Source organism: Schlesneria sphaerica, assembly GCF_044336245.1.
GTDB lineage: Bacteria > Planctomycetota > Planctomycetia > Planctomycetales > Planctomycetaceae > Schlesneria > Schlesneria sphaerica.
Genome location: NZ_CP172346.1, coordinates 4,232,939 through 4,290,609, shown reverse-complemented (window position 1 = coordinate 4,290,609; position 57,671 = coordinate 4,232,939). Strand labels below are relative to the sequence as shown.

Genomic DNA, 57,671 nt, shown 5'->3' with positions numbered 1-57,671 from the left:
GGGAAGTGAAGGTTTTCAGCGCACCCTTTCCTATCAGGGGGCAGCCGAAGAACGGGCCGAGCAAGAGGCGATTGTCTTCACACAAGTTTATCACGCCGACGGAATCATTACCGGTTACCGGAACGGCCAGCCCTACGGGATCTCAATCCGAAAATCGGCCGCCATGGCGTTCGAAGCGGGGCAATCCCAGATTCTGCTCGGACTGCGACACGGAACCGAAGCGGGTGGTAACCGAATTCTGACGGGAACTATCCTCACCGCCAAACTTTTTGACAAAGCTCTCACGCCGGACGAAGTCGCCGCCTCGGCCGATGTCACCAACACGTACGTCTCAGAAGATGAGATCCTGTCGCGACTGACTCCCGAACGGCAGACATCGCGTATCGCGACAAAAGAGCGACTGAATCGCCTGAAGCAGAGCCATGCAGAACTGGCGAAGAATGGTCCGCAGACGGTTTATACAGCGATACTGACCCAACCCCCGGCAATGAGGGTTCATAAGCGAGGCAGTGTTCTTGCACTGGGAGAAGAGGTCGAGCCTGCGGGATTGATGGCCATCAAGGGACTGGACCCTTCCTTTGAGCTTCGACCTGACTCCATCGAATCGCATCGGCGAAGCAAGCTCGCAGAATGGATCACCGATGCCCGTAATCCACTCTTCGCCCGGGTCATGGCAAACCGCGTCTGGCATTACCACTTTGGACAGGGACTGGTGGAATCACCGAATGACTTTGGTTTTCATGCGGGGATGCCCAGCCACCCGGACTTACTGGAATGGCTGGCCCAAGAGTTCAGGAATGGGGGTGCGAGATCAGCTGCGCCAAACGAAGCCACCGGAACGAACGGGATGTCTGCATCGCGTTTTTCGCTGAAACGACTGCACCGGCTGATGCTGAGCTCCACCACTTGCCGACAATCGTCCGCCTTCAATTCCGAAGCCGCTCGCCAGGATGCCAGCAACCGGTTCCTCTGGCGAATGAATCCCCGTCGATTAGAAGCAGAAGCGGTCCGGGATACGATGCTGTCCGTGTCCGGATCACTCAATACCGAACTCGGAGGGAAGGGCTATTCGGATGTAAACTCGTACTTTTTCAAAGGGACGCAGTTCTACGATCCGATCGACCCCGTCGGCCACTCCTCTCACCGACGCACTTTGTACCGGATGGGAGCGCGCGGCGGACGGAGTCCCTTCCTGGATAACTTTGACTGCCCGGACCCTTCGACGACGACGCCCCGCCGGTCATCGACGGTGACACCCCTCCAGGCGCTTTCACTCTTGAATCACTCATTCAGCCTGCGAATGGCTGACCAATTCGCTGAACGGCTTCGGCAGATCAGTAACCAACCGGACAGCCAGGCGAAAGCCGCGTTTGAGTTGCTTTACTGCCGGATCGCTGACGAACAGGAAATCGAACTCAGCAGGGCCTTCATCGCGGACCAGGGATTGTCGGAATTCTGCCGGGCGCTGTGGAATTCGTCCGAATTTCTGTTCGTTGACTGACTTCACGACTCGATCGGCCGACGCATGACTAAGGGGGGTCGAATCCGCCGGGGTGAAACGGATGACACCGGAGGATTCTCCAGATCCCTTTCCACGCCCCCACGATCGGGCCGTATTTCTCGACAGCTTCGATGAAGTAATTGCTGCACGACGGGTAGAACCGACAATTGCTGCCCAGTAAGGGACTGATCAGCAGTTGGTAAAGACGAACGACGCGGATCAGTACGACCGCCAGAAATCCTCGCAACAAGCGAACGATAATCATTGCGGCATCCGGGAAGACGGCGAATTTCGGCTCGGCTCGGCGGAATTCTGGTCCAGCCGCCGCTGCAAACGGCGGGACACATTCACCAGTGAGTGCTGATAAGCGTCGAGACTTGCCTTCTCTTTGGCCAGCGGGATGGCGATCAGGTCGACGCCCTGAGGGATCTCGAACTGTTTCAAGCGGAACGCTTCTCGAAGCAGCCGCTTCAAGCGATTCCTGACAATGGCACCACCATGCTTGCGCGAAACACTGAGCCCGATCCGCGTGACGGGACTGGAACTTCGAGCGGCGAACAGCAGCAGCACGCCATCCGCCGCTTTGCACTTGAGCGCGTAAACGCGTTCAAAGTCTGCTTTCGCTCGAAGATGTTGGGCTTTGGTGAAGGTGAACCGAGTCATGGTTAGTCATCTCTTTGATCACCTCGTCGATTACGATCCGGGTCGTCGAGTGGGGATTCAGTGACAGTGGGCTTTGCGGGTTTCAGGAACCAGAAGTCATCACAGATCGTTCGTTGCGGAGGCCCCACATTCCTTGCCAGGCGCCTCAGTCTTCTGGCCCAGACCATCGTCGCTGCAATGATCCCCACACCTAAGATGGCAATTCCACCCACGGCAGCCAAGGCGATCGAGGCTTTCCGTTTCTTCTCATCAGCCGTGAGTACGCCCGCTTCCGGGGCATCAATCTGGTCCGTTCGTCCGACAGCATCCACAGACGGGGCCAGATCCCCCGCCAGCGGCAGTCGCTCGTGATCCTGAGCCAGCAGGACCTGTGACACCAACACCGGCAAAACAAAGACCCAACTGCCGCAAGAGTAGCCCACCGCTGGCACGAAGGAACCAACGATTGATTTCACCATAGCCCCTCACGAACAGACGCTTCTCCTTCGGCGATTTGCTCGTAGAGCGTTTTCTCACGTTCCGTGATTTTCTTGGGCAGGACGATTTTCACCACGACAAACTGGTCACCCGGTTGTTTTGTGGCGGAATCGATGACTCCCTTGCCCCGAAGTCTGAGCTTCATCCCACTGGACGTTCCAGGCGGGACCTTGACCACAACAGGCCCTTCACTGAGCGTGGGAACGTCCACCTTTGTCCCCAGCACGGCTTCGCTGGGAGAGACGGGAACGTCGACCAGCAGATTAGCACCTTCCCGTCGGAAGTAGGGATGTGGCTTAACTTCAACCTTCAGCAGCAAATCGCCCGGGATACCACTGGAAGAACCTCCGCCCCCCTGACCCGCCAGTCGAATGACTTGCCCGTCGTTGACCCCCGCCGGGATCTTGACCCCCAAAGTTTCGATGGAGCCGCTTCGATCAATTCGCACATCAACCATTCCCCCCTTGACGGCTGTCTCAAAGGGAACCTGAACCGTCGCGCGGATGTCCTCACCTTTGAACGCACTCGCCCGTTTGCCTCGCGGCGAACTCGTCCGGGACGTGCCACGGTTCATGGAGCTGTTGAAAAGATCGCCCAGATCGATTCCCCCGCTACCGAAGAAATCACCCAGATCGATCGGGCCTGTTCCGTGTGCCGTATACCCACCCGGCCCCCCCGGACCGAAGGGCGAACCACCGGCCGAAGCTCTCCGCTGAAAATCGGCGCCGAACTGATCGTACTGCTGTCGTTTTTCTGTATCGTTCAGGACGTCATAGGCTTCCTGAATCTTCTTGAAAGTCTCGGCGGCCTTCGGATCGTTTGGCTTTGCATCCGGGTGATTGACCCGCGCGAGCTTGCGATAGGCTTTGCGGATCTCGTCCGCACTCGCTGTTTTCGAAACGCCCAGTGTTTTGTAGTAGTCGTCTGCCATGAGTGGTTGATGTCTCACAGTGAGTTCAAGGTCCGATCGGAAAATTCTAAGATTGTGTCTGAGATCGAACAAGGAGCATCTGTTGTTTTGCGAATAACCCCAGGCAGCCAGTTGACGATTCCACGAGTTCCACCGAAGATCGACTCAGAACGTCGTTGCGGCTTGTTTGGTTACGTTTGAGGATTATTCCGTGAGTTCCCCCCTTCCCCCCGACGTGCCTCACCAGACGAACCTTGCCTCAACCGGGTCCTTAAACGGCCGCTGGCGCTGGGGGGCCGCCATCCTGACTGTTGCGCTCGTCGCTCAGGCCGTACTTCTCACCTACTGGTGGGGAGACCCGACCCACTCCAAGATGTCGGTGCTGTTCGTGTGGCCCGCCGCACTCTTCGCCCTCACCATTTGGTGGGCGTTTTTTTCGGGCTGGTCACGAGGCGTTCGCTTCGGAACTTTGACTGCCATCGCGGCGTTGACGGTCGCCTTCTTCAGCCTTTACCGATTGGAATGGGATGGCGCGATGGTTCCGCGCCGGTTTGTGTTGCGGTCCAAACCGAGCGGAGAGGAGATCGCACGCCAATATCTGAAAGACCGACCCTCGAAAAGCGTCCCTGCACCGGATGCCGCCAACGCGCCCGAACAGGCCCCCCTGGTACTCACACCCGGCGACTGGCCAGGCTACCGGGGTCCGAACCGCGACGGCGTCATCACAGGGGGAGACCTTCGCCTTAACTGGAACGTCCAACCCCCGCGCGAAGTCTGGCGACACCCCGTCGGCCGTGCCTGGTCCTCTTTCGCAGTGATTGGAAACCATGCTTTTACTCAAGAACAACGGGACGACAAGGAATGCGTCGTTGCCTATCACGTCGAGACCGGCAACGAATTGTGGGTGCATGAGGACACGACCATCCTTTCGATCGTGGACGCTAACGGTGGCCCGGGACCCCACGCCACGCCGCAGTTCGATTCGGGATTGCTCTACTCGCTCGGCGGCACAGGAATCCTGAACTGCCTCGACGCGGCGTCCGGCAAACGAATCTGGACTGTCAATATCCTCGCCGACGCCGGCAAAGAGAATTCCCCTGTCCCCAACATTGAGTGGGGAATGTCATGCTCTCCTCTGGTGGTGGATGACCTGGTCATTGTCATTCCGGGCGGATCGGACGTGTCCGGTGGTGTGGGATTTGACCGGGGAGTTGCTGCATATCACAAAATTTCGGGACAACTCGTCTGGTCGGCCGGAAAACATAAATCCAGTTACGGCAGCCCGCGACTCGCCGAACTGGCTGGTGTCCGACAATTAATGATCCCAAATGCGGTTGGGCTCTCGGGCCACGACAGCGATACGGGCCGTGAACTCTGGTTCTTTCCACTGGAAAACGGGTCACACGTGAATTCCACGATGCCCTGGGTGATCGACGAACAGTCGCTGATTTTTGGAACCGGATACGGAGTTGGCTCGGTTCGCCTGCAGATTTCCCAGACCGGTGACAAATGGTCGGCGGAGCAGATGTGGAAGACAAACCGATTCCGCCCTAAGTTCAACGAATTCGTCGTCCATGAGGGACACGCCTATGGACTGGATGACGGTACCCTGGCATGCCTCGACATCGAAACTGGAAAAATCAAATGGAGACAAGGCCGGTACGGATACGGCCAACTCCTGCTTGTGGATTCAACATTGCTGATCATCACGGAGGACGGCGAGCTACTTCTGCTCCCCGCGGAACCAGTCAAACCCGAGGTCATTGCCAGTATGAAAGTGCTCGACAGCGGTTTCTGCTGGAATCATCCCGTCCTCGTCCGGGGCAAACTTCTGTTGCGAAACGCTGTGGAGGCGGTTTGCTTCGACGTCAGCAAACCCCAGAACGATGAGTGAAAAAGCGATGATGAAAGATCATCGGGGTCGTCCAACATCAATCCGTCCGCGGCATACTCTCCTCGCGAACTGGTCCGCGAAGCGACTTTATGGAGCAGCAGATTTCTCTCCCTGCAAGGCATTCCACGCCTTCTCGGCCACCGGCCCATAAGGGGTATCACCGTATCGGAAGACGACTTCACTGTAGAGATTCGTCGCCTGAATCGGGTCGCCGGCCTTTTCCAGAGACACTGCCGCTTCATAGCAGGCTCGGCTGCTAAGCCATCGATCTGAATCGTAGACCAGGGGCAGCCAGAGGTAAGCGCGAGCAGCCCGTTCGTACTCATGACGCTTCTGCCATGCTCGACCGATCACAAAGTAGACGCCGCTTCGCAGCTCCGTGGGATAAGCTTCAACGGCCTTGTGCCACCGCAAAATTTCATCAGGGTCAACGAGAACTTCGCCTCTCAACCTGACGCGCCACAACTGCATCTGAGCCCGCCGCTGAATCGCAATATCTGCCTCACGGGCGAGCCGCTGAAGAGTCTTCTCGGCATCGGCCCCCAGCTCGGCATCGGTCAGTAACCAGCTCGCTCCGACAAGTCGGGACAACGGCGTCGACGACAGTTCCATCCAGCGAGTGGCTTCTGATCTCAGCCTCCCTGCGGGGACCTCATCCGTCCAGTTAAGAGGGACCAGACCGTAATGAAACGTCTCGGGATCGGACTGCACGATCGACGAGAAACGGGACATCGCAGTGACATAATCGCCGCTCCACAGACTGCATCGAACCTGACCGGCCAGGATTTCCCGCCGGACCCATGGCCGATCTTCCTCCGGCAACGCAGCCGTAAATTCGGCGTTCGCAGCATCGGCCTTACCCGCGGCCAACAGTTTGCGAGCCTCCTCGTGGCGAGGCGTGTATTCCGTCGTGACCTCCACGATCTCAGCACGGGGAAAGTGACGGGCGCGAACATTGGGCCTCACCTTCAAGATCAATTCCCGCCCTGTGTAGTCTTCCACGTATCCGGTGATCGTGAAACGACTTCCTCCCGGCTGCTGAATCACGACTCGATCCTGGGCCACGAGCGGCGCAGCAGTCCTGAGAAACAGTGAGGCGATTGCACCAAAGATGAGTGGGTGAGCTATCCTGGTAAGCACTGTACTCAACGGGGCCCCCTCGGTTGCGACGGTATTTCGAATCTCAGGGGTTGCCAAATCTCAGGGTTGCTGAAGAGGCGCATTGGGTCGTGCAGGTCGAGTCCAACCCGAAAGCTTGGCGACGACTCTGCGAGTTTCTTCGCCTCTGCGAAAAACGATCGGAACCTGTTCACCCGGCTCTTTTTCGCCGATGATTCCGATAAGATCCTCAAAAGATTCCACGGGCCGATCGTCGATTTCAATCACTTCGTCACGGATCTTCATCCCTGCCAGCTCCGCTGCGGACCCTGGATCAATCCCGATGACAATACAGCCATCGTTGAGGTGACTTCCACGGATTCCCAGTCGGGCCGGCCCCCGGTGTTCAATCTTCAGAAAAGGGAGTTCCGCGAGCAGGTCGAGCTTCGTTTCTTCGGAAATGTTGATGCCGCGAATGATGTAGAGCTGGGTGATTGACGTCCGCAGATCCTCGATCCGCCCCAGCAACCGGAGCCCTTCTTCGCCCCCCGTCCAGTCCCGACCGAGCATGACGTATTCGATCGTGGGACGCCCGAGCGCCAGTCGCTCTGAGGAGGGTCGTTCCGAGAAATGAACGATTCCCCCCAACTTCTCGAACTTCGCGATGGCTCGCTTCTGACGGGTCTCAGAACCCGTATCGAACGCCCGTTCGGCACGCGAAGCCACGGCGAGATGCTCGTCAACTTTCAATCGCTGAAAAACCTGCTCTACCGCCTCGAAGGTTGCCTCATCCTCGCCGTTGTACAGTTTTTGTAAGACGTCGAAGGCGCGAACCGAAGCTTCCGGAGATCCTGATTCGGCGGCCCGTGCGAGCCCTGGAATTGCAACAACCCCTTGTCCCGTCAGACTTTTCGCCGCCAGCTCACGCCGCTGGAATTGCGGATGATCCAGTTCAGCAATCAGGGATTGAACGTGCTCAGGCAATGCTGCGTCAGCGACGTCTTCCTGGGCCGCTCTCACCAGTTGACACGAAAGCGTGAGAACGAGGAGAATCCGGAGGAAATGCATGTGACAGAACCTCGTCAGCGAAGCGACGTTGCAGAATGGCACCTTAACGATATAATGCACGATTCGTTGTTGAGGGCAAGTTCAATCATGGGTCGCAAGCGACATTTGACCTGACTTTGACAAATGGCGACGGTGTCAAGCAGTCATCGGTCGAAGATAAAGTACCCATGATTGACACGCGATTCGTCAAACCACACCCGGATCGACGTTCCCCTCGAAAGTATTGCGGGACTGCCAGTCCCCCCCAGAAAGGGTTGAACAGACTGTGATCAAGACGGCTGAACCAGTTAATATTCGTGGAATTCTGCAATCCAAGGGTCATATGACGGCTGACGAGTTCAGCCAGTTGAGGCGAGCAGTCGCCTCTGACCAGGTGGCTGCAACGCGACAAGAAATCGAGGCCTTGCTGCGCGACGTTGAGAGCGGTGCGGCCTCCAGCCAGGCGGTTCGCGCGGGAATCGGTGCTTACCTGCTCGCCCAGCATGCGATCGCCGAACGTTTGCTCTCTGGCGCCAGCAACGACGGCGTTGCCCTGTATGTTTTGGGTATGGTTTACCTGTCGCTGGAACGGTGGGACGAAGCCGACGAGAAGTTCGCCGCTGCAGCCAAAGCTGGCTACGACCCCGTTGAGTGCACAATGAAGCGGGCTGGGGCGATCCGACTGCAGGGGCGCCTCGAGGAAGCGGAAAGCACGCTGAAGCAGGCTGGGATGGAAGGCGCTCGACGAGCCGATTACTCCTATCAGATGGGCTGTATTCTGGCTGATCGCGGCGACACCTACGGTGCGATCGAGTACTTCGAACGCGCCGTCGACATGGATCCACACCATTCCCAGGCGCTGTTCCGACTGGCCGGTGAGAATGCACTTTACGGAAATGACAACGAAGCCATCCGGCTTTACGAGCAGGGTCTCAGCAAGGCACCGTTCTATCTCGGCGCTCTGCTGAATCTTGGTTTGCTGTACGAAGACAAGGGGAACTACTCCGCGGCAGCTTTCTGCTTCCGCCGCGTCCTGCAGCACGACCAGAACCACCCGCGGGCTCTGATGTACATGAAGGACATCGAAGCCACAAGTGAAATGTATTACGACGATGACATGGCGAAGAACGAGGCTCGGCTCGAGCAGCTGCTCAGCCGCCCCGTCACCGATTTCGAGTTGTCGGTTCGCAGCCGCAACTGTCTGGCGAGCATGGACATCCAGACGCTGGGCGATCTCACCAAGATCACCGAACCAGAACTGCTTCAGGGCAAGAACTTCGGCGAAACGTCGCTCGTGGAAATTCGCGAGTTGATGGCAGCACACGGGTTGCGCGTCGGCCAGAACCTCGCTCCCGCAAAGCCCAAAGAGAGCGGGGCCTGGCAAGGTGCTGGAAACTACGCGATCCTGCCAACCGACCTGTCCCCGCAGGAACAGGCAATGCTGGCCCGTTCTGTCTCCGACCTCAACCTTTCCGTTCGTGCCCGCAAGTGCATGGCCCGCCTGGGAATCACCAGCCTTGCTGAACTGGTACAACGAACCCCGGACGAGCTTCTGGCGACGAAGAACTTTGGGGTCACGTCGCTGAACGAAATCCGGCAGCAATTGGGCGAGATCGGGTTGAAGCTTCGCAACGACTGACAGTAGTCATTGCTCACTGTGGCGCGTGTTTTTCGAGTCGAAACCGTAACGCCGCGTCATCCCACAGCACGCTAGCAACGCCCTATCGGCAACCTTGTCGCCGTGCCCGGAAGCGCGAGAATGGTGGATCAAAAGCGACAGGCTGACAGCAAACTTGCTCGTCAGCCTGTCGCTTTTTTGCGCGCCGAACAGATCCGCAAATCCTCCTCCGCGCCGCACGCTCTCAAACTTGTTGGCCTCTCGCTGCTGGTCCTGCTGGCAGGCTTCGTCGCGATACAACTGCAGACCATCCCCCCTGCACTTCCTCCCCAGCTTCAGGTGGCCAAAAGCGCGCGTCTTCCTGCGCCCGCGAGGTTGCTGAAACAGGACGGAAAGACACCCGAAACAACCGAGCCATTAATCCGAGTCAATGTGACGCCGGGTGGGACCGATTCGTTCCGATTGGAAATTCGGGGTCAGTACAAATTGAGCGGGCTGGAGGCGAACCCGAATTCCGAGGTTTCCCTGAAGCTTCCCCCGGGCCCGATGACCGTCGAAGCGACGAAGACGGGGATGAAGCTGGGCACCGCCGAGACCTCCCTGACCCAGATCGAGATCGTCCCGGTGGAATCTCCTGCCATTCGGGTCGACGGCCATCTTTACCGCGGCCGCATGCGACTCTTCCGCCGCACTGATGGGAAAGTTTCTGCCGTCAACGTACTTCCCATCGAAGAATACCTTGCGAGCGTGGTCGACTCAGAGATGCCCGCGAAGTTTCCTGCAGCCGCCCGTGAGGCACAGGCAATCGTTGCACGCACGTACGCTCTCTATCAGGCCCAGCACGCCGATCCGAAGTCTGTGTTTGACCTCTTTTCGTCCCAGCGAAGCCAGAAGTACCTGGGGGTCGAATATGTGGATAAGAATAATCGCCGACTGGCAGGAGAGAGCGAGAGCAGCCGCCGTGCCGTCCGCGAAACTCGAGGAATCGTCTGTAAACTCGACGAGGAAATCTTCTGCACCTACTACTCGGCCGTCTGCGGGGGACAGACAATCAACGGGAAGGAAGTATTCAAAGATGCCACTGAGGCGTTGAAGTCCACTCAATGCGAATGGTGTCGTGAGTCGCCGCATTACCGCTGGACGACAGAGTTACCACGGGATGCGTTTGAGGCCCGCGCATTACCCCCTAAAGAGAAACCCAAGCTGCTCACGATCCACTCGATTCAGCAGTTGGTGGAACCCGGTCAGGGTTCCATCTGCCAGTTCAAGCTGAAGACCCCCGCCGACCTGCTCGCCGTCAATGGCATACAACTCCGTGATCGCATGCCGGTCGGAACACTCCCCAGCCCCCATTTTCATGTCGTGCTGCAGAAGGATAAAGTCATCTTCAAAGGACGGGGTCACGGACATGGAGTCGGCTTCTGCCAATGGGGAGCGAAGGGCCAGGCGGAAGCGGGGCGATCCTCTTCCGAGATCATCCGCCACTACTTCGCCGGTGCAAAACTGACGACTCTCAAGTACTAGACAAAGCACTGCGAATCCCCCGACAGAGGTCCCCCTCAAGCCACTTCGGCGATGACATGAGCTGCTCCTTGAATCTTTCTATTACGGTAGAGGCGTCAACCAAGTGACCAGCGATCCGTGTCCGAATCGCCTGATTTTTCGCTCCGGCAAATTCTGCCGGTGTGCGAAGTCCTTAACAAAATCGCATAACAGATTTCTTCGGTAAACGGTGCACGTCAGGTTCAGCACCATCGCGTCAGACGAAGCGGCAAATCTCAACGAAGCCACCCAAGCCACCCACCCCTCGCGAATCAACCCCCAACCGCTGTCAATCTCTTCGCAGCACGCCCATTCCACCGAACCCCTCACCATTACCCCACCAATCAAAATCGTATCTTGAGAATGACAGGTTCACGATTTGAGTTCCCACAGCAAGACAGGTTCAGCTCCCCAGTTGACTGCGAAGTAAAATCTTCGAGGACAGCGGTGAACATCGGGTACGGATTAGTGACGACGTGCACCCCACCCTGTCACCCGTATGTCACCGGGAAAAAGGAATTTTTCCCCGTCCTGACGTGCCAGGAAGGCGCGGCCGACCGGTTTCGTAACCCAGAAATGGAGACGAGGTGGCCATGCCGACCCAGAATCACTTACTCACAACTTCGCCTATGACTCACGACTTCATCCAGAGCGTTTTCTCTCGCGTTACACGCAACCGGGTCGAGCAGGTTAGTTTCACGCGTATCTCAATTCACCTTGTCGCATTGCTGGGCCTGATGCTGGGGTGTGTCACCTCAGCAAAAGCAGAAGAGACAATCACCGATGCACAGCGGCGATCGACAGCCGTAGCCCTCAACTACAGCCGCGCGTCCCTGCACCGCATTCGAAAGAATTCGTCCGTCCGCGTACTGCTTGAGGAACAGGAGAAGATCCTTAACCACCTGGATCTGAATGGCATCGCCGACGAAGAAGTGTTGAAGCTCTACTCGTCGGTTCTCGACGAGATCTCCAATATCCAACTCGCCGATCGTGAACGGATCGTGCTGCGCGAACGGTACTCGCGGGCGTTCCAGCGGGATCTGGGGATCAGCACCTTTGAAATTGCGGCCCAGGTCGCGACTGCGCAGTATGTGTCCGCCGTCCGAACGGGTGCCAACAGTTGGTGGGACCATCGCAACCAGTCGGCAAGCCACGAATTAGACATCTGGCAAGTCGATAAAAAGCAGATGAACCTCGTCGTGGACAAGTCGAGCCAGTTTCTCGATGTATCGTGGAAAATGGCCCGTGCCAAAAAAATTCCCGACCGCTGGCTGATCCGCAGTGATGATCTGGAAAAGCTTGAGCAAGCCCAGCGCGAGACGGATCCGAGTGTGCGTCTGCGCATTCTGAAACGGATGGAAGGCTTCATGGAATGCTATCCTCCCTACTGGTATTACGTCGCAAGAACCCAGCAATCGATGGGACAACTTTTCGCTGCCAATGAGACCTATGAGAAGCTCGTCGCAATCGGAGACGGGCACTTCCGAAAAGATGAAATGCTGGCGGCCGGACTGGCAAACCGGTCCATCATTCAGGCTTTTCTGAGCCAGCCATCTGCAGTCGAAACCGCTCAGAAAGCCATGAGCTATTCAGCCGAAGCATGGGAAGCCAACCTGATCTGCGCCAATGTCCTGCAGCGATCGGGCCGGTTTGACGATGCGGAAGATGCCATTCTCAGGAACCTTGACGTCAACCTTGAGAAAACCCAGAGCCGTGTTGCACTGCTGGGGTTGTACTACTCGTCTGACAACAAGGCGAAGCTTGCCTCGCAGCTCCAGGATCCGGATTGGGTCAAAGACATCCCGGCACAACAATTATTGCTGTGCGCCGCGAAGCTGGGGCCGGGCAATGTTCCAGAAACCGTCATCGATCAGTTAACCACATCTCTGCAGGGGACACCGCGACTCAACATTGGCCGGGACGACTTCGTCGTGGCTGTCAGCCCCACTTGGCATCTCCAGAACGCCGCCGTTTCGCTGCAGTGGGGAGATAAACTCTTCGCGAATCCACGCCTGACCTCAGCGCAAGACTCACTCTTGTTAAGTTTCGATGGCATCGTCGAGATGGGGACCGTTTCAACGGCCGGTCGTGACAATCAACCCGTCGCCCTGATTGTGAAATATCCCGATGCCGCTCCGGTGAAGATCGTTTTAAACTCGCAGGGGGATCCCTATCGAGCCTCAGAGTCCAATATTTCCCTTGTCGCACGCCGACATCCCGTCTATCGAATCACCGCTTTGGAACAGAACGACTTCCGAATGTCGCTGAACTCTGTCGCGTTACTGCCCGATGTCGATGCGCGACCTCTCCGCGGACAGACACCGACCAGACCTCCCTTCAAAACGATCGAAGATCCCATTAGCGACGATACCGACGGTCGATGAACTTTCCGCCGTCGTCATCTCCAGGTGACGACCTGAGGCTGATGGGTTGAACGCCTGATTCCGGGCCCGGGGTGTTGAGTCGCGATCAAGACTCAACACCCCGGGCTCTTCTCACGTCCTCAGAAGGGGCAATACTGGTTCCATGCTTGCCATCTGCGAGCGAATGTAACGACCTCGCCCTCCCCCCCCTAGTCCCGGACACCCCTTAATAAGACCGCGAGAGGTGCAGCAACAGAGGCCACGACTAAACAACCGCCTTAGTCGCCCAGCACCTCCCAACACGTTTGCGACAATTTTTCTTATCTTTTCTATTGACATTTTTTCACGCCGCGACATAATCTCTCACGTCGCCACTCCGGTCATCAGATCGAATCACCGCTGGAGGGTTAATCACGCACCACGCTGACAAAGCAGGTTCGTGGTCAATCTCAGCGGTTTTTCCGTTTTCTGGAGTGGACCATCATGCATTATCGAACCGCGTCCTACCTGATTGCCGCCGCGATCGGCTGTGCAATCATTCTTGTCCTCACCTGCAACGCCACCGTTGTCCCGCTGGTGGCCAGGGGAGCGGGCCCCGACGGAGTGCAGGTAACCTCCTCGGGCTGGCTCGCACTTCTTTTCTCCGCACTCGGTACAGGTGGCTTCACCCTGGCGGGAATCGTCGCCGCCATCCTTTCGGTGCTCACGCGAAGCCTCGGAGGGTCTCTCAGCCAGAATCAGGCGGATGAGTTCGCGACGGAAATTGTGGAGCTGACTTCTGCTTTCGCCGCCCTGATGAAAGACAAAACCAATCGCGCCGCCCAGCGGCGGTTCTTCTTCGCGTTTGTCGACGCGACCAGCCTTATCCATGGGTGCACGGCCACATACGAGAACGGCGTCGTCATCCTGCGATACACCGGACATACGGAGTCTGTGGAAGAAGCCCAGGCGTAATCCGACACCGATCAGCACTCTCAGTTTGCACCACGACAGTCTGAAAGGAGGACAGGATGCGCACGATCGCCATATCGCTTTTACTTTCGTTGCCTGGTTGCGGCCCCTTCACGACGTATCCCCAACCACACGAGCCGGTCCCGGTCCAACCAGCCGTCGTCGAGACAATCTTCACGGTCTTGGCGGACTGCATCGACGATCCGGACACGTACCCGCACAACACGACTCAGTTGGAACTCATGCTGCGGCATCTGCGGACGCGGCAGCAGATCACCGATGAGCAGGTTGCGGCGGTGAAAGCTGTCGTGGATTGCTCGAAGGAAGTGGAGTTGACCAAGGCCGACGCGGAGAAGATTCGGGGGCTGAAATGACCACCAACTTCGGCTGGGTTTACGACGAAGAGCGTATCGCAGCGGCGACGGAGCGGCTTGAGAAGGCTGGTTACACGCTCTCATACGACGCTGACCGTCCTCAGATGCGGGGATTCTGGGAGCGACAGAAGTCTCGCGGGGTGACTCGCGTTCTGGCTCAGGATGATGAGCTGACGCTGAACGGTGCCTGGCGGAAGTCGAATCACCAAGCTCGCGGGACGTGCGTTCAACAGGGAAGCGAGCGGGCCATCGAGGATGTGCAGATCTCGCGGCTGGCCGACAAGGCTTTCATCGGGGTCTATACGCAGATCGCCGGTGAAATCATGTACGGATGGTGCCGGAACAAGAACGGCTGGTCGAAAACTCACGCCTGGGGCTGCAAGTGTGGGAACTGCCCGGATGGGATGACGGGAGTCGAGGCCGCAGAGTTCTTCGCAACCAAGGGAGTGATTCGCCGGGCGAACTACACCGCTGCGGGGATCGACCTGAGTCAGCCACGCGAGGATCTGGCGATTCAGTGGAATAACATCGGTGTTCCCGAAGTGCTGATCGCGGCGGCGGCGTTCCACAAGATCGAATGCCATCGGTCCATGACCTGGACCGACTACGAGGATCCCATTGCGGCGAAGAACTGGGGGCATGTCTGTCTGCCTCAGATCTTCAAGGGGACGCGGATCGATCGATTCGGCTGCTGTGAACCGGATGACAACGGCGGCCACTGTACCGAATGCTGCGGGATCGTTGTTCTGCCCAGCGGCGAGACCGCGTTCATCATGCAGCAGTCCTGGGGCGAGGCGTGCAAGTACCCGGTTGCGGTGCAGACGGTCAGCGGTCCCGTGAAGTTGCGGCCGGGTTCGTACGCGGTCCGCAAGGGGGTCCTGGAAGGGATCGGTCGGCAGGTTGAGTTGATTTCGTGCGATATTCCAAGTCCATCCTCGTTTAGGTGAAGCATGCCGTCGTACATCACGGTCAGGATACAGAAGGATGGATGGGACATTGCGACATCCATTTCAGTCCCTGTGCGGGAAGAGTGGTCGCACGAAGAAGCAGTCCAGCAAATTAAGGATCGGATCGAACGAGAACTCGACAGATACGCAATCGCTGAGGTGCTGAAGAACGTCGGCATTTCCGAAGAGGAGGCGAGAACACAATGAATTACGACTACCAATACGGACGCGACCCATTCGACGACGACGATGCTGAGAAGGAAAAGCACGCTTCCGTGAAGCTGGTTCTGATCGTTGTGATCATCCTGCTGTCGCTGGCCGCGTTCTGCTACGCAGGTCCGAAAGAGCGAGTCGCCATCGCCGAAGCGGCTGTCTGGTGTGCTCAGAACCAGTTCCCTGAGGGCGAGAACGACTACGACGGGAGCAAGGCGGGCAACATTCCGGAAGCTCCGGAGAGTTCAGAGCCTCGCATCGAGTACGCAGCGGGCCTGACGCCGATCACGACGAACGTCGAGGGACTCACCGCCACGATCTACACCGCGGAGTCTCGCAACGGGGACGGCTGGTGTGCTCGTTGCAATACGCTCAAACGAGACTGGGGCAACGGAAACGCCCAGGTGCGGCTTTTATGGTCCCGCGATCCTGTTCCCGAACGTGGAGAAGCGATCTATCCGGCGATCCGGTTCAACGGCGTCGGCGGATATTCCATGCCCACCCAGGGCGGACGATACTTCATCCCCGCATCCCTTGGCGAACTTGAAGCCATCCTCGAAAAGCATTCGGGTGAAGCGTCACAAGCGGTGGCGGCGGTGAGCGGATCAGCCGGGGCGATCCACGCGAAGGATCACGTTCGGGCTGTCTTGGCCTGGTGGCGAGCGAACATCGGCGAGGGTGTCAAAGCCGAAATGCGGTGGGACCGGTCGGGTGCTCAGTCGTTCCCGTTGCTCGCGAAAGCGGATTGGTCCCCCGTCGCAGTGTTCGGGAAATATGGGCACATGGACCTGTCCGCAAAAGGGGCTGTCGGCCTTCCCGTAGATGCGATCGGCTTCGGCTACCGCGTGGACGGCGACGATATCACGATCGACGCAGACCCGCTGACGCTGAAGGGACTGGGGCAGGCGTTCAATCCAGCTGCCAAGCAATCCTTAACAACTGGTCCCAGTCAGATCGGGCCGGGGGCAGTCCTGACGATCGTGTCCGTGGTCCGTGGTCTGTGGAGCCTGCTCAACCCGAGTGCGGATCTGCAGCTCGGCGGCAACGTCTCAGCAACAGCAGCTCTGACCGGTGACACGCTGGCGATCGACTTCCAGCAATGCCCCTCGGTGAAGCTGGTCGCGTTGTTCACGTTCCAGTTGCGAGTCGATCGGGTCGAGATCGTGGAAGACAAGCAAGTGCGGGTCGTGTTCGGTGGCTCGCGGCTGATCAAGGAACGGACTTTCAGTCTGAAGTAACAAAACAACCGGTTAAGCGGTCCCGCATGAATCATGCTCGCATGATCAAGCATGGAATGCCCACAGGCAGGGAGGCTTATACCGAGCCGGAGATTCGTTTCCGGCTGAATTTTCGGAGCCCTTCGCTTCGGGAACTCAGTTCCAACACGGAAAGGGGGGAAGCAATGACGAGGCTTTGGAGGTGGCTGTCGCAGTTGGCAGTCGGTCGTAGTGTGGTTTTTGAGAAAGGAGACAAGATGGCGGAAGAGACGATGACACTGGAGGTCCCGGAAGAACTGGCAATTCAGTTCAAAGAAGCACAAGAGGCCCTGGCTCTGGCTGAGGCGGCAGACGTTGCCGTATCCGAGGCAGAACAGGAACTCGTCGAGGCACAATCCAATCTTGAGTTTGCCGTCAGCGAACAACTGACCGCACATCAGGAGGCGAATGCCCAAGCCCAGGACGTTCTTGAGGTCGTCCGGACACTTCTCAAGATCGCTTGATCCCGATCTTCGCTGAAATGGAACCGCGCCGCGACTGGGAGAGAAGATGCTCCACGGCCCACAGTCGCGGCGCCTTTTGACTCGCTACGAAATGTTAGATCAGCCTTCGCCAAACGACAGGAAGACAGATGTCAGAACCAAGCCAATCCCGTCAGCCCATCACGGTCGATTACTTCAGTCCTTGGGAACGACGCCTGGAAAAGCACGGGTGGCCCACGCTGCTCCTGATTCTTGTCGGTCTGTTCATCTGGCGGTTCTCGGACTGGTTTCAGCCCAAGATCGACGAAGCGATTAATGCCCATTTCCGATTTATGGAAGCAGTAAAATCGACACAGGAACAACAGGCCATTAACGGACACGAGCTGGCCACGCAGCAGACACGAATCAGTCAAATCCTGGATCGGCAGGAACGCCGGGACGAAGAGATGGCAGATCGAATCAAGGACGTTCACAAAGCGGTGATGAATCCGAAGTAACAACGAGGTGCCGAACGCACCTTCCCCAGCAAACGGGTTCAAGAATCAAGCCTCCGAGGCAACGAAACTCCTGTGGGAAATTGCGATCGAATACAACAGACTGCGTAAGCATTTCGCCCGCTGAAGCGATCAACTTTGCTTCACCATCTGAAGCAATTTCATCCACAACAACTGCAACGCAAGTCGACGCTCAGTTGTCCGTGCGATGTGTCGTCCGCCAGAAAAGCGAGCGGCCGCTGAGGCGACGGCAAGACGATTCCATGCGTAATCGATACAAGCCACCCTCGCCTGACAATGAATTCATCACAAATGATCGAGGAAGACTTTTCTCAACCGGAATATCGCATCATAGTGGCATTTTGCGACACAGAGGGACGATCAGCGTTCAAATCACCATCCTGCCTGGAAAAGTCGGAATGAGAACGCGACCACGAAGAACAGTACGACCTACTCAGCACCGATTGAGTATCGGAAGGGAAAATATGCAGCCAGTGGTCCTGATTTGCGGAATCCTGCTCGCTTCAACATTGGCATTTGCTGATGACGCTCCTTCAACTGCCACAGCCAAGCCATCCTCCGGCAGGGGTAAAGTCTGGTACCTGGACCCCGAAAAAGGGAGCACCCCTGTGAACGCCAGAGACCTCAAAAAAGGGGATGGCTCCAAAGAGAACCCCTGGGGCACTTGGGAAAGCGTGGTGAATGCCCGCCTGATCAACGGATCGAACCCGTCCAAAGGAAAAATCCACGCGGGTGACACCATCCGGCTGAGAACGGGAAATCATGGCCGAATCGCGATCCAGGGTGCTGACTATACGGCAACGTCGATGATCACCGTCGAAGCAGACGAAGGGCACAAGCCCGTCGTCACCCAGTTTCTGGGTGGAGCGGGTATCAAGAACTGGACTTTCCGGAACATCGCTTTCCACTGCACCGATGGGGAACTCGTCAAGTACTTCATGATCTTCCGCCTCTCCGATGCGTCGGATGTTGTGATTGAAAAATGTTCGTTCAGAACAGCCGGAGATGCTACGAAGTGGAAGGATAAGGAGTGGGAAACGATGTGTCCCTGGTACGGCCTTTGGGTGAAAGGTCGCAATCTCAGGATCGCCGAGAATCATGTTTTTGGTGTCGAGAACTGCATCGCCGTCGACGGGGATGAAATCGAGATCGACAACAACCACCTTGAGTACTTCATCAACGATGGGATCGAGCACACCGCCAGCAATCTCAAGATCACCCGCAATCGAATCACCGATCTTTACGACCTGAAGTCCAACGAGTTCCACCACGACGGGATGCAGGGTTGGAATTTCAAGAAAGAACCTCTGTCGAACGTCGTGATCGACAGTAACTACGTGGCCTTCTCGACCGGCAAATATGAGGCGGTCCCGCCGATCAGCGAAGCGGTCTTCCAGGGAATTGTGATCTTCGACGGTCAGTTCGAGAACGTGAAGGTTTCGAACAACTTCATCCTGGTCACCGCCTTCCACGGGGTCGGTCTCTACGGCGTGCACGACTGCGTGATTGAGAACAACACTGTCATCTACCAGGGAGACGCCTCGCGGGCTCCGTGCTGGATCGGCGTGTTCTCCCGCCGGGCCACCGAAGGCGCCTCCGAACCAAAGAACGTCCTTGTGAAGAACAATATCGCGCCGACTTACAACCTGTTCGAGCGTGGGATTGAGGTCGAGAATAATTTCTCGTTTCGAGTTCCACCCAAGCCTTGGGACAAGTCAGTCCAGGTCGTGAAACCAGAGAAGACCTTCAAAAAGTTTAATCTTGAAAAGGCGGATTTCGATCTGGATATCCGGGAAGAAAGCCCTGCTGCCGGGAAGGTGAAGACCACCCGGGTCAACCCCGCAGGGGCACGTCAATAGCAGTGCGAACGGTACGGCAAGGTTGCCGGTAATCTCGCACTCCATCTGAAGCGGGCACCCCTCACGGTGCTGAGGACAGCGACGCAAGTCTCGTGAAGACTGTGTGAGGGTGGGTCCGTGCGCGCCTGGCGCACAGTGACCACGGGAACGGCACGGGCCGTGACAATCTGACGTGCGTTTAGAGACAGACATCTCTCCCGAACACTCGCGGGATCGACTCAGTTTTGAGGCAGAGATCGACAACGTTCTCGCTTTCGACAAGGGATTAATCGATGGCAACGGGCAGTATTCTGGGGGTGAATATTCTGACGAATGGAGCATTCGCCGATATCACGATTGAAGGGTTGAGTACGGGGGGGACGTACGATTTCGGTCTCGGCCCTGGCAATCATCCTGCAACGGGTTCCCCGAAGGTGGTGTTTCATGTGGTGTCTCAGGGCTTTACGAACGGCGTGCTGGGAACGCGCACGCGTACGATTTACGGGACATATTGGGTACGCAAACCTTTTTCCGTCTCTGGAAACGAATTCACTGCGCAAGAATCAATGACCGGAACGGACGTCACCGTCCGCATCGCATTGAGTGAGAGTATTTATGACTCGGACAATAACACTGGAGGAACAGGTGGTCATTCCGGGGTGGCACCGACCGTCACCATTGCGTCGGGGTTCTACACCGCTGGCGGAACACCCAACCTTCCGACCACGTCGTTTGCTGTCACGAACAACTCGACACTCGCTTACCCACGAGTCATTGGAAACATTTCACGCCCGATCGCGTATGAAAAGGTGGGTACGACGTGGCGCGTTGCCGTCGCGGTGTTCCATGGTCATGCGATGCAAGGTCAGCAAGTCGACTGCGTCAAATTCACGGCGGCCGATGCCAGTGGACATTCCACTTCAGCCACGGTCAATGCAGCCACAATCGATTCAACATACGGTGACGCGGTTCCCGTGATCGAGCATCTTGCAGACCTGAACACCAGTGGCTTTACGCAAGGTGACATTGGCACCCTTCACTATATCGCCTATCCCTGGATCGGAAACGGCGCAAGTGTTCTGGATACTGCCGGAACGACCAGCGGCAGCATTCCCGGGACTGGCTCGGCAGCCGCGCCGTCTCCTTACTATGGTCCGATATCCTTCGTCTGTGACCCGGCAGGCACCTACTGTCGATCTTACGTCGTGGTCGATGCAGCCAACGGCAATGACGGCACCGGCGCGGTTGGATTGGGGGTACCGGAGTCGACGGCCCCTCCCGCCCCCTACGCGACGATCTCCGGTGCCTATAACGCTCTGCGAACCTACAACAACTCAAACTATGGCAGGAATAACTGCGGGGGCTCGACGATCTATCTGAAGGACAATGCGGGCGAAGTGAACAACTTTGCCTGGCTCGGCGGAACACCGACAATCGGCACCCGTCCCGCCTGTGTCTTGACGATCACGCGGTTCCCGGGACACAGCCGCGACAACGTCGTCGTCTCCAGTTCCAGTGGAGGAAAGAACGCGGGAGAACTGGTGAGCCTGGTGGGAGTGAAGCTCACGGCAACGAATGCTGTCGGAGTCTTCGACCCCTCTACTGCAACGTCGTACATGCTGTTCGACCAATGCGAGTTTAATGTTTCCGTGATCCCGACGATCTATCGAATCGGGGTCTGGCACATGACTCGGTGTCGAATTCTCAATTTCACCCAGGGCTGGACGAACTATGGAGCGGTCAATGCCTCTCCGGGACTCTGTCGCGGCAACACGATCGTCGATAGTTGCACCAGCCTGGGAGCCAACTCTGCCTATACGGTGCTGGGGAATCTGAAAACATCTCCGCTCGCCCACAGCATCGGAGCGGCTCTCACGGGGGCGGCCCCCAACTCACAGAATATTGTCGTCGCCTACAACCGCATTACCGCCGGAAACACAAACGCGGCGATCCTTCGTGGCGGTGAGAACGTCAATCCGCACGGGTCGGCGTTTGTGCAGAACGTCCTTGAAAACTGCAACAACCTGTCCCCTGCTGTTCAGATCGCGGCCGATCGCAGCAACACCCACGCAAATAACATTCTGCTCGTTCACAACGTCGTCGTCGGGCAACGATGCTCACTCGCCTATAACGAGTACGGCGCAGCGGGCTACGACAGGTTGAACTGGTTCATCAAGAACAATGCCGCAGACGACTTCAACATTAAGTCGGACACGTTCCTGGGAGTGAATTCCAGCGGTACACGAACATTCAATGCAGGGACAGTGACAGTCACGGTGACTCAAAGTGGTCATCAATACCTGAATGGAGACCTGCTTTACATCACCTCCGTGGTGCCGGCGGCCTATAAAACAGATGGGGCTGTGATCAGCAATGTGACCGCTAACACGTTCCAGTATTCGTTCGCCTCTGCCAGTGACCCCGGCCCCATCACATCGATTACTGTCGCGCCGCATCCCGCGAGAATCAGGAACTGGCCCGTCGTTTACGGCGTGAACTCAACGGGAAACGTCTGGGCCGAAACGGCAGGAATCGGCGCCGCGACGGACTTCATGCCCAATTTCACTGGACTCAAATGCCAGCCGCCTACGGTCTTCAGTGAGCCCCCCAAGTCCTTACCCAACACCATCACCTACCTCAAATTCGTCAACCGCAGAAGTTTCAACGGAACAACAACCGGCACTGGGGGGGGTGACTATCACCTTCAGCCTGACTCACCCGCAGTCGGAAACACGATCGACTGGGTCCTGCCCTACGGTCTCGACGGCAAGCCAAGAAAACCCAATGGAGCAGCTGGGGCATACGAATACTCTGACTCTGCTGGACTGATGCTTCGTAGAAGGAGAATGAAATGATTTTTGATAGCGGTGCCACGAATCAGTCAATCGATGTTCAGATTGTCGACGACTCGGGCTTGCCTGTGACAGGTCTGCTGGCGGCGGGCTTCCCGACACTGAAGTACTCGACAGCCGGCGCCCATGCGGATGTGACATTTCCGGCACTGACAGACCTGGCCGCAATCACGACCGGATACACTTCCGGGGGAGTGAAGGAACGAGGCGAAGGCGTCTATCGCCTTGATTTGCCCGATGCAATCTTCGCGGCGGCCGGACAGGTCAGAATCCGGGGCGAAGCCAGTGGCAAGCATCTGATTGTCGATACGATCGAGATCGCTCCTCCGGTCAACACGGTCCGACTGAACGGGGCTTCGCAAACGGCGAGAGACATCGGCGCGAGCGTTTTGCTTTCTCCCGGCACAGGAGCAGGCCAGGTATTGCTGACGGCGGGTGCGATCGAGACGACCGATTCGGCCTCGGTCGCAGCGATCAAAGATAAGACCGACAACCTGCCTGCGAATCCTGCAGCAGCAGGTTCACAGATGGATCTCGTCGATGCCCCTAACGCAACCGCGATCGCGTCGATCGTCACCGCCATTATGAATGGAGGATCGATCGACGGAGCCACGCTGCAGGGTGTTTTGCGACTCATCGCCGCTGCCGTGATCGGCAAGGTGGCGGGCCTGCCGGGAACGATCGTGACCCAACGGGCCATCGACGACAGCAAAGTCCGTTTGTCGCTGACGCTCGACAGCAGCGGCAACATCACCTCGGTCATTACCGACGCAACGTGATGAAACCGAACGGGGTCGAAACTCCATCCAGATCAGGCACCAACAAGGTGAAGAGAGGTAGAAGTCAACGTGGTTGCTCGTTTTGCTATTCCACTGGTGTTGTCCAGGCGTCGACTCTCGATACCTAAACCGGTCATCACGCCCGGTTCAGGAATTGTTGACATCATTCGTGTGACAGGGCAGGCGCTGAAATGGTTGCGCCCGGGGGACACCTGTTACGGAGAGTTTCAGATTCGAAACCCGACGACAGGTGTGCTGACATCGCCCGACAATATCGACGAACCGGCAATCGAGGTCTTGCGGAATAACGTGGTCGATATCGGAATCGAAGTCGTCGTGTCGGCGGCGTCAACGGGGCGTTACCGCTATCACTTTACTGTCCCGGGTGACTACCTCGCAGGTGACTTTGTCGCCGGCGTCGCCTCCGCCACGGTGGACGAGCATCTGGACATCGCGACTCTCGTCGACACTCGACTCGTGGGCGTGGATTGGACGAACCCCGGCGGGGGAAGCGGCGGAACCATCCTGAATAACATCACGATTCCTGCTGCGGTCGCCCAGGCATCACTCGTCGCGGCTCAGATCACCATTATTCGAGGAGACACCCTTGCGGTCGTTCTTCCATTGATGGGAGATATCTCCACCCGCACCAAACTTGTCTTCACCGCAAAAGTACGGTCCTCCGATCCGGACATCAAAGCCATCATTCAAGTCTCGGAAGCAGAGGGTCTGGTGCTGCTGAACGGCAGCAGCGACGTCAACCCCGCGCACGCCAGCCTTGAGGTGACAGGTGCTTCAACCGGGCAAGTGCAACTGGTCATTGATGGAGCAGAGACAGCCGAGCTAGCCATTCGAGACCTGATCTGGGATTGCCAGTTTATTACGGCAGCACGAATTTCGACTCCCATCAGCGGTGGCATCAGCATCGTCCCTGATGTGACTCAGGCGACCGCATAGTCACGGTCCTGTCGCTTCACGGATTCTCATCCAGGATTGAATGACGCAGCCCCAGGTCACGAGGCTGCCTGATCGAGACAAGGACTTGTCTGATATGACCGCATCGTCAGATACAGGACGAATGGAACTTGCTGAAGTCTTACAACCCCATCCGGGACCACAAAAGCAGTTCATCGATTCGACAGCCCAGATCGCTGTCTATGGCGGCCAGGCAGGAGGCGGAAAAACATGGGCGTTACTGGCAGAAGCAGCGCGATACATCACCGTCCCCCGCTATGGGGCGGTAATCTTTCGAAGAACATCACCGCAGATCACGAATGAAGGAGGTCTCTGGGACGAATCCATGCTGCTGTACCCTCAGTTGAATGGAATTCCTCGACATACACTCGACTGGCAATTCCCCACGGGTGACTGCAAATTAAAGGGAGTGAATACGAAGGATCTGGCCAATATTGGTTTTCGACACCTGCAGTACGAGAAGGACAAACTCGCCTGGCAAGGTTCACAGATCACCATGCTGGGATTCGATGAGCTGACGCATTTCACGGAATCGCAGTTCTTCTACATGCTTTCGCGAAATCGCTCGACGTGCGGAATCCGGTCATACGTTCGTGCAACAACGAATCCGGTTCCCGAGGATGATCCCATCGGGGGATGGGTACACCGTCTGGTGGCCTGGTGGATCGATCCCATTTCAGGCCTGGCGATTCCCGAGCGTTCGGGGGTCGTCCGGTGGTTCATACGATTGCGGGGTGAGTTTCACTGGAGCGATTCGAGGCGAGACTTAATTGATCGATTCGGTCGGCCTGATCTTTCTGAAGATCATGAAGAACAGCCTGTCCAGCCAAAGTCATTTACGTTTATTCCAGCCAAGTTATCCGACAACCCGGCGCTCCTCAGTAAGGACCCGATGTACCGGGCCAACCTGCTCGCCCTGCCCGAGGTCGAGCGGCAACGCCTGGCAGAAGGAAACTGGAATGCCAAAGCCCGCGCAGGACTATTTTTCAAAGTCGGTCAGATCGAAATCATAGAGGCATTGCCCGTGGGGCTTCGCTATTGCCGGGCCTGGGACCTGGCAGCAACGGACGGATCAGGCGACTACACCGTGGGGGCCAAACTGGGCATCGACTCAACGGGAATTATCTACATTGCCGATATTCGCCGCGGTCAGTGGGAAAGCAGTTATCGCGATCAGGTCATTCGACAGTCGTCGGCTTTAGACGGTGTGTGCCGAATCCGCATCCCGCAGGATCCTGCGGCCGCAGGTAAAAGCGAAGCGAGAAGATTGTCGCTGATGCTCTCGGGGCTTGATGTCAAAGTGGCGGTGGTCAGCGGTGACAAGCCGACCCGCGCGATCGGCTTCGCCGCACAACTGAATGCAGGAAATGTAAAGCTACTGGCGGGGACCTGGAATCAGGGATTGCTGCAGCGACTGGATGCCTTTCCCACCAAAGGGATCCCTGACGACGAAGTCGATGCTCTGGCCGATGCGTTCAATGAACTGACGGCGATGCGGCGACTGTACGTGGGAATCTGATATCGAGAATCGGTCGATCGGAAGTAGCGACGAAGGAACGCCGGACTCGAGCATTCCTGGAATGCTGTATTGAATAAAGGTTTCGAAGCATGAAGTGGATGCGTTGGATTACAGGCCTATTCGGCAGCTCATCAAAGTCCGCAACCCCGCTGGGAGTGGGACTGAGAACCCTCCTCAACGGAAGTGTCCCGGGGGGCTGGGCCTCGGATCATCGTGAAGAGACAGCTCATAACACCGGCTTCAACTACATCGCAATTCACGCGATCGCTTCCCAGGTGGCAAGCGCGACAGTGACTGTTTTTGCCGACGGTGAACAGCAGCCCCAGCGCCGGTCGCAGCGAAAGTCGCTGGCTGCCAGTGCAGGATCATTTCATCGGTGGAAGTCGATTTACGGGCTGGAGGACCGGGAAACAGACCCACTTCCCGTTTCGCACCCTCTGGTCAAGTTGATGAAACGGCCCAACCCATACGAATGCGGTTCCAGCTTCCGCTATCGTCAGGCACAACAGATCCGGCTGACAGGGACTTGCCTTGTCTGGAATGTCCCCAGCTTCTCAGGTCCAACGTGCGAGCGGTATGTCATTCCGACGGCGATGGCGTCGGCAGTCGCACCGTCGCGAGAACTACCACGAGGAGGTTGGAGAATCAGTCCTGTGGCATCGCGGTATACCACGAAGGACGATCATGGCTACTTCGATTGTCCTCACTGGTACCGGATTCTTGGTCAGATCCTGGACGCCAGGCAAGTGCAGGTCATTCGCCTGCCGCACGCCTGGTTTCTGGATGACGGACAAAGCCCGCTTTCTGCCGGCGCGAAATGGATCGATGCCGGCGAAGCCGTGGATGAAGCCCGCTATCACCAGCTACGGAACGGTGTCGATCCCTCGATCGTGTGGAGCCTGCCCCCCGACGTCATGGTCGATCAGGACGAGATTGACCGCACGCAGGCCCGCATCAGTGCCAAGTACGGGGGCGCTCAGAACGTCGGGCGAGTCATGGTCGCCCAGAGTGGAACAACCATCACGCCACTGGGAACCAGCCCGAAAGAGATGTGTTATGGCGAGGGATTTCAGGACTTCAAATCGGCCATCCTGGCACTTCATCAGACCCCTCCCGTGGCTGTGGGCTTACAGGAAGCGGGCGCCTATGCAGCCTATAACGCCAGCATGAAAGCCTGGCGTCATTCCGCGATTCAGCCACTTTGTGACTTGCTCGCCGAATCCGACACCGAAGAGCTCGCTTCTCAGTTTGGCAGCGGACTCACCGTAGAGATCGAATCCAACACCGTCGACGACACTGAACTCATCGAAGAGCAGTTAAAGACCGACCTGGCTGCCAGGACGCGCACCAAAAACGAATGGCGTGCCGTCCGGGGCATGCCCCCTCTCCCCAGTCCGATAGGAGATGTCCTGGTCGGGACCGACTTCGACCCAACCGACTGTTCATCGCCCCAGTCGGAACCTCAGAAAAGCAGCGGGAAAAGCAGTGACGGCCCTTGATCGTCGTCTAACCGTCTCACTGAACTTTGCCTCTGGACCGGACTCAATGAACGAGTACGCCGGCCACGAGAATACCCCCTTAGGGCCCTCAGCCCATGATCGACACTGTCCTCCTCCCCCAAGAAAGGTAACTAAGGCTTATGACTGCCACATCACGACCAAAGCGAAGCTGGCGTCCCTGGTACACGCTTCCCGAGATTCCTCTTTGCGTCGACTGCAAAGTGATCTGTATCGTGAAGCACACGCACACCACTGACGATGGGAAACGAATCCAGCACCGCTACTGCCCCAAGTGTCGCAAACCCTATAAGACCACCTATCGACCGGAACCTGCTTTATCGACCGCGACGGATGATCCAACGAGTGAACCCGCATCCTCTACGGCTGCACGTCCGAGCGACGCAGGGCTTTCCAAGTCGGTCTAAACCTCTCTCATCAGGGAAGAAGCGCGTTCCGTAACCCCATTGCGATAAACACTTCTCATTTCTTTCGCACTCCGCTCCGATCACGAAATGGCGTTTGGTCTCTCGAACGACGCCTGTTGGAGCTCTCTTTGAGTGAAATTCTCTCAAATTTCGCTACAACTGATGACACGGGCTCGTTTTGACTGCGCAGTGAGACGCTGAGTCTTCAAGATCAGTTGGCGCCCTCTTTGAAAAACGGCCGCGATTGAAGACTTGACCAACGACGCGGAACAAGACGTCGTATACAATTCCACCATCCCGGTCAGTGACGGCTTTCATGGGCGAACCATGTCTGCCGAGTCGTTCCTCGGGGTCTTTCGATCTGCAATTCGGATGAATGTGATGTCTGTGGTACGTGAAATGATGAGCGAGCCGTTGAGCCAAACTCAATTTGTCGATGACACATTCCAGTATCAACCGATGCCGCCGCTTGTGCCGATCAGCATGGCGTTTGTCTGCCTTTCGCTGCTCGCCGGACTGTCCGACCTGCTTTTAATTATTCCCATGGTCGGAATTGTCCTTTCCTTCATCGGTTACTATCAGATTTCCCGTTCAAGAGGCGAATTGAGCGGGGGAGTGCTCGCACTGTCGAGCCTGGTGTTGATGCTGCTGATCTTCATCGCATTTGCTTCGCTGCACTTGCACAGCTACGCGACGGAAGTCCCCGTCGGGTATTCCCGGGTGAATTTCAATCAGGATATCTCCCAGAAGGGTTTCCCCACAGAAAACGGCCAGCCCGGCATCCACCCCGATGTTGCAAAACTTGCTGACCAACCGATTTATCTCAAAGGCTACATGTTTCCCTTCAGGGAAACCAGAGGCCTGAAATCGTTTGTCCTGTGTAAGGATTCGGGAGACTGCTGCTTCGGGGGCCAGCCCAAGCCGACCGACATGATCCTGATCAACATGAAGGATGGGCAAACGGTGGATTACCACGAAAAGCAACTTGTCGGGGTAGCCGGAACACTCAAAATTGAACCGACATATGACGAAAGCGGGCTGAACCCCGTCTATCAGCTCGACTGCCAGCATTTTGCCCCGGCGAAAACCTGGTATTGATCTTTACGCCAAAAACCGGGCGCAAGAGAATTCAAGACCTGTACACCGTGAATGCATCCGCCCCTCACTATAGCTGGCGGATGCGTTCCAGTCTTTGAGCCACCGAAAGCACGGGACAGCATTCTGTGCTTCTCGCTCAATCAAGGATGAATGAATGCGTATCCCGGCATTTCCACACTGGACAGCACCACGACTCGGAATTGCGCTGGTCCTCATTTTTCTGACAGGCTGTGACAAGACTGACCTGAGCGAGTATCACCCCGCAGGACAGGAAGACAAATCCAGCGCCGGGCCGAGTGTCAAAGCGGATAACGCTTCACAAACCGAATCCGAAGCCGTGACTGCAACCCCGGCCCCCGAGACCCAGGCGCCGGGGGAATCAGAGGAACCGAGTTCTCCTGTCGTGACCACAGCCACACCTGACGAAGCGGCGACAGACCAGAGCGAAGATGAGGTTATGGACGCTCCTGCCGCGTCGGCCCTCGTTCCTGTCAATGTTGTGGCGAGCGTCCAACAGTTGCTGAGCGTCCCGAACGCCCCCTCCTCACCCACCACAGACCCAGCTGTCGCGGAGAATAGCAGCACGGAGCCGCCGACATCACAGCAGGAGGACCCGCCAGACAAAACGGAGGCGAAAACAGGCCCGGGAAACGAAATTCAGCTCCTCATCAAAGAAAAGCAGTTTCAGACGGACCCCCGCACGGGAGCTCTTCGCCTGTCATTTGATGACCTGGACCTGCTGAAAGTCCTGAACATGGAACCGGTTGTTGTCAACGCCGTGGATCTGATGCCTGACTGGCTGAAAGGACTCGACGGCAAGCAGGTGAAAGTTCGTGGCTTCATGTATCCGACATACGAGACCGAAGGGATCGAGCGTTTCGTGCTGGCTCGTGATAATCAGATCTGCTGCTTCGGCCGTGACCCAAAGATTTATGACCTGATTCAGATCGACATGAAAGCGGGCAAAACAACCCGCTACATTCCTGCAACACGTTCTTTCGATGTGCTGGGGACGTTGCGAATCAAGATGGTCGCACCGGATGGGACCCCTTACGGGCTCTATTTCATCGAGCATGCAACCGTCATCGATCGGTGATCACCACCCTTCGGACACCTTCCACTCAGCGTCACCTCTTCGCAACCGATTTGAATGTAACTGTTTGAGGAAATTCCTCTCGCGACGGCGCTCGCCCAAGTTGCGCATCTGCCCCTCGACCAGGAGCGTCCACGGTGAACCGTGCCCAGACGGGCTCCGCAGAGGACATACCGTGAAGAAATCGAAGACAGGACTCGCCCAGACGTAGCGGGTGAGTCACATCTTCCCCCTGTCGATGACATCTTGCTGGCAGGCCTGCATCAGGCCATTTCGGGCTCTGGTTCGGTCGTTGCGGGAGCCGGAGTTTCGGTCACCACTAATCGATAAAGCGGCAGATCACCAAATTTCTGCGTGCACTTGGGACACTTCGCCTTGGCAATCCCTTTGCCGTTGGCGCCGCCCAACTTGGCTTCGGTTCTCGCCGCTTCGCTCAGTACGACACCGCATTTGGCACAGCGCCACCCGGTGACTTCGAGCTTGAATCCCGGATCCTTGATGTAGTAGTTGAGCTTGGCCAGTTCCTGCACGGGGGCGCCGCTCATGACGCACTTATGAACGAGATACTCATCCGTCAGTGGGACTTCCGTATTCGTCCCGAAGTCCTGAATGCCGCAGACCGACTGCATTCCCTCAACAAACGCGCGATACTCGGACAGACTGAACGAGAGATACTGCGGGTTCGTCGAATCCGGGGTCTTCGGAAGCTTAACGGCAATCCGGTTGGTCCCGAACACGGGGATATCGGCGAACAGTGACTCAACCCCAATCGCAGCCGGCTGAGCCGCGGTGATTTGTGTGAGCAACTCCTTCGTCAGGAGCTTCTTCGCAGGAATCGCGAGTTGCTCAAACGTCCCCTGCTTCGAGAAGTGCTCGATCATGGCCTGGCGAACCGGCGGGAACTTCTTCGCATTCGCTCCAAATTTGCCGACAACCAGCGTGGCAATCAGCAAATCATCGGCGGAAAAACCGATGTCGACTGCCTGGCATTCATTCAGCAGACTGTCTGCCTTGATTCGCAGCTTAACTGGATCCACGGTGTGCAGGCGAATGTCATTCAGCCATTTCTTGTAACGGCTTGTGAGGACAGGATCCTCTCCGGTGGTGGCGGCTTCAGCTTCGACCTTCTTGGGTGCCGGCTTTCTCGGAACGACAAACTCTGACTGACAGCGGGGACATTTCCCCTTGCGCCCGCGATGACGTTCTTTAACACGAATGCGGCATCCCTGAGGACAGAAGATTACGAACGTGTCCTTGGACCGCATCGATTTTCGGACTTGCTGAATGTCCTGCTCTTCGTCGGCTGCGATTTTTAACAGATCCTCAGCGGCCGCCGCCTCCACTTCCTGTGGGGAGGGAGGAGGTTCGTTCAAGGACTGGATCGGCGGCAGTTCCGCCTCGCTTTGGACCGGCGGTTCGTTGACGTCCATCTCGGCGGGAGAGGTGCTGGCAGCGGGCGTACCGGCGTATGTCGGAATGGAGGGGGCGGGAGTCTCTTCGAGGGGGCGCAAACGGAACGTCTCTTCGTCAGAAGCGACCTCTTGTGCTTCGTCAACGACCTCTCCGAAGACGGTCCCCATGGAAAGATCGAAATCGTCCTCGTCATCTCCCCCCGTGTCGCTCGCCTGGAAATAATTTTCCGGGGCAGAATTGAAGTCTGAATCGAAGCCAGCATCGCGTCGCTGGAGAGAATCTTCTTCCGTTACGAACGAGGCTTCCAGGATCGGGAGATCGATGTGTTCGATCTCGAAGTGCGTGGAGGCCTGCTTTTTACGGTAGGATTCTTCGATTTCGGGACGCAGAAAGGTCCCGCAATTCCAGCAGCGGACCAGTCCTGTCCGGCAGGTTTCCCCACAACTGGGGCATGCTTCCATGTCTTCGGCGACGGCATTGTCGGTGGGCAGAATATGCGCTTGGGGAAGCGCGGCGGCTCGTTTATCAAGAACATGACCGCAAGCGTGACATTCGCAGGTATCGTTCAGCAAGTAGGTTCCGCAATGCGGACAGGAAACAATTTGCATCTTCATGGCAACCAACCGACTCTTTTTATTCGGACGATTCGCCGCGACTTAAGACAATCCATCCCGCGTCGAAGTCACTCAGGAATATTTTGGTCAATAATTCACAGAAGTTTGGCAGGCGTCCCCTGCGTCAAGAAATGTCGAAGATTCTCTTCACGAATAGAATCGGGAGAATGCCAGCCGTCACGCAATCGGAAAAATGGAAAAACGCCATGCTATAGCCGCTTTACTCAAAAATGTACCGTTTTGCGGGGGTGAAATCACCCCAGAATATCAGATCACCGCAAAATTTGCGGATTACACGGATGCTCATCGAATTGATGGCGTCACCGCCGATTCATCGGTAAGATCCGTGATGTCGCTACGTCAATTATTCCCAGCTCGTCAAGTACTGTTCAGGCGACGAGGGTGATTGGCAGGTCAGGTTAAATCAAGGAGTGCCACTGTGTTGTGTCGTTTGCTTTGCTTTGGATTCATCGTATCCACGTCGTTGATCACGGCGACCTTTGCCGCTGACAATGAACCGCCAGCGGGATTCAGGGCGCTCTTCAATGGCAAAGACCTCGCTGGATGGCACGGTCTGGATACCAAGGACCCCCGCACCGTCCAGGCGTTGCCTGCCGCCGAACAGGCCGATGCCCGCAAGGCCAGCCTGGAAGACGTCAATAAACATTGGTCGGTTCAAAAAGGCGAACTGGTTAACGACGGTTATGGATTGTATCTGACTTCGAACGAAAACTTTGGCGATTATGAGTTATTCGTCAGTTACAAGACGGTCCCCAAGGCCGACAGCGGCATCTACCTGAAGGGAACGCCTCAGGTTCAGATCTGGGACTACACCGAAGCCGAAAAGTTCAACATCGGTGCCGACAAAGGTTCAGGCGGTCTCTGGAACAACAGCGCTGGACGACCCGGGAAAGATCCTCTCGTGCGGGCTGACCACCCCTTTGGCGAATGGAATACGTTCCGCATTCGTCAGGTGGGTGCTCGTACCACCGTGTTTCTCAATGGGAAGCTCGTTGTCGACAATGCCATTCTGGAGAACTTCTTCGATCGCAAGAAGCCTCTGATCGCCAAGGGCCCGATCCAACTGCAGACCCATGGTGGCGAGATCCGCTGGAAAGACATCTTCATCCGGGAAATCCCTGCCAGCGAAGCAACCTCGCTTCTCGCGAACGAGGGCTTCACTTCCCTGTTCGACGGCAAGAGCCTGAAGGGTTGGGCTGGTGCAGTGGACAACTACGAAGTGGTTGACGGCGCCATCCGCTGCAAGACGGGTAAAGGTGGAGTTCTTCACACCCCCAACGAGTACGGCGATTTCATCGTTCGACTCGAATTCAAGGTTCCTGCTGGCGGCAACAATGGTTTGGCCATCCGTTACCCCGGCCAGGGTGATGCCGCCTATACCGGCATGTGCGAACTTCAGGTCCTGGACAATGTCGCATCACAGTACGAAAAGCTGGACCCTCGCCAATACCATGGCTCGGCCTATGGAATGGTACCTGCTGCTCGCGGGTATGAGCGTCCCGCCGGAGAATGGAACTTCCAGGAAGTCACCGTCATCGGTTCCACAGTCAAAGTGGAACTGAACGGAAACGTCATTCTGGACGCCGACCTCAGCGAAGTGAAGGACCTGATGGCCAACACTCCTCACCCCGGAAAAGAGCGTACCCAGGGTTTCTTCGGATTTGCTGGCCACAGCGATCCTGTGGAGTTCCGCAATGTGCGAATCAAAGAACTGTCGACAGTGAAGTAAGAATCGACAAGGTTCTCTGACGAAAACCGACTTCGGCGGGATGACGGATACGTTCGCCATCCCGCCGAGTATTTCGTGACAGTCTCAGCTCAAGGCTGACACCGCTGCCGAAAGCAATCAGAGCCTGCTCGTCAGGATGGGATCATCCCGGCAGTGTTGCCCTGCCCTTATCGGAACAGAACAACCTGCTCGCAGCAGGTAAACCTCCACTCAATGCAGGGGCTGACGCGATCCGTATTGCGGCCCGCTTGACTGGAGATGCCATTAAGTCACAGGACGAGATTAAACGGGCCGAACATTCTCAGCGCAGGGCCCTTGCCTTCCCATGGCCTCAGTATACGTCACCTTCTGACCTTCGCGAAGTTCATTAAAGCTCACACCCTGAACGGCGGAATGATGGAAGAACAAATCCTTCGTTCCATCCGTCTTAATGAACCCGAATCCTTTTTCCATCAATTTCTTGATACTACCTTCAGCCATTCTTTATTCCAGCCTTCCGAGATGGATGAAGACCAATCTGCTTACGTTTCAGATAGACATTCACCCTGACGATGACGCTCACTGTAGCACGTTTTATTCATCGCCACCGCACACCAATAAAAACTTGCTCATAATTTTACGTAAGTTAACATTGCTGCCCCAGGATCGAAAACACCCTTTCGACGGAGTGGCGGCAACGCGATGATTCCCTCGAAGACCGAAAACCCCTGTCGAAGTCCTCTGTTTTTCCCGCTTGTGAAAGAGATTTGCCCAGACTCCAATCGCTGTTTGTACCACCTGAAGGCCCCGCAAACCGTCACTTAAAGTGACTCAGGAAGACGAAACATGAAGATTGTCCGCGTTGAATCGATCCCGGTCAGAATCCCGCTGAAGCCGGAGCGGAGGATGATTTCAGCGCTGGGGCACCATAATGTGTCAGAGTATTCCCTCGTCAGGATCTTTACCGACGACGGTCTCGAAGGATGGGGCGAAGCGACTGCAACGCCGCGCTGGAGCGGAGAGACCTGTCGCGGCACAATGGCCATCGTACAGGAAGTTCTGGCCCCTGCGGTCATCGGCTGTCCTGTTGCAGATCTGGTGGAACTCGACAGGCGGATGGACGCCGTCGCCGTCGGTAACTGGTTTGCCAAATCGGCGATCGAAATGGCCTGCTGGGACCTCCTCGGCAAAGCAGCCAACAAGCCGATCTATGAATTACTCGGGGGAGCCTGCAGGCCCCTGACCATTCGAAGCCGCTTCTCCCTGGGGGCCTACGATCCGGAACGGGCCCGGCGACGCGCCAAAGAACTGGTGGACGCCGGATTCACCACCATCAAAGTGAAAGTCGGTATCGATCCAGCCAGGGATGTCGAACGAGTCCGGATTGTGCGAGAGACCATCGGCCCTGACATCGATCTGACCATCGACGCAAACGGGGGCTGGGACGTCAAAACGTCCATTCGTTGCATCCGCGAACTGGAAGACTGCAACCTGGTCCTGGTCGAACAGCCGATCCCTCCTGGTGACTACACAGGACTGGCGCACGTTCGCAATGAAACGGGAGTCAAAATCCTGGCGGACGAAAGCTGTTTTGACCTGATTCACGCTCAGGAATTGATTCAGCACCAGTGCTGCGACGCCATCAGCCTGTACCCCGGCAAGAACGGCGGCATCCGCAAGGCAAAGCAGATCGCTGACGTCGCCGAGGCACACGGGATCGCCTGTTCCATCGGATCTAATCTCGAATGGGATCTGGCAACGGCCGCGATGGCTCACTTCGTCGTGGCCACTCCCAACATGCAAATCGAAAAGTATCCCGGCGACACACTCGGTCCCGACTACCACGAAATCTCGATTGCCCGTAACCCGATCAAGATCGACGGGCCATTTACGACACTCGGCACAGGGCCGGGACTGGGAGTCGAAATCGACATGCACATCATCCAGCAGCACCGAATCAACTGATCACGGTTGGCAATTCCCAACAGGCAGAACCGCTCCGCAGCATCACTCGTCAGCCGAGCTTGCGGAGCAACTGCCTGGCTCGGCTCTTCCATCGGCCATGCTTGCGGGCAATGCTGGTCGGGCTGCCGTTAATATCCATGATCAGACTGGAGAGAAGATTCCGAGCCTCGGAAGCTTGTCCGTTTTCGGCATACAGCTCGGCCAGCAGGTACATCGCTTCGGGGTGTCGCCAGCGGCGAATGTGCCACTCGAACTGCGTTCGAGCCTCGTCCCGCTCCCCGAGTTCCTTCAGGGCACGTCCATTTTCCAGTGAGACGTCGCCAAACTTGTATTGGGGATCCTTATCGAGGATCGCTCGCGTGAATGACCGGACATCCTGATAGCGCTTCTGAGCCGTTGCAATCTGGGCGGATCCCCACAGCGCCTGCAGATCCTGAGGATCTTTCTTGAGTGCCTGAGCATACGCCTCGTTGGCTCGCGACAGGTTTCCGACTTCTCGAAGTGCGTTCCCCCACTGCACGTACTGATGGGAATTGCCGATCTGCCTGGCAGCCGTTTCCAGCCGTGCCAATTGTGGCCCGCGCGTCCACCGTCGCAAGAACGTCAGCTCACCATATTCCCTGGACGGGAGGTAGCGGATGACGAAATAGCCAATTGCTCCAAACGGCTGGATGATCAGCATGATCCAGATCCAGAAAAAGCGATCGGGCTCTGTCCGGTAACAGTGAATCAACATCCAGATCAGGAATACGAAGTACAAGGTCGACATCATGGATGCGACCAGTTCGAAGAGCATCAGCGAACCCCCACCGGCAGGCTCGTCGACCACAATCTCAAACTCACCGGCAGCGAGTAGCAACCACATGCAAGACCTTCCCACGCAAATGACCAGACAAACCCTTGTCCAGCGGGCGCACGATAGTCTTACCCGTCAGGAGCGAAGATGAGCACACGAGGCGCGTGCTCCATGATAGTCTGCACGATCTCGAATCCGAAGCGGGGCGAGATCGTGAAACGGGACTTCGCTCTTTACGAACACCGGAAGATGCTACTTCGTTGGCACATCGCGGTTGGGAGATGACCAGAAAACTCTTCCCAGCCAGGTCGTCCCATCGGCTCCGCGGGGATGAGGTTTGTCACTGACCAGAAATTCCGAATCCGTAACCCACGACTCGTTCGGGGTAATGGCGGCAGCACCAAAATTCCCCAGCATGACGCCCCGCTCGGGCAGGATCGCACGTTCGGTTGCTCGGATCACCTGAAGTGAATCAGGGTCCACTTGAGCAACAAAGATAGGAGCCCGGTGGCGGAAAATATGATCGTTGTCAGCTCCGCGACGGGTGTACGTCAGAAACAAGCCATTGCTGTGAGTCAGCCAGTGCGCCTGTGTGTTGTAGCTCCCCAGATCCTGACCGTCATCGAAGGTCCATGTCTTGACGGGATCAAAATGCAAGCCGTCCCGGCTGGCCGTCACGTAAGCATGTGTGTCGTTTCGAATCGTGAGAAACAGCCGATCCTGATATCGGGTCAGTGACGGCTCATAAAAGCCTCGTCCCTCGGAAAGGGCCAGTTCATCGCCGTGCTTGACGTAGCGCATCTCGCTTCCATCAAAGCTGCAATGCAGAACGGTGGTCGCATATTGAGTTCCCTTCGCATCACGATAGTAGATGGGAACCAGCAGAGATCCGTCCGCCTGCTCCAGCCACTGCACGCAGCCTGGCGCAACGAGAAAAAATTTCTCCTCAGTCTGGGGCAGTGCCAGCATCTTCCAGGGGGACCAGCGATTCGTGACCGGATCGAAGACCGCGTAAGCACACTCGTGCGAGCGAGGCTTGTCGAGCAACTGATCCCCTTGCCGGCTGTAGCGCAGCTTAACGCCAATCGCCAGCACCTTCCGATGGTGTGTCAGCCAACCCGGCGTGACATCACACACGGCGATGGTTTCACCGTTTTCACCCGCTTGCCAGGCCAGTTCAGGAATCTCGGTCGGCCCGGTCCAGGTACGCCCCAGATCATCCGTTCGCAGGTAGTACAATCCAGAATAGTGGTCATTCGCACTGAGATGCTTCTGGATCGTCATGACGACGGCGGGCTGTTCCCCCTTCCCAAACCCCGGCATCGCGGCGACGCGCGGATGAAACCAGCAGAACTTGGAATTGAGTTCCTGAATCACCGGCGCGGCCTGGACACGGTAGGGAAGGATCACGGGAGCGGCGAGTACCAGCAGTGATTGCGCGGCACGAATTCGCACATCTGCCACTCGATCATCCAGCAGTTCGACCAGGCCCTGTCTTAGATTCACTAACCGGGCGTCTGCCGCGAACGTCGCCGCATAAGTTCGAACGATATCCTGATCGCTCTTAAGGTTTCGCTCGAGAGCCTTCTGACCACTTTCGTCACCCAGAATCGCGAGGGCATGCTCCAGATTGGCGCGAGGGACCGGATCCCCCACACGTTCCATCTCTTTCTTCAGTCGCGGGATATCTGTGCTGTCACCGATCTGGCCGAGAACCCAAGCGGCAATCGCGTAGTACTTCGCCTCGGGATGCTGCAGCAGGTCGCGAACGGTCTGTCTGGCAGAGTCATCACCAACTCGCGTCAGGGCGGCTGCGGCCATTAGTTTCAGTATCAGATTTTCATTCTGATCGTACGCACGACGCATCGCCTGACCGTCACCAATATCCGCCACCTTGAAGAGACTCTCGGCGGCGTGGATATGGCCGTGAGGCTTGTCACCCGCAAGGATGCCCCACATCACTTTCAGAGCGGATCGATCTCCCGCCCGCACTAGCTCGCGGGCAATTCCACACCTTCTCTGATCGTCTGTTTCCGAATGCAGTTTCGGGGTCAGGAAAGCAATCACTTCCTGCTGATGCCCGGCGAGGGTGAGTGCTTCGGCGGCATGAATGGCGGGCCAGAACTCTTCACCCGCCATCCCCGCACGCAGCACCTTCAGGCACTTTTCACGGAGAGCGGGATCGAGGGAAATGCGATCATCGGCCCCGCCCGCAAATCCCATGGCGAAGAAGTGGATCAGAATCGCCAGGACACGGCCTGCTCGCGCATACGCTGTCATCTTGCCCCCAGTTTTAACGGAATTGCCTGAAGTCCGTGTCAGCAGCCGCGCGGCACTACCACGCGGTCCATCCCCCATCGACGAGCAGATTCTGGCCCGTGATGTAACTCCCCGCGTCGCTCACCAGCAGAAGTAAGGGTCCTTTCAGTTCGCTGGGAACGCCCATTCGCCGCATTGGATTCTTCGTCTTGAGCCGTTCCACCATGGCTTGCGGAGCCTGCTCCGAAGGGAAAGGTCCCGGGCTGAGACAGTTCACCCGCACGCCGTCCCGCGCCCAGTAGACAGCGAGATGACGGGTCATGTGGACGATCCCCCCCTTCAATGTGTGATATTGAACGGGACTGGCCGGACAAACACCTTCGTAGGCATCCGGGTACGAGCCCACGACGCCATACATCGACCCGATCATCACAATCGATCCCGAGGCACCGCGACTGACCAGATGATCCCGCAGACGCCTTGCCAGCAGAAAGTATCCCGTCGCGTTCTGCAGGTCTTTGTTGAAGGCTTCTGCGGTGACGTTCGTCAGGTCCAGCGCATGGCCCTGTTGCCCGTTGTTGATCAGGATGTCAACTTGGCCCGCTTTCTCGAGTGCCGTTTCAAAGCCGGCGTTCAGCGAGGTCTCGTCCATCTGATCCAGCGTCACGGCATGATGCTTTGCCCCACCCGGAGATGGCAATCCTGCAACGACTTCCTCTGCTCGTGAAAGTTCACGGCTGCCGACAACGACACTGGCGCCGGCTTCTGCCAGTGCTCGCGACATCGACTGTCCCAGAAAGCCCGATCCCCCTGTAATCAGACACACGCGTCCCGACAGGTCAAACAATTCAGAAATCGTAGGTTCGTTCATGCTAATCCTATTTGTCGCTGTGCCTGGCCAACGATGTCGACTCCCACCTGATCACTCCACGCTTTCAGCAATCGTTTCGTGACAGGCCCCACCTTTTCGTCCGCCACCGGAAGCCCGTTGAAACGGGTGGCGGGCATGATGCAGTACGGTGTACTCGTGAAGAAAACTTCGTCTGCGGTCGACAGGTCATACATCTGCAGACGCGTTTCGCGCACACCAATCCTCAGCTCGTGCGCCAGCTCAATGACGGTTTGCCGACTGATTCCGGCCAGGCAATTCTCTGTGGAGGGTGTTCGCAGTTCTCCGTCGATCACGGCGAAGATATTCCCCCCCTTGTTTTCCGAAACGTTGCCATCGATATCGAGAATCACCACCTGGGCATCCGGATCAACCATGCGGGCTTCGGAATCGGCAAGAGTATAAAACAGCCGACTGCGATTCTTGATCCGTGCGTCCAGTGATTGAGCGGGAATGGCCCGACTGAACGAGGTGACTGCATGGCACCCTTCTGTGTAGTAGCGGGCCCAGCCACGAAGATCCATGGGGCTGGTGAAGATCATGACGGTCGCGGGACTCATCTGTGCCGCAGTGGGGCCCGGCTTCATGAGACCCCGCGAGATGTTATGCACGATCCAGCAGTCATCGTCTTCGCCCATCAGCGAGCGATTCGCCTCCAGTACCTGCAGCGTCACGCGTGTCATCTCGTCAGGAGTTAACCCGGGGTTCACCCGGCAGACTTTCAGTGACCGATACAGCCTTGTGATATGGTCTTCGAGGCGAAACGGCTTGTGACGAAAGGTGCGTGTGGATTCTGTCAGGCAATCTCCCAGCATGATCGCACTGTCGAAAATCGAAATTTTCGCTTCCGATTCGGGGACCATTTGTCCCGACAGATAAACCTGGCGTTCCGTCCGAACCTCGTCGTTCATCTTTGGCCCCAAGGAAAAAGCTCTTCTCGTTCGCCGTCACATTCTCGATGACAAATGGCACGCCAGCGGTCTTCACGCGACAGGCAGTTCCATCACAACTCCGACAGATTCCCCCTGCTTCACTCGGGGGAACGTCCGCAAAACGATGACCTGCCCCGCCTGGGTAGAGACAATTTCGCGTGGTTCGCCCCCTTCGAGGGGATACACAGTCCCCATCACGTCGCCCGCAGCGACCATGTCTCCGAGCTTCACCCGCGGATCGAAGTAACCCGTCAGAGGTGACGGATTACAGATCTGCATATGTCCCTGATCAGGTTCCGGATTCTCAACGACCCTTTCCACGCGACTGACCGGACACGGTCGATCAAGCATTCCTAATTCGGCCATCACATTCAGACACCCTGTGAAGTAGGACTCTATTCCTGCCCGATCGCAGGTTGCTGAACCGAGATACTCACAATAAATGGCGGGGACATTCGCATCGCGAGCGACTGACAGGGATCGACCGTTGAGATTGGCTGCCGTCCCCCAGATCAGTGGCAGATTGAAGGCCTTTGCCATTCGTCGCTGCACACCCAGCGTGGCGGGGTCGGCATGCATGACATACCCCGCCAGGGGATAGACAGACAGTTCTGTCCCTCCTGTGTGCAGATCGATGTAATAATCCACCTTCCGGATCAGCTCACTCAACGCAAAGGCTGTCTGCTCTGTGATGCTTCCATCCGGTCGTCCGGGACAGGTACGCGCCAGATCGAGCCCATCGTCGCCGCATCGATGTCCCCGCAAGAACGCCGACTCATTGACGACGGGAACCAGCGTCAGACGTCCCTTGAAGCCGGCGACGTCCGATGACTGGCGGGAAAACAGATCAATCAACCGGCGGATCGCCGCGATCGGTTCAAACTCGTCTCCATGCACCCCACCCGTGATGAGCAGATGAGGCCCGCCGGAGCCCGCTTGAAAGTCGTATTGCCGAAGTGTCGGTTTGGTACCGCTCATGGTTTCAGTTCCGCAGGGGCGACGATGGATTCTGCCTGACAGTCTTTGAACCGAAAACCGCCATCGACAGGAAAGACGACCCCGGTGACATAGTCTGCTTGTTCAGAGACAAGAAACGCGGCCGCGTTTCCGATGTCTTCAGGCAACCCGAGTCTTCCCCAGGGAAGCCGAGCCCCTTCCTCTTCCATCGTCTCGTCCGAGAACGTGACATGCTCTCCCGGGGTATCGATCCAGCCCGGTTCGATGCAGTTCACGTTGATTCGGTGAGGGGCCAGCTCCACAGAAATCGTCCGGGTCAGATGATTCAGTCCCGCCTTCGCTGCACCGTAGGGGGCACAGAGCGCAAACGGCATCTCTGCCTGAACGCTGGAAATGAAAACCATCTTTCCGCGGATTCTCTGTGCGACCATATGGCGAGCCACGAGCTGGCTCATGTGAAAGCCACTGATCAATGTTCCGTTGATCGTCCGTTCAAACTCGTCTGGCGAATATTCCAGAAACTTGCCGCGACGGCTGTAGGCTGGATTGCTGACGAAGATGTCGATCCGGCCTGCAGTTTTGATCGCCTTTTCGACCAGCCCCTCGCACCCCGCGCGAGAAAAGACATCAGCATCCATGGCATGGCAGGTTCGGCCCAGAGCCCGAATCTCTTCTGCTGTCGCAGCGAGATCCGGACTGCCGGGACGATCGTTCAGGATGATGTCCGCACCACAGCGGGCCAGTTGCAAGGCGCAACCTTTTCCTATTCCGCGCCCCGCTCCCGTCACGAGGGCGAACTTTCCAGTCAGATTAATCACGGTGATTCCTCGTTATTGCTCAAAGGCCGCGGCACATTCCTTCAGCATCCTGAGGATGGCGCCGAAATCACCGCCATGATTCAACAGTTGCCCCCCCTGCTGCTGCCGGCGTTTCAGCACTTCCGGAGTCGGTGCGGGAGCCCCCCAGGCCTTGCCGTGCCGCTTGCACGCGTCAGCAACCAGTTCGTACGTCGATTCCATCGTGATTTCGCTGGGTCCCAGCTTGAGTCGCAGACTCATGTCGCCCGGGCCGATGAAGAGCCCATCGACCCCCGGAACGGACGTGATCTCATCCAGATTCTTCAGCGATTGTGGAGTCTCGATCTGCACGACAAGAAACGTTTCCTGATTCGCGTGCTTCACAAACGAATCGACGTCACCGGTGAAGTAGTCAGCATCCAGACCCGCTCCGTCCAGGCCGCGATCGCCCAGAGGAGGAAACTTGACCGCGTCGACCAGCATGCGCGCCTTTTCGGCCGTGTTCACATGCGGAATCATCAGCCCCGCGGCCCCGTCTTCGAGATACCGGTAGAGAGCCGTCTTCTCGAGAGTCGTGGGGCGGACCATGATGTCGATATCGTGAAGATGCGACTGAACCAGCAGCGCCTGCACATCGCGGTCAGTGAAACCGCGGTGTTCCATGTCCAGCCAGATGCAGTCGAACCCGGCGTGGGCTGCATGCTTTACGAAGAAGGGCATGTAATGGCCGAGGCAGCACATCCTGACGGTTTCACCCTTACGGATCCGTGCGAGCGTCTTACTCTTTCTCATCGTCGGAAGGTTCCTGAAATCAGGTAGCGGGGCGGAGGGACTGAGTTAAATCAGCATCAAATCGGCAGATCGACGTATGGGGTAACCATGTCTACTCGATTCGCATCAGAGCCGTTCGAGAACGAACAAACAAGGCACCATCAGCAATTGCGGGCGTTCCCAGAATTGAATCACCCATCTCATTAATCGCCAGGACATCCAGTTCCGGCGCATCTCGCAAGACGACAATCTTGCCGTTCTCTCCTGCGATGTAAATCTTGCCATCGCCATACACGGGAGAGGCAAAATATTCGCCTCCATTATTGATACGGCCCGGGCCGTAAATCCGCTTTCCTTCATTCACGTCAAAGCAGGTGGCGATTCCGCCTCCTTTGATCAGGAGCATGCGGTCCCCGACGACCAGAGGAGAAACAATGTGGTCCGTGTGTTTCGTGGGGTGCTTCCACAGCACGTGCGTCTTAGTGACATCGCCCCGGCCACCACCTTTGACCGCGATGACAAATTCATCCTCTGGCACTTTTGAATCAAAGGCAGCACCTGCCGCATTGCCCGGAGGCAGAAAGGCGACATCCAACTCACGTCCTTCGAGAACACCATCACCGTTCAGGTCGCCCCGTTCAAACGTTTTCTTGTAGAACGCTTCCGGGACAGGACGTTTACCAAAAAATCTCTGCACTTCATCACGGGAAATTTTGTCGTCGTTGTTCCCGGTCTCTGTCTTATCGATCGACGCCAGCCATTGACTGGCGATCCCCTTACTTTGAAGGGAAATGTAAATGATTCCATCTCGCGACACCGGTGTCGTCTTGATATTGCGCAGCAGCGTGCGGGCAGACCACAGACGCTCGCCCGTCGCGGGATCGTATCCAATCAGCAGTCCCGTGCCGGCAACGACGACTTCTTCCCCATGGGGTGTCTCGCAGATCACGGGGTGCGAATAGTTCACCGCCATATCATTGCGGTCGTCCTGCCAGCGGATCTCGCCTGTCTTCTTATCAAAGGCGTACATCGCGGGATGAAGATCATCATCCTGGCAGAAAAGTACCAGGTCTTTGGTGAGCACGGGTGACATACCCGCTCCCCATTTGAAAATGAAGTAGGGGACAGGGAGCGGCCGATGCCAGACATCCTCACCCGTTTTCGCATCCAGCGCCACCATACCGAGCGTCGAAAAGTAGAAGTAGACCCGCTCTTCATCCGCCGCGGGCGTTGTTCCCGCATGACTATTGGTGAGATGAATCTCATCCACGTCACCGATCGGCCACGATCGCGTCCAGAGTTTTTCACCCGTCCTGGCGTCGAGAGCAACCACCCCCACCGTCTGCGGATCGATCATCGCAGAGGTATAAACCCTGCCCGCAACGACGATCGGGCTACCAATTCCATCCCCCAGCTTGGTCGACCACTTCACTTTTTCGGTGTCAGAAAACTCGACAGGCAACGGCGCACTGGTCTGAGAAACCCCTGAACAGTTGGGACCGCGAAACTGTGGCCAGTCATCGGCCACTACTGGAATCGCAAGTAGACAATACAGTCCAACGAGGCCAAACCGCGTCATCGTATCTCTCCAGCAAGATTGAGAGGGGACAGTGTGGTGCGCCATTGTGCCAATCATCCCTGCGTGCGCACAGTCAGCTCTGAACGATTGGTCCGAGATCTTCGAAGTTCGAAGTTGAATTTCGTTCATCTCATTCACCTCAACGACAAAATCGTGATTCAGCGTTTGCAGGCAACGCCCTTCGTAATGTCACGGACTAGACGTCAGTCGAACAATTTTCTCGCTACTTCCGCTAATCCGTATCAAGCAATGACGGACCTCCATGCTGCCGATTTCTCTTCAGTTACAGCATGCTGAGAACGAGAGACACGCCTGTCACCTCACGAACCAGCGAACCCCCTTCCGCAGTACATGGTCGCTAAACTGAAGTGTGTAGGGATCACACCGGCGATAGACCACATGTCCGTCACTTCGCAACATCACCCATCCGAAATCCCAATTTCCGGAACGGTATTCCAAAGGGATCTGTGGAGAGACGCGCACCACGGGGTGAGTGCCGATAATCATCAGCTTCTGATCGGTGTAGTAATAGGCAGAACCGCCCTGTACGTAGACGGTATGCTCCAATACGGCTGAGGCATCGTCGTGAAGATCGTCACACAGACCAACGATTCCGAGCTTGATGGAACAGCCTGTCGAGAAAGCATCCACAAGGTCCGCCAGCGATCCCGCAAGGACTTCCCCTGTGGGCGAGTGGTAGAGAACTTCTCGCCAGGAGTCATTCACGCAGTAACGAAAGTGATCGAAGTCATAAATAAAATTATGAGAGGGGGCGTTGGTCCCCGCGTCCCACTGATCGATCGCATGGTATTTCGGCATCTGCTCGGTCGGAAAAACGGGTGCACTACCCCGTACCCCGTCTCGCGATTGACCATCCAGATAGGGTCGGGCGATCCCCTGCGTGCCGTCCTGGTTGTAAACAAAGAAGGACATCGATGGCCGTGGCCCGAAACCAGCGGGAAGCTCAATGGGCTGCCGTAAATGCATGATCCCGGCGGTCCACCGGTGATCGATTGAGTAGGTCACTCCGAATTCCGCCACCTCGCGAATCCGTTCAGAACTCGCTGAATGAACATCAATATGCTCATTGTGCAGAAACTCGGTCGCGATTCGTAAATCCGCAGCACGGTCGATCGCCTCGAGTAACCCCTGGGTACTTCCGCTGATGCGCTGCCGCCGGGAATCAAGCTCAAGGACACATCGCCAGAGACTCATGACCGCCCTCCGATCGTGTTGACCGATCTCTAACGAACGAACCTCTGTCTGTGACTCAGGAGGCCGGCGACCCCGACTTTGAAAGCAGGAACAGGAAAGCAGAATGCCGTTCTATCACTGGAAGCGATCACAGAACCCTCACCTCTTTTCGCTCATCGCGACCGAGAAACCGGGGCAGGACACTTGATACCGACCGATGTTCAAATCATTGTGTACAAAATCCATCGTGGTCGAAACCGTCAGAGAGCACAAGTTAAGCACCCTGTTGACGAAGGAACCCATTCAGCATGGCCGTCATGATCGCATTCGATCACTGCATCATGGCCCGCCTGGGGCTGACCGCGCCGCAGCCCGGTGCGGTGACCCACCGCAGGCCACCATTTCTGCCACCGGGTCCATCGGACGTGCCCACTTCGACAACAGGCCCTGCACCAAATCGTTCTCGCAATCACAACACAACTTTGATCACCCGACGTGAGAGGCGATCAGACATGCTCTGGCGCAACACTCACTCCGTTCGCACGCCGAATCGCCGCATCTGCCCCCACAGTCCCTCCTGCCGAGCATCTGCACCATGCGACCTTCCAGTCATGTTGCAGACCCACTTTCGTGACCGACACTGCCCACACCTGACACGAGCAAGCCAGACAAGATGAACATCGTTCCGACCGCCAATCAATTTCTCCCTGGATTCGCCCGGGGGAACTCTCAACCCGAATTCGTCCGGTCCGTTTAAGGAACTACAACTTGCCTTCTCTTTCGATACTCGGAACCGGCCGCATCGACGAGCGTGAGTCGGCGTTTCCTCAGGCGGTGCAGCTTCCCGACGGAGATCTCCTCTGCTCTTTCAGCGTCGGCGGTGGTCAGTATGTGCGGGGTGGAACGGATTGGGCTCGATCCCGCGATGGCGGGAAAACCTGGCAACGCGAGGGGGAACTGCTGGCCGCTTCCGATCATCCCCCGTCGGCGAATGCACTGAAGCTCAGTCTGTCCAAAGATGGTAAGACGATCTACGCCTACGGGACGCGGTACTGGGCCAACCAGCAAGACCGATTCGGCGAACGACAGGGCGAATCCGTTTTTTGTCAGTCGACGGATAACGGCCATTCGTGGTCCCCCGCCAGGGCCCTTCCGATGCCCGACTGCCCCGTCGAGGTGTCCCATTCCATCAGGCCCCTCACTTCCGGCCGGCTACTCGCTCCGGGAGCGTTGCTGGCAGATAAAGCACGCCTGGGCGAAGAAGTGTTCGTGGTCATCTCGGATGATGGTGGTCTGACATGGCCTCATCGTCGCACGGTCTTCCGCGACCCTCAGGACCAATTCGGTTTCTGGGAACAGAAGTTCAACGAAGTCTCACCGGGGGTCGTCATGGCGACGGCATGGACCGTAACCCTGGGTGATTACCGTGATCAATGCAACAGTTTTTGTCTTTCACACGACAACGGCTGGACATGGGGCCCGTTTCAGTCGACCGGAATCCGCGGCCAGACGATGTCATTTGTTCCACTGGGAAACGATCGATTGCTGGTGCTCTATAACCGTCGCTACGGACAGCAGGGCGTCGTAATGGCTCTGGTCCGCTTTACGGAAACGTCCTGGACCGTCGTCGAAGAAGGATTGCTCTACGACGCACAGGAGTTCCGCGACCGGCCCGCAGCCGGGGCGACCGGCGTCGACGAATTGGCCAGCTTCCAGTTCGGATTTCCCACGGGAATCCTGCTCAATGATGGGACTGTCCTGGTGACGCACTGGTGTGTGGAACAGGGTGTCTGTGGAATTCGCTGGACCAGGATCAAATTTTCCTGGTAACGACAGCAATGGGTGATTGAGGCAAGTCAGTCGGAGCAATCTCGCATGCGTTTATTAGATTGGATCGTCCTCGCCGGGTACGCTCTCCTTATGCTCGCGGTGGGAGCCTACTACTCGCGCCAAAATAAATCGGCTGACGACTACCTGCTGGGGGGACGACGCATGTCTCCCATTGCGCTGGGGCTGTCACTCTTCGCCACTCTGGTCAGCACGCTGTCGTATCTCGGGACGCCGGGCGAAATGGTCGCTAACGGCCCGATGATGCTCACCCAGCTTGCCAGTCATCCGCTGATCTTCGTCATTGTCGGTTTTGGTTTAATTCCGCTCCTCATGAAGCAGCCTGTCACCAGCGCCTACGAACTGCTGGAGAAGCGATTAGGAACAGGAATCCGCCTGGCAGGAGCCTCGGTGTTTCTTCTGCTGCGACTCGGCTGGATGGCCACGATTCTATATGCCACAACCGAAGTTGTCATTGTTCCGCTGCTCAAGCTGGACCATAACTGGACCCCCTGGTTGTGTGTGGTGCTGGGTGTCATCACCGCGATCTACTCATCGTCGGGCGGCATCAAAGCGGTCGTCATGACAGACGCCATACAGTCGGTCACCATGCTCGCAGGAGCCGTCATCACGGTCGCCGTCATCACGGCCGAAATGGGAGGTGTTGCCGAGTGGTGGCCGAAAGCCTGGCCAGACAACTGGCAGCCGATGAGCTGGGGATTCGACCCCAGCAAACGTGTCTCGTTTGGCATGCTCGTTCTGTCAACCACCTTGTGGTACGTCTGCACTAATGGTTCCGACCAGATGTCCATCCAGCGATTTTTGTCGACCCGTGACGCGGCCGCAGCCAGACGAACCATGGCAATCGCACAACTGACCGACATCACCGTCAGCCTGCTCCTGGGACTCACCGGCGTGGCACTACTGGGTTATTACCGGGCACATGCCTCCGAAATCCCTTCCGGAATGACCATCGCCGCGAACGGTGACAAGCTATTCCCGCATTTCATCATGACAAAAATGCCGGCGGGACTGTCGGGTATCGTCCTCGCCGCGATTCTCTCGGCCGCTCTCTCCAGCCTGTCGTCTGGTGTCAACTCGGCCTGTGCCGTGCTCGAACGGGACTTCGTCTCACGCGGCCGAGGAGCCGATACCTCCGGTGAGGCCGCCGTCCGCCGCCTGAAGTGGCTCACCTGGATTATCGCGACCATTGCCGTGTTATTAAGCCTGCTGAACACGCTGATTGCCGGTAATCTGGTCGAGCGCTCTTATAAAATCGTGAACCTGCTGACCGCACCACTCTTCGTGCTGTTCTTCCTCGCACTGTTTGTGCGATGGTCCAACGCCCCCGGCGCCTGGCTCGGTCTGATCGCGAGCACCGCCACCGCAATTGTCATCGCGTTCGCTGAGGATCTGGGGATCAATTTCGGGACGAAGAGCATTGTCTGGATCGTCCCCAGCTCGCTCGTCGTGGGGATTGTCGTCGGAACGCTCGCCAGCGCCGTGTTCCACCCCTTCATGCGAAAGCCGACAGAATCCTGAGCCCCTTTGCGAGAATCCTCTGCCGATGATGAATTCGACCTGGAAGAACATTTCGCTTTCGCGGCTGATGTTGGGTACGGTTCAGTTCGGGCTCCCGTACGGAGTCGCCAATCGAACCGGGCAGCCGGATTATCGTGACGTCCTCAAGATCCTCACGGCGGCGATCGAAGGGGGTGTCAATTGCTTCGACACCGCCGCCGCGTACGGGAACAGTGAAGAGATCCTTGGGCGCGCGCTCCGCGAATTAAAGGTGACTGACCGGGTGACCGTGGTGACGAAGTTCAAGCCGCTCACCCCCGAAGAGCTGGCCGACCCCGCACTGGCTAAAGCCGCCCTGGAGGCCTCGGTCGAGAGTTCTCGCCGACGACTGCAGCTCGACTGTCTGCCACTCGTCCTGTTTCATCGCGAGACAGACGCCGTTCATCGCCCCGCTCTGGAACCACTGCAGGAATCGGGAAAACTGCGTTATGTCGGGGTCTCGTGTGCTCACTTCCCCGGGCCGCCTCACAGCTATGTCGAATCAGGGCTGATGTCAGCTCTGCAGCTTCCGGCCAATCTGCTTGACCGGCGACACGAGAGTAGCGGCATCTTCCGCGATGCCGCCGCTCGCGAAGTCGCCGTCTTCATTCGCAGCGCGTTTCTCCAAGGGCTGCTGGTGATGCCGGAACGAGATATCCCAGTAGAACTCCAGGCGGTCATCCCGGCACGACGACGACTCGAACAATTGTCGCACGACGCGGGGATCGATCTGGCCGAACTGGCACTGCGATACCTCCTGAGCCAGGACGCGGTCACCAGCGTCCTGATCGGAGTTGAGACTGTCGAGCAGGTCGAGGAGAACCTGGCTCGGTTCGAGAGAGGTCCACTGCCTCCAGACCTGTTCTCTGCAATTCAGGCCGAGTCCTTCGACCTGCCCGAACTGATCGTGACCCCGGGAATGTGGTCACCCCGCTAAGGACAGGCGCAGCAATCATTGTCGGAAGCGGCCAGAGAATGAGCGAAGTTCTGACTTTGCTGATCCCAAGAACACGAGTATTGCTCAGAAGAGCCAAGGGTGGCATCCGCGCTTGGGAAGCGGCACGACACTGAGACCAAAGAGCGCAGGCACGGCTGAGCCGCTAAGACGCCACTACACCACGAACAAACCCGCTCTCCACCGACCCTGCGTCGGTAGGAAGCAACGACTGAGCCGCTAAGAAGTCGGTATACCGTGACCGCCAACGACTTGCCGACGTGACCGGTCTCTCCCTCAACTCGACAACCATCACGCGTTGCTGAGTGAGACGCCCACTACGACATATCAGCACGCGAAACGCCTATTCTTCCTTGGCGACGTCGAGAACCGACAGGAAGGCCTTCTGCGGAATTTCGACCTGGCCGAACTGTTTCATCCGCTTCTTACCCTCTTTCTGCTTCTCGAGCAGCTTCCGCTTACGGGAGATATCCCCACCGTAGCACTTACTGGTCACATCCTTGCGGACAGCCGAGATCGTTTCACGGGCGATAATGCGGGCACTCAGTGCGGCCTGAATCGGAATTTCAAACTGATGGCGTGAGATCTCTTCCTTCAGCTTTTTGCACAGAGCACGACCGCGTCGTTCCGCCTGGGTGCGGTGGACGATACAGGCCAGCGCATCGACCTTCTCGCCCTTCACGAGGATGTCCATCTTCACCAGATCGGCAGATCGGTAGCCGATGACTTCATAGTTCATCGTGCCGTAACCGGCCGTGATGCTTTTCAGCTTGTCGTACATGTCGAACACGATTTCCGCCAAAGGCAGTTCATAGATGAGCTGCGCACGCTGCGGGCCAAGGAATTCGGTCGTGATGTACACACCACGTCGATCGGCACAGAGCTGCATGATCGGGCCGATTCGATCCGACGGCAGAATGAAGACCACCTTCGCAATCGGCTCACCAAATTCTTCGATCTGCCCTGAATCGGGAACCTGCTGCGGGTTATCGACCATCACGACTTCACCCCCGCGCAGCTTCAGCTGGTAGGTCACGTTGGGAGCTGTCTGAATCAGGTCGACGTTGGCTTCTTCTTCCAGACGCTGCTGGATGATCTCCATATGCAGCATTCCGAGGAACCCGCAGCGGAAACCGAATCCCAATGCCTCGGATGTATCAGGCGCGAACGAGAAGCTGGCGTCATTCAGACTCATCTTCTGAAGTTCTTCCCGCAGACGCTCGAAGTCGGTCGCGTCGATGGGATACATCCCGCAGAATACCATCTGCTGTGGCACTTCGTAACCTGGCAAAGCCGTCGGCGTGCGATGATGGAAGTCCGTAACGGTATCTCCCACATGCACGTTACCGAGAACCTTGATTCCCGTGACGATGTAACCGACCTGACCGGGCCCCAGATCATCGCAGGGAACCATATCAGGACGGAACTGACCCAGTTCGAGGACCTCATGAGACGTTCCCGCCTTCATGAAATAAACCTTCTGGCCTTTACGAATGGTTCCTTCTTTGACTCGGACGTACGTCACCACCCCGCGGTAATGGTCATACTTACTGTCGAAGACCAGTGCCTTAAGGGGTGCGCCCGGATCCCCCTTCGGTGCGGGCATGCGTTCGACAATCGCTTTGAAAACGCTTTCGATCCCCAGCCCGGATTTTCCACTGACGCGCAGGCACCCTTCCGTGTCCAGTCCCACCACCGTTTCAATTTCTTCCAGGACCTCGTCCACGCGGGTCACCGGCAGGTCGATCTTATTCAGGACGGGAATGATTTCGAGATCCATGTTGATCGCCGCGTAGGCGTTCGCGACGGTCTGAGCCTGCACCCCTTGAAAGGCATCAACCAGAAGTAACGCCCCTTCACAAGCGGCTAAGCTGCGTGAGACTTCGTAATGGAAGTCGACGTGCCCCGGAGTATCGATCAGGTTCAGCTCGTATTCCTGACCGTCCACCGTGTAGTTGATGGCAACGGCACGCGCTTTGACCGTGATCCCTCGTTCGCGTTCCACCTTCAGGTCGTCGAGAATCTGTTCGCGGAATTGCCGCTGCGTGATGGCTCCACTTTTCAGCAACAACTGGTCAGCCAGAGTGCTCTTGCCGTGATCGATATGAGCGACAATCGAAAAATTGCGAATAAACCGCTGGTCAAACATGGGTTAATCAAAACAACAAGGTGTGAAGGATCCGGCAGAGCCCGCCCAACATGGCGACCCTGAGTCGTTTCGGCCACGTTGCCGAGTTCGCAATTCTATAGGGAAACGACCTTGGCAGGAATAGAGGCCAATTCCCGCGCAAGTCGACTCTCCGCCCCCTCCTTTCCAGCGACATCCGCACGCACAACCCAACCCCAAAACCAGACTCAACCCAATTAGTGAAAAGAACTTACAACAATCAGCACGACGATCACCACGGAAGACACCAATTAAACTTTTCCAACAAGGGCACCGGACTCACCAGCGGGACTTCACTCTCTCGGGAGGGCCAGCCCGGCGAGATCGACCCGTGGATTGTTCTGAAATCCGAATCCTGTCGATTTCGCGATTCGGTTTTCGACTGTAGTGTGAAGACACGTTCGGGCTTTCGACCATGTCGCTCGTTTCGTTACATGTTGGAGAGAAGAATGCCTCAGACGATGGTGACCCCTTATCTATTTTTCGCCGGCCGCTGTGAAGAGGCTCTCGAATTCTATCGCGAAGCGGTGGGTGCCAAGGTCGGCATGGTGATGCGGTTTAGTGATAGTCCGGAACCCCCTCCGCCGGGCGTGCTCCAACCCGGGTTTGAATCGAAGGTCATGCATTGTTCCTTCTCCATTGGCGAAACCTGTTTAATGGCTTCTGACGGATGCGATGACCAGACGAAGTTCACCGGTTTCTCCCTTTCCTTGTCCGTCCCGACCGAGGCCGAAGCCGACCGTGCCTTCGCGGTGCTCTCGGAAGGAGGAACCGTGCAGATGCCCTTGAGTCAAACATTCTGGTCCCCCCGCTACGGAATGCTGACAGACCGCTACGGCGTGAGCTGGATGGTCATGGTTCCCGGTGAATGCTGAAGCATTTCGGCCTCGTTTACACGTCCCCCTGCTCGGAACAATTCTGATCGAGAACCGCGTCTGCAAAGCAGCGACAGGAGCATTCACGCATGGCGAAATCGATAGCGACGTTCCTGATGTTCGAAGGTAAAGCCGAAGAGGCGATGAACTTTTATGTCTCATTGTTCGAGGGGTCCGAAGTCCAGGCAATCGAACGCTATGGCAAAGAAGGCCCCGGAGCAGAGGGAAGTGTTAAAAAAGCAGACTTTCTGCTCGGTGGCCATCCCTTGATGTGCATCGATTCCCCGATCCCGCATGCTTTCAAATTCACACCATCCACATCGCTGTTCGTCGAATGCGCCGATGAGGCTGAGTTCGACAACACGTTTGCGAAATTGTCAGAGGCCGGGCAGATTCTCATGCCACCGGGGAACTACGGCTTCAGTCAGAAGTTCACCTGGCTGAACGACCGTTTTGGTGTGTCGTGGCAGTTGACCCTGCAATAGCCAGAGGCCACTCCCCTCCCCGGCCGGCCAGGAGACAGCGCGATGGCGGGATGTATCGACTTCGATGTGGCAGCAGCACACCGATATTTCGCGGCACACTGCTTCAATCAGGCGTGGGATCTGATCGAAAAGAAGGAGCGCACGCCTGCAGAAGATCAACTGATGGTAGCCTTGAATCAGGCATCAATCTACCACTGGCAGCAACGGGCTGACTGTACGAGTCAGAACATTTCCATCGGCTATTGGCAGGCATCGCGAATCCAGGTCGTTCTGGGGAATGCTGCGGAAGCCATTCGTCATGCCCGGATCTGTCTCTCGTACAGTTCCAGTTTAGCCCCGTTCTATCTCGGCTACGCTCACGAAGCTCTGGCAAGGAGCTATCGAATGGCCGGCGAGCTCGACAACGCTCTGCAGCACCTCGCTCTCGCGACCGCGATGGCTGAGCAGGTGACCGAACGCCACGATCGAGAGCTTCTCGTCGCCGACCTGGCAACCATTCAAACGATGGCGTAATCCATCTACCGAAAGGCGAGACTCAACCTCCACGTCAGAGGATCTTTACATGGAATCAAAGTAAGAACCCAGCCTGACCATAATGGACAGACTGGGCTCTCTGAATCTCTCACCACATGAGTCCCTGAGGACCGCTCCGCTTACGCAATTTCCAGGCGGGCGATTTTCTTTTTTCCCGCCTTAACCAGCATTCCGGTTTTGAGTTCAATCGCGGCCTTCGCATCACTGACGATCGTCGGCTGATCTGCTTCATAAATCGTGACCCCCCCTTGGGCGATCAATCGCATCGCATCACTCGTCGAAGCCACCAGTCCAGCCGCTTTCAGCAACTGCGGAGCGACCAGTTTCCCATTCGCCAGATCGGCCTGACACTGCGGAAGCTGAGCGGCAAGAGCCGCCAGATCCAGCTTCACGACCGGGATGTCGGTCGGCAGTTCACCCCCCCCGACTTCACGCTGCCATCGTTCGGCGGCTTCGTTGGCAAGTTCCTGCGAGTAGTAACCCGCGATCACCGTTTTGGCCAGGCGGACTTTCGCCTCCTTCGGGTGCCCCGCCAGAATCGCGTTCACTTCTTCCAGCGAAATACTCGTCAGCAGGTTGTAGTAAATCTGCATGGTCGCATCAGGAATCTGCATGAACTTCTTCATCATGTCGAACGGCGATTCCGAGATGCCGATGTAGTTGCCGAGACTCTTCCCCATCTTCTGTTCGCCATCGATCCCCACAAGAATGGGAGACATGATGCCGATCTGCTGAGGCATGTTCTGATCTCGCTGGAGATCTCGTGCAAGCATAAAGCTGTAAAGCTGTTCGGTGCCCCCCAGTTCCACATCCGCTCGAATCACCACCGAATCCCACGCCTGCATCATGGGGTAAAGGCATTCATGCAGATAGATCGGCGACTGATTGGCGTATCGCTTGGCGAAATCGTCGCGCGTCAGCAACTGAGCGACAGTGATCTTGCCACACAACTGAAGGATGTCCGCGAAGCTCATCTTCGCGAACCAGTCGCCGTTGCGATGGACTTCTGCCCTGGAAATATCGACCACCTTGCCGACCTGGGTCAGGTAGTCGCGGGCATTCGCTTCGACGTCCGCTTCGCTCAATTTCTTCGCACGGGCCTGATCACGACCACTAGGGTCCCCGACCATCGCCGTGTAGTTGCCGATGATGATGACCGCCTGATGCCCCAGTTCCTGAAACTGTCGCAGCTTGCGCAGGGGAACCGTGTGCCCCAGATGCACGTCGATCCCGGTCGGATCGATCCCGTACTTGATTCGCAGCGGTTGCCCTGTTTCGCGGCTTTTCGTCAACTTCGCGGCGAGTTCCTCTTCGGGAACAATCTTGTCGACACCGCGGCGAAGGATGGCAAGTTGCTCTTCAACGGGAGGGAAATTCATTGTCAATTCCTGGATAAAATCAGGACACGGATTCGCCATGTCCTTTGGATTCACAGACGGTTCCGCTCCATTTCAACCCTTCGCAACCGCGAAGCAGGCCCGGGCAGACAGCGCGTCCGTGACGGTGATTATGATTGAGCGTCAGGGGACAGCAATTGCAAAGTCAGATTCGTGGCATTGAATAGCGCATGGATCACGACGACTGAAATGTAACTGTGTCGGCGGTGAAAAACGTAACCGAGAATGAACGCCAATGGCAATAGCGCCAACCCGTCTCGCCACCCATGGACCAGACAGAACACGATCGCCACGACCGGAATTGCGATCACCGCCGGTAAAAACGACGTGAGCCACCCCTGCAGGATCACCCGGTAAAGAAGTTCTTCCAGCAGAGGTGCCGCCACAACAGCAGACACCACAATCGCCAGAACGGTCCCCAGACCGGGAGATGTCTTGAGCAGCTTTAAGAGCGAGTGCTGATTCTCTACCCCCCGGAAAGGGAGGGTGGCCGCCATCGACACAGCCATCGGAATCACCGCGGCGAGATATCCCTTGATCCCGACCCGTACCTGATCCGTCAGACGCTCTGTTGTCAGCCCCAGTTCCCTCCCCGACGGACCTGACCGCACCAGCACCGACGGCAGGACGACCACAATCGCCACCGCGATCCCCGCAAAAGTCAGGATCGAATCGAGAGTCGGTGACGAGGCCTCGGTTGCCGCCCCCCCCGAAATGCGAGGAAACAAGCTCATGCAAGTAAACAACAAGGCCAGGTAGACAGCCCCGAGGCTTGCGGGACTGTACCAGCGGGCCCGGGAACCCGGCTCAGGCTCCAGCAGCGGCTGGTGACTCCACCAGCGCTGAAGCAGGCCGTACCAGACTATGACGCTGCCCGCGGCGAGAAGCGCAAGTAACGCTCCCATCGCAGCGGCGCGAAACGGGACCTCGGCGATCATCGGCAGCAATGTCATCAGGCTCGCAACGGCTCGTGCGTTGTCACGAATAAAAGTTCGCAGCCACGGTTTCGTAGGCCACGGTTTCGATGCCACTGTATGGCCGTCCGCGATCATGCGGTGCTCGGCCCTGCATTCAAAAGCAAGCCTCCGCTGCATCTTCCAGGAATCCGACGCAGTAACATCCGAAACCAGGATCGAATCGTGGCCCTCTACTAGTACAAGGCGGTTGCAAGTTTGCGTCGGAATTCGCCCGTCAGCTCGGAAGCCGGCCCCAGCATGTCGAAGATCTTGACCATCGTGGTCTTGGCTTCGGCTCGTGCTTCACCGAAATCATTCTGGACGATGCCGAGACAAAGCTCCAGTGCTTTGCGATGCTGTTGCGACGCCGCATAGGCTTCTGCCAGATGGATCTGGAGCGTCAGATTCGTGGGGTCAGCCTCCGCAGCTTTCCGGGCTGCGTCGACGCCCCCACTTTCCGCAGCAGTACGTCGCACGTCGAGTTCCGACTTCACCCGCTCGGCCTCGGGTTCGAGGAAGCCCCGTTTTTCCAGCTCCTCAATGATCGTCGCACACTCGTCAAGTCGCCCTTGCGACAGTACCACGCGAGCCAGCATGATCTTAAGCGAGTCTTCATCGGGTGACAACATGAGCGCTTCACGGAATTTGCTTTCGGCCTCTTTCGGGTCGGATTCGATCAAGCCCATCGCCTCTTGCGCGAGTTGCTGCGTGGGCGAAGGAAGCAATCGGCTGACCCACTCACGCACCTGCTCGGCCGTCAGCGCTCCGGCAAACTGATCGACGGGTTGCCCCTGAATCATCGCGAAGACGGTCGGTAACGATTCGATGCGGAATGCCTGCGCGATCTCGGGCTGTTCGTCGGTGTTCACTTTGGCGAGGATGAACTTCCCCCCCATCTCGTCCGCCAGACCTTCCAGAATCGGTGCCAGTTGCTGACAGGGATTGCACCAGGGAGCCCAGAAATCGATGACGACCGGCACTTCCATCGACTTCTGTACGATGTCCTGCTGGAACGTCTCACGGGTGACATTGACGACATACGGCGAGGCTGGCATGAGCACACTTTCTTTCGAGTTGAGGTTTCCGCCTCAAGTGTAAGTCGGTGGGAAGTGTTCAGCAAACACGCAGCC

Annotated in this window: 50 protein-coding genes (1 of these 50 cut by a window edge); 29 read left to right on the top strand and 21 right to left on the bottom strand. The window is 57.0% G+C overall.

Going from position 1 to position 57,671, the window contains the following annotated elements; translation table 11 throughout:
• On the top strand, positions 1 to 1,501 hold the final stretch of the coding sequence (locus tag ACGY09_RS15605; protein WP_397568457.1) for a DUF1549 domain-containing protein. 1,586 nt of this gene lie to the left of the window's left edge; 1,501 of the gene's 3,087 nt are visible here — the last part of the coding sequence; the start codon falls outside the window, past its left edge; the stop codon is at positions 1,499 to 1,501.
• Positions 1,502 to 1,529: 28 nt separating this feature from the next.
• Here the strand turns inward: ACGY09_RS15605 and yidD are convergent, their stop codons facing one another.
• Genes yidD through ACGY09_RS15585 form a run of 4 tightly spaced genes read right to left on the bottom strand, consistent with a single transcriptional unit; the run spans position 1,530 to position 3,590 of the window.
• Complete coding sequence (gene yidD, locus ACGY09_RS15600) at positions 1,530 to 1,766, bottom strand: membrane protein insertion efficiency factor YidD (RefSeq protein ID WP_373649311.1); 237 nt, start codon at positions 1,764 to 1,766, stop codon at positions 1,530 to 1,532.
• On the bottom strand, positions 1,763 to 2,164 hold the full coding sequence (gene rnpA, locus ACGY09_RS15595; RefSeq protein ID WP_397568456.1) for a ribonuclease P protein component: 402 nt from the start codon (positions 2,162 to 2,164) through the stop codon (positions 1,763 to 1,765). The genes yidD and rnpA overlap by 4 nt, the downstream gene beginning before the upstream one ends.
• Before the next feature lie 2 nt (positions 2,165 to 2,166).
• The gene (locus ACGY09_RS15590) at positions 2,167 to 2,622 is read right to left on the bottom strand and encodes a hypothetical protein (RefSeq protein ID WP_397568455.1); all 456 of its coding nucleotides are present in this window, start codon (positions 2,620 to 2,622) and stop codon (positions 2,167 to 2,169) included.
• A complete protein-coding gene (locus ACGY09_RS15585) occupies positions 2,616 to 3,590 on the bottom strand; it encodes a DnaJ C-terminal domain-containing protein (protein ID WP_373649314.1) in 975 nt (324 codons plus the stop codon). The genes ACGY09_RS15590 and ACGY09_RS15585 overlap by 7 nt, the downstream gene beginning before the upstream one ends.
• Before the next feature lie 172 nt (positions 3,591 to 3,762).
• On the opposite strand from ACGY09_RS15585, the gene ACGY09_RS15580 reads away from it, so the two are divergent.
• The gene (locus ACGY09_RS15580; protein WP_397568454.1) at positions 3,763 to 5,445 is read left to right on the top strand and encodes a PQQ-binding-like beta-propeller repeat protein; all 1,683 of its coding nucleotides are present in this window, start codon (positions 3,763 to 3,765) and stop codon (positions 5,443 to 5,445) included.
• A gap of 87 nt (positions 5,446 to 5,532) precedes the next feature.
• On the opposite strand, the gene ACGY09_RS15575 is transcribed toward ACGY09_RS15580, so the two are convergent.
• Both ACGY09_RS15575 and ACGY09_RS15570 read right to left on the bottom strand, forming a co-directional pair.
• A complete protein-coding gene (locus ACGY09_RS15575; protein WP_397568453.1) occupies positions 5,533 to 6,594 on the bottom strand; it encodes a tol-pal system YbgF family protein in 1,062 nt (353 codons plus the stop codon).
• Between the two features lie 51 nt (positions 6,595 to 6,645).
• Complete coding sequence (locus tag ACGY09_RS15570) at positions 6,646 to 7,611, bottom strand: PDZ domain-containing protein (RefSeq protein WP_397568452.1); 966 nt, start codon at positions 7,609 to 7,611, stop codon at positions 6,646 to 6,648.
• Positions 7,612 to 7,876: 265 nt separating this feature from the next.
• Here ACGY09_RS15570 and ACGY09_RS15565 point away from each other — a divergent pair, with 265 nt between their 5' ends.
• The 19 genes from ACGY09_RS15565 (at position 7,877) to ACGY09_RS15475 (ending at position 29,893) form a co-directional block, all read left to right on the top strand.
• Positions 7,877 to 9,229, top strand: coding sequence for a DNA-directed RNA polymerase subunit alpha C-terminal domain-containing protein (locus ACGY09_RS15565; RefSeq protein ID WP_397568451.1), 1,353 nt, complete (start codon positions 7,877 to 7,879; stop codon positions 9,227 to 9,229).
• A 120-nt stretch (positions 9,230 to 9,349) separates the two neighbouring features.
• Entirely contained in the window at positions 9,350 to 10,732 is a 1,383-nt protein-coding gene (locus ACGY09_RS15560) for a SpoIID/LytB domain-containing protein (protein ID WP_397568450.1), read from the top strand.
• Positions 10,733 to 11,379: 647 nt separating this feature from the next.
• Complete coding sequence (locus ACGY09_RS15555; protein WP_397568449.1) at positions 11,380 to 13,134, top strand: hypothetical protein; 1,755 nt, start codon at positions 11,380 to 11,382, stop codon at positions 13,132 to 13,134.
• Positions 13,135 to 13,596: 462 nt separating this feature from the next.
• On the top strand, positions 13,597 to 14,067 hold the full coding sequence (locus tag ACGY09_RS15550) for a hypothetical protein (protein ID WP_397568448.1): 471 nt from the start codon (positions 13,597 to 13,599) through the stop codon (positions 14,065 to 14,067).
• 56 nt (positions 14,068 to 14,123) lie between these two features.
• Positions 14,124 to 14,438: a hypothetical protein gene (locus tag ACGY09_RS15545; RefSeq protein WP_397568447.1), complete on the top strand. Its 315-nt coding sequence runs from the start codon at positions 14,124 to 14,126 to the stop codon at positions 14,436 to 14,438.
• Positions 14,435 to 15,385, top strand: a complete 951-nt coding sequence (locus ACGY09_RS15540; RefSeq protein ID WP_397568446.1) for a hypothetical protein — start codon at positions 14,435 to 14,437, stop codon at positions 15,383 to 15,385. Before ACGY09_RS15545 ends, ACGY09_RS15540 begins: the two co-directional genes overlap by 4 nt.
• 3 nt (positions 15,386 to 15,388) lie before the next feature.
• Positions 15,389 to 15,592: a hypothetical protein gene (locus ACGY09_RS15535; RefSeq protein ID WP_397568445.1), complete on the top strand. Its 204-nt coding sequence runs from the start codon at positions 15,389 to 15,391 to the stop codon at positions 15,590 to 15,592.
• Positions 15,589 to 16,836, top strand: coding sequence for a hypothetical protein (locus ACGY09_RS15530; protein WP_397568444.1), 1,248 nt, complete (start codon positions 15,589 to 15,591; stop codon positions 16,834 to 16,836). The genes ACGY09_RS15535 and ACGY09_RS15530 overlap by 4 nt, the downstream gene beginning before the upstream one ends.
• Before the next feature lie 236 nt (positions 16,837 to 17,072).
• Positions 17,073 to 17,318: a hypothetical protein gene (locus ACGY09_RS15525; protein ID WP_397568443.1), complete on the top strand. Its 246-nt coding sequence runs from the start codon at positions 17,073 to 17,075 to the stop codon at positions 17,316 to 17,318.
• A gap of 128 nt (positions 17,319 to 17,446) precedes the next feature.
• Positions 17,447 to 17,794 carry a hypothetical protein gene (locus ACGY09_RS15520; RefSeq protein ID WP_397568442.1) on the top strand — a complete coding sequence of 116 codons (348 nt, stop codon included), beginning with the start codon at positions 17,447 to 17,449 and terminating at the stop codon, positions 17,792 to 17,794.
• Between the two features lie 482 nt (positions 17,795 to 18,276).
• Positions 18,277 to 19,671, top strand: coding sequence for a hypothetical protein (locus ACGY09_RS15515; RefSeq protein ID WP_373649327.1), 1,395 nt, complete (start codon positions 18,277 to 18,279; stop codon positions 19,669 to 19,671).
• Positions 19,672 to 19,943: 272 nt separating this feature from the next.
• Entirely contained in the window at positions 19,944 to 22,505 is a 2,562-nt protein-coding gene (locus tag ACGY09_RS15510; RefSeq protein WP_373649328.1) for a hypothetical protein, read from the top strand.
• Complete coding sequence (locus ACGY09_RS15505) at positions 22,502 to 23,281, top strand: hypothetical protein (protein WP_373649329.1); 780 nt, start codon at positions 22,502 to 22,504, stop codon at positions 23,279 to 23,281. Before ACGY09_RS15510 ends, ACGY09_RS15505 begins: the two co-directional genes overlap by 4 nt.
• Before the next feature lie 69 nt (positions 23,282 to 23,350).
• Positions 23,351 to 24,238: a hypothetical protein gene (locus ACGY09_RS15500; protein ID WP_397568441.1), complete on the top strand. Its 888-nt coding sequence runs from the start codon at positions 23,351 to 23,353 to the stop codon at positions 24,236 to 24,238.
• Positions 24,239 to 24,332: 94 nt separating this feature from the next.
• Positions 24,333 to 25,775 (top strand): phage terminase large subunit, encoded by a 1,443-nt coding sequence (terL, locus tag ACGY09_RS15495; RefSeq protein ID WP_373649331.1) that lies wholly within the window; start codon positions 24,333 to 24,335, stop codon positions 25,773 to 25,775.
• A gap of 89 nt (positions 25,776 to 25,864) precedes the next feature.
• Positions 25,865 to 27,274, top strand: a complete 1,410-nt coding sequence (locus tag ACGY09_RS15490; RefSeq protein WP_397568440.1) for a phage portal protein — start codon at positions 25,865 to 25,867, stop codon at positions 27,272 to 27,274.
• A gap of 140 nt (positions 27,275 to 27,414) precedes the next feature.
• Entirely contained in the window at positions 27,415 to 27,699 is a 285-nt protein-coding gene (locus tag ACGY09_RS15485; protein ID WP_397568439.1) for a hypothetical protein, read from the top strand.
• A gap of 381 nt (positions 27,700 to 28,080) precedes the next feature.
• On the top strand, positions 28,081 to 28,797 hold the full coding sequence (locus ACGY09_RS15480) for a DUF3299 domain-containing protein (protein ID WP_397568438.1): 717 nt from the start codon (positions 28,081 to 28,083) through the stop codon (positions 28,795 to 28,797).
• Positions 28,798 to 28,951: 154 nt separating this feature from the next.
• Positions 28,952 to 29,893 (top strand): hypothetical protein, encoded by a 942-nt coding sequence (locus ACGY09_RS15475; RefSeq protein ID WP_397568437.1) that lies wholly within the window; start codon positions 28,952 to 28,954, stop codon positions 29,891 to 29,893.
• Positions 29,894 to 30,153: 260 nt separating this feature from the next.
• On the opposite strand, the gene ACGY09_RS15470 is transcribed toward ACGY09_RS15475, so the two are convergent.
• Positions 30,154 to 31,917 carry a hypothetical protein gene (locus ACGY09_RS15470; protein WP_397568436.1) on the bottom strand — a complete coding sequence of 588 codons (1,764 nt, stop codon included), beginning with the start codon at positions 31,915 to 31,917 and terminating at the stop codon, positions 30,154 to 30,156.
• Between the two features lie 439 nt (positions 31,918 to 32,356).
• On the opposite strand from ACGY09_RS15470, the gene ACGY09_RS15465 reads away from it, so the two are divergent.
• Complete coding sequence (locus ACGY09_RS15465; RefSeq protein WP_397568435.1) at positions 32,357 to 33,667, top strand: DUF1080 domain-containing protein; 1,311 nt, start codon at positions 32,357 to 32,359, stop codon at positions 33,665 to 33,667.
• A 282-nt stretch (positions 33,668 to 33,949) separates the two neighbouring features.
• On the opposite strand, the gene ACGY09_RS15460 is transcribed toward ACGY09_RS15465, so the two are convergent.
• The gene (locus ACGY09_RS15460) at positions 33,950 to 34,147 is read right to left on the bottom strand and encodes a cold-shock protein (RefSeq protein WP_397568434.1); all 198 of its coding nucleotides are present in this window, start codon (positions 34,145 to 34,147) and stop codon (positions 33,950 to 33,952) included.
• A 345-nt stretch (positions 34,148 to 34,492) separates the two neighbouring features.
• Here ACGY09_RS15460 and ACGY09_RS15455 point away from each other — a divergent pair, with 345 nt between their 5' ends.
• On the top strand, positions 34,493 to 35,611 hold the full coding sequence (locus ACGY09_RS15455) for a mandelate racemase/muconate lactonizing enzyme family protein (RefSeq protein ID WP_373649339.1): 1,119 nt from the start codon (positions 34,493 to 34,495) through the stop codon (positions 35,609 to 35,611).
• A 49-nt stretch (positions 35,612 to 35,660) separates the two neighbouring features.
• Here ACGY09_RS15455 and ACGY09_RS15450 read toward each other — a convergent pair whose 3' ends face one another.
• From ACGY09_RS15450 to ACGY09_RS15410, 9 genes are all read right to left on the bottom strand, one after another.
• Positions 35,661 to 36,476 (bottom strand): tetratricopeptide repeat protein, encoded by an 816-nt coding sequence (locus ACGY09_RS15450; protein WP_373649340.1) that lies wholly within the window; start codon positions 36,474 to 36,476, stop codon positions 35,661 to 35,663.
• 183 nt (positions 36,477 to 36,659) lie between these two features.
• Entirely contained in the window at positions 36,660 to 38,687 is a 2,028-nt protein-coding gene (locus tag ACGY09_RS15445; protein ID WP_397568433.1) for a HEAT repeat domain-containing protein, read from the bottom strand.
• A gap of 55 nt (positions 38,688 to 38,742) precedes the next feature.
• A complete protein-coding gene (locus ACGY09_RS15440; protein WP_397568432.1) occupies positions 38,743 to 39,537 on the bottom strand; it encodes an SDR family oxidoreductase in 795 nt (264 codons plus the stop codon).
• Complete coding sequence (locus tag ACGY09_RS15435) at positions 39,534 to 40,466, bottom strand: aminotransferase class IV (protein ID WP_397568431.1); 933 nt, start codon at positions 40,464 to 40,466, stop codon at positions 39,534 to 39,536. Before ACGY09_RS15435 ends, ACGY09_RS15440 begins: the two co-directional genes overlap by 4 nt.
• A 72-nt stretch (positions 40,467 to 40,538) precedes the next feature.
• The gene (locus ACGY09_RS15430; protein WP_397568430.1) at positions 40,539 to 41,465 is read right to left on the bottom strand and encodes a succinylglutamate desuccinylase/aspartoacylase family protein; all 927 of its coding nucleotides are present in this window, start codon (positions 41,463 to 41,465) and stop codon (positions 40,539 to 40,541) included.
• Positions 41,462 to 42,262, bottom strand: coding sequence for an SDR family NAD(P)-dependent oxidoreductase (locus ACGY09_RS15425; RefSeq protein WP_397568429.1), 801 nt, complete (start codon positions 42,260 to 42,262; stop codon positions 41,462 to 41,464). Before ACGY09_RS15425 ends, ACGY09_RS15430 begins: the two co-directional genes overlap by 4 nt.
• 12 nt (positions 42,263 to 42,274) lie before the next feature.
• Positions 42,275 to 43,033: an HpcH/HpaI aldolase/citrate lyase family protein gene (locus ACGY09_RS15420; protein ID WP_397568428.1), complete on the bottom strand. Its 759-nt coding sequence runs from the start codon at positions 43,031 to 43,033 to the stop codon at positions 42,275 to 42,277.
• Positions 43,034 to 43,124: 91 nt separating this feature from the next.
• Positions 43,125 to 44,591 carry a PQQ-binding-like beta-propeller repeat protein gene (locus ACGY09_RS15415; RefSeq protein WP_397568427.1) on the bottom strand — a complete coding sequence of 489 codons (1,467 nt, stop codon included), beginning with the start codon at positions 44,589 to 44,591 and terminating at the stop codon, positions 43,125 to 43,127.
• A 315-nt stretch (positions 44,592 to 44,906) separates the two neighbouring features.
• Positions 44,907 to 45,806, bottom strand: coding sequence for a hypothetical protein (locus tag ACGY09_RS15410; protein WP_397568426.1), 900 nt, complete (start codon positions 45,804 to 45,806; stop codon positions 44,907 to 44,909).
• 747 nt (positions 45,807 to 46,553) lie between these two features.
• Here ACGY09_RS15410 and ACGY09_RS15405 point away from each other — a divergent pair.
• Genes ACGY09_RS15405 through ACGY09_RS15395 form a run of 3 tightly spaced genes read left to right on the top strand, consistent with a single transcriptional unit; the run spans position 46,554 to position 50,109 of the window.
• Complete coding sequence (locus tag ACGY09_RS15405) at positions 46,554 to 47,615, top strand: sialidase family protein (protein WP_397568425.1); 1,062 nt, start codon at positions 46,554 to 46,556, stop codon at positions 47,613 to 47,615.
• A 45-nt stretch (positions 47,616 to 47,660) separates the two neighbouring features.
• Entirely contained in the window at positions 47,661 to 49,154 is a 1,494-nt protein-coding gene (locus tag ACGY09_RS15400; protein WP_397568424.1) for a sodium/solute symporter, read from the top strand.
• A 25-nt stretch (positions 49,155 to 49,179) separates the two neighbouring features.
• Complete coding sequence (locus ACGY09_RS15395) at positions 49,180 to 50,109, top strand: aldo/keto reductase (protein WP_397568423.1); 930 nt, start codon at positions 49,180 to 49,182, stop codon at positions 50,107 to 50,109.
• A gap of 361 nt (positions 50,110 to 50,470) precedes the next feature.
• On the opposite strand, the gene lepA is transcribed toward ACGY09_RS15395, so the two are convergent.
• A complete protein-coding gene (lepA, locus tag ACGY09_RS15390) occupies positions 50,471 to 52,276 on the bottom strand; it encodes a translation elongation factor 4 (RefSeq protein WP_397568422.1) in 1,806 nt (601 codons plus the stop codon).
• A 467-nt stretch (positions 52,277 to 52,743) separates the two neighbouring features.
• On the opposite strand from lepA, the gene ACGY09_RS15385 reads away from it, so the two are divergent.
• The 3 genes from ACGY09_RS15385 to ACGY09_RS15375 all read left to right on the top strand — a co-directional run bounded on the left by ACGY09_RS15385 (position 52,744) and on the right by ACGY09_RS15375 (position 54,167).
• Positions 52,744 to 53,169, top strand: a complete 426-nt coding sequence (locus ACGY09_RS15385; RefSeq protein WP_397568421.1) for a VOC family protein — start codon at positions 52,744 to 52,746, stop codon at positions 53,167 to 53,169.
• Between the two features lie 89 nt (positions 53,170 to 53,258).
• Positions 53,259 to 53,654, top strand: coding sequence for a VOC family protein (locus ACGY09_RS15380; RefSeq protein ID WP_397568420.1), 396 nt, complete (start codon positions 53,259 to 53,261; stop codon positions 53,652 to 53,654).
• A gap of 42 nt (positions 53,655 to 53,696) precedes the next feature.
• Positions 53,697 to 54,167 carry a hypothetical protein gene (locus ACGY09_RS15375; RefSeq protein WP_397568419.1) on the top strand — a complete coding sequence of 157 codons (471 nt, stop codon included), beginning with the start codon at positions 53,697 to 53,699 and terminating at the stop codon, positions 54,165 to 54,167.
• A gap of 140 nt (positions 54,168 to 54,307) precedes the next feature.
• Here the strand turns inward: ACGY09_RS15375 and tyrS are convergent, their stop codons facing one another.
• The 3 genes from tyrS to trxA form a co-directional block, all read right to left on the bottom strand.
• Positions 54,308 to 55,567 carry a tyrosine--tRNA ligase gene (gene tyrS / locus ACGY09_RS15370; RefSeq protein WP_397568418.1) on the bottom strand — a complete coding sequence of 420 codons (1,260 nt, stop codon included), beginning with the start codon at positions 55,565 to 55,567 and terminating at the stop codon, positions 54,308 to 54,310.
• A gap of 128 nt (positions 55,568 to 55,695) precedes the next feature.
• Positions 55,696 to 56,616: a CPBP family intramembrane glutamic endopeptidase gene (locus ACGY09_RS15365; protein WP_397568417.1), complete on the bottom strand. Its 921-nt coding sequence runs from the start codon at positions 56,614 to 56,616 to the stop codon at positions 55,696 to 55,698.
• A gap of 119 nt (positions 56,617 to 56,735) precedes the next feature.
• Complete coding sequence (gene trxA / locus ACGY09_RS15360) at positions 56,736 to 57,596, bottom strand: thioredoxin (RefSeq protein ID WP_397568416.1); 861 nt, start codon at positions 57,594 to 57,596, stop codon at positions 56,736 to 56,738.
• Positions 57,597 to 57,671 lie beyond the last annotated feature (75 nt).

What these genes read in the sequence shown, in the direction of transcription:
- ACGY09_RS15560 (WP_397568450.1), top strand. Translation starts at nt 9,350, where the DNA reads ATGGTGGATCAAAAGCGACAGGCTGACAGCAAACTTGCTCGTCAGCCT.
- ACGY09_RS15510 (WP_373649328.1), top strand. Translation starts at nt 19,944, where the DNA reads ATGGCAACGGGCAGTATTCTGGGGGTGAATATTCTGACGAATGGAGCA.
- ACGY09_RS15460 (WP_397568434.1), bottom strand. Translation starts at nt 34,147, where the DNA reads ATGGCTGAAGGTAGTATCAAGAAATTGATGGAAAAAGGATTCGGGTTC.
- ACGY09_RS15480 (WP_397568438.1), top strand. Translation starts at nt 28,081, where the DNA reads ATGTCTGTGGTACGTGAAATGATGAGCGAGCCGTTGAGCCAAACTCAA.
- rnpA (WP_397568456.1), bottom strand. Translation starts at nt 2,164, where the DNA reads ATGACTCGGTTCACCTTCACCAAAGCCCAACATCTTCGAGCGAAAGCA.
- ACGY09_RS15525 (WP_397568443.1), top strand. Translation starts at nt 17,073, where the DNA reads ATGGCGGAAGAGACGATGACACTGGAGGTCCCGGAAGAACTGGCAATT.
- ACGY09_RS15380 (WP_397568420.1), top strand. Translation starts at nt 53,259, where the DNA reads ATGGCGAAATCGATAGCGACGTTCCTGATGTTCGAAGGTAAAGCCGAA.
- ACGY09_RS15530 (WP_397568444.1), top strand. Translation starts at nt 15,589, where the DNA reads ATGAATTACGACTACCAATACGGACGCGACCCATTCGACGACGACGAT.
- ACGY09_RS15420 (WP_397568428.1), bottom strand. Translation starts at nt 43,033, where the DNA reads ATGAGAAAGAGTAAGACGCTCGCACGGATCCGTAAGGGTGAAACCGTC.
- ACGY09_RS15470 (WP_397568436.1), bottom strand. Translation starts at nt 31,917, where the DNA reads ATGAAGATGCAAATTGTTTCCTGTCCGCATTGCGGAACCTACTTGCTG.
- ACGY09_RS15545 (WP_397568447.1), top strand. Translation starts at nt 14,124, where the DNA reads ATGCGCACGATCGCCATATCGCTTTTACTTTCGTTGCCTGGTTGCGGC.
- terL (WP_373649331.1), top strand. Translation starts at nt 24,333, where the DNA reads ATGACCGCATCGTCAGATACAGGACGAATGGAACTTGCTGAAGTCTTA.
- ACGY09_RS15550 (WP_397568448.1), top strand. Translation starts at nt 13,597, where the DNA reads ATGCATTATCGAACCGCGTCCTACCTGATTGCCGCCGCGATCGGCTGT.
- ACGY09_RS15445 (WP_397568433.1), bottom strand. Translation starts at nt 38,687, where the DNA reads ATGACAGCGTATGCGCGAGCAGGCCGTGTCCTGGCGATTCTGATCCAC.
- ACGY09_RS15490 (WP_397568440.1), top strand. Translation starts at nt 25,865, where the DNA reads ATGAAGTGGATGCGTTGGATTACAGGCCTATTCGGCAGCTCATCAAAG.
- ACGY09_RS15440 (WP_397568432.1), bottom strand. Translation starts at nt 39,537, where the DNA reads ATGAACGAACCTACGATTTCTGAATTGTTTGACCTGTCGGGACGCGTG.
- ACGY09_RS15540 (WP_397568446.1), top strand. Translation starts at nt 14,435, where the DNA reads ATGACCACCAACTTCGGCTGGGTTTACGACGAAGAGCGTATCGCAGCG.
- ACGY09_RS15375 (WP_397568419.1), top strand. Translation starts at nt 53,697, where the DNA reads ATGGCGGGATGTATCGACTTCGATGTGGCAGCAGCACACCGATATTTC.
- ACGY09_RS15455 (WP_373649339.1), top strand. Translation starts at nt 34,493, where the DNA reads ATGAAGATTGTCCGCGTTGAATCGATCCCGGTCAGAATCCCGCTGAAG.
- ACGY09_RS15385 (WP_397568421.1), top strand. Translation starts at nt 52,744, where the DNA reads ATGCCTCAGACGATGGTGACCCCTTATCTATTTTTCGCCGGCCGCTGT.
- ACGY09_RS15415 (WP_397568427.1), bottom strand. Translation starts at nt 44,591, where the DNA reads ATGACGCGGTTTGGCCTCGTTGGACTGTATTGTCTACTTGCGATTCCA.
- tyrS (WP_397568418.1), bottom strand. Translation starts at nt 55,567, where the DNA reads ATGAATTTCCCTCCCGTTGAAGAGCAACTTGCCATCCTTCGCCGCGGT.
- ACGY09_RS15485 (WP_397568439.1), top strand. Translation starts at nt 27,415, where the DNA reads ATGACTGCCACATCACGACCAAAGCGAAGCTGGCGTCCCTGGTACACG.
- ACGY09_RS15535 (WP_397568445.1), top strand. Translation starts at nt 15,389, where the DNA reads ATGCCGTCGTACATCACGGTCAGGATACAGAAGGATGGATGGGACATT.
- ACGY09_RS15475 (WP_397568437.1), top strand. Translation starts at nt 28,952, where the DNA reads ATGCGTATCCCGGCATTTCCACACTGGACAGCACCACGACTCGGAATT.
- ACGY09_RS15570 (WP_397568452.1), bottom strand. Translation starts at nt 7,611, where the DNA reads ATGCATTTCCTCCGGATTCTCCTCGTTCTCACGCTTTCGTGTCAACTG.
- lepA (WP_397568422.1), bottom strand. Translation starts at nt 52,276, where the DNA reads ATGTTTGACCAGCGGTTTATTCGCAATTTTTCGATTGTCGCTCATATC.
- ACGY09_RS15410 (WP_397568426.1), bottom strand. Translation starts at nt 45,806, where the DNA reads ATGAGTCTCTGGCGATGTGTCCTTGAGCTTGATTCCCGGCGGCAGCGC.
- ACGY09_RS15515 (WP_373649327.1), top strand. Translation starts at nt 18,277, where the DNA reads ATGCAGCCAGTGGTCCTGATTTGCGGAATCCTGCTCGCTTCAACATTG.
- ACGY09_RS15590 (WP_397568455.1), bottom strand. Translation starts at nt 2,622, where the DNA reads ATGGTGAAATCAATCGTTGGTTCCTTCGTGCCAGCGGTGGGCTACTCT.
- yidD (WP_373649311.1), bottom strand. Translation starts at nt 1,766, where the DNA reads ATGATTATCGTTCGCTTGTTGCGAGGATTTCTGGCGGTCGTACTGATC.
- ACGY09_RS15450 (WP_373649340.1), bottom strand. Translation starts at nt 36,476, where the DNA reads ATGTGGTTGCTACTCGCTGCCGGTGAGTTTGAGATTGTGGTCGACGAG.
- ACGY09_RS15520 (WP_397568442.1), top strand. Translation starts at nt 17,447, where the DNA reads ATGTCAGAACCAAGCCAATCCCGTCAGCCCATCACGGTCGATTACTTC.
- ACGY09_RS15400 (WP_397568424.1), top strand. Translation starts at nt 47,661, where the DNA reads ATGCGTTTATTAGATTGGATCGTCCTCGCCGGGTACGCTCTCCTTATG.
- ACGY09_RS15555 (WP_397568449.1), top strand. Translation starts at nt 11,380, where the DNA reads ATGACTCACGACTTCATCCAGAGCGTTTTCTCTCGCGTTACACGCAAC.
- trxA (WP_397568416.1), bottom strand. Translation starts at nt 57,596, where the DNA reads ATGCCAGCCTCGCCGTATGTCGTCAATGTCACCCGTGAGACGTTCCAG.
- ACGY09_RS15435 (WP_397568431.1), bottom strand. Translation starts at nt 40,466, where the DNA reads ATGAACGACGAGGTTCGGACGGAACGCCAGGTTTATCTGTCGGGACAA.
- ACGY09_RS15505 (WP_373649329.1), top strand. Translation starts at nt 22,502, where the DNA reads ATGATTTTTGATAGCGGTGCCACGAATCAGTCAATCGATGTTCAGATT.
- ACGY09_RS15430 (WP_397568430.1), bottom strand. Translation starts at nt 41,465, where the DNA reads ATGAGCGGTACCAAACCGACACTTCGGCAATACGACTTTCAAGCGGGC.
- ACGY09_RS15395 (WP_397568423.1), top strand. Translation starts at nt 49,180, where the DNA reads ATGATGAATTCGACCTGGAAGAACATTTCGCTTTCGCGGCTGATGTTG.